The sequence below is a fragment of the Streptomyces marispadix genome, from assembly GCF_022524345.1.
Classification (GTDB): domain Bacteria; phylum Actinomycetota; class Actinomycetes; order Streptomycetales; family Streptomycetaceae; genus Streptomyces; species Streptomyces marispadix.
Genome location: NZ_JAKWJU010000002.1, coordinates 2,928,814 through 2,986,484 on the forward strand (window position 1 = coordinate 2,928,814; position 57,671 = coordinate 2,986,484).

Annotated in this window: 42 protein-coding genes, 3 rRNA genes, 1 pseudogene and 1 riboswitch (2 of these 47 only partly in view); of the genes and pseudogenes, 24 read left to right on the forward strand and 22 right to left on the reverse strand. The window is 69.5% G+C overall.

Features of this window, described 5'->3' with window-relative positions; translation table 11 throughout:
* The 3 genes from pstC to pstB all read left to right on the forward strand — a co-directional run.
* A protein-coding gene (pstC, locus tag MMA15_RS12200) for a phosphate ABC transporter permease subunit PstC (protein ID WP_241059305.1) crosses the window boundary here: on the forward strand, window positions 1-181 show its 3' end. It extends 845 nt beyond the left edge of the window; the window shows 181 of its 1,026 coding nt (coding positions 846-1,026); its start codon lies beyond the left edge, outside the window; it ends in the stop codon at window positions 179-181.
* Window positions 178-1,263 carry a phosphate ABC transporter permease PstA gene (gene pstA / locus MMA15_RS12205; protein ID WP_241059312.1) on the forward strand — a complete coding sequence of 362 codons (1,086 nt, stop codon included), beginning with the start codon at window positions 178-180 and terminating at the stop codon, window positions 1,261-1,263. Before pstC ends, pstA begins: the two co-directional genes overlap by 4 nt.
* Before the next feature lie 105 nt (window positions 1,264-1,368).
* The gene (gene pstB, locus MMA15_RS12210; RefSeq protein WP_241059315.1) at window positions 1,369-2,145 is read left to right on the forward strand and encodes a phosphate ABC transporter ATP-binding protein PstB; all 777 of its coding nucleotides are present in this window, start codon (window positions 1,369-1,371) and stop codon (window positions 2,143-2,145) included.
* Window positions 2,146-2,432: 287 nt separating this feature from the next.
* Here pstB and MMA15_RS12215 read toward each other — a convergent pair whose 3' ends face one another.
* Window positions 2,433-3,428: an inorganic phosphate transporter gene (locus MMA15_RS12215; protein ID WP_241059317.1), complete on the reverse strand. Its 996-nt coding sequence runs from the start codon at window positions 3,426-3,428 to the stop codon at window positions 2,433-2,435.
* A 6-nt stretch (window positions 3,429-3,434) separates the two neighbouring features.
* A complete protein-coding gene (locus tag MMA15_RS12220) occupies window positions 3,435-4,055 on the reverse strand; it encodes a DUF47 domain-containing protein (RefSeq protein WP_241059319.1) in 621 nt (206 codons plus the stop codon).
* Between the two features lie 302 nt (window positions 4,056-4,357).
* Between MMA15_RS12220 and MMA15_RS12225 the strand changes: the two genes are divergently transcribed.
* Entirely contained in the window at window positions 4,358-4,759 is a 402-nt protein-coding gene (locus MMA15_RS12225; RefSeq protein ID WP_241059321.1) for a metal-sensitive transcriptional regulator, read from the forward strand.
* A 121-nt stretch (window positions 4,760-4,880) separates the two neighbouring features.
* On the opposite strand, the gene MMA15_RS12230 is transcribed toward MMA15_RS12225, so the two are convergent.
* The 5 genes from MMA15_RS12230 to MMA15_RS12255 all read right to left on the reverse strand — a co-directional run bounded on the left by MMA15_RS12230 (window position 4,881) and on the right by MMA15_RS12255 (window position 9,256).
* Window positions 4,881-5,159, reverse strand: a complete 279-nt coding sequence (locus MMA15_RS12230) for a hypothetical protein (RefSeq protein ID WP_372498339.1) — start codon at window positions 5,157-5,159, stop codon at window positions 4,881-4,883.
* 145 nt (window positions 5,160-5,304) lie between these two features.
* Window positions 5,305-6,396 carry a hypothetical protein gene (locus MMA15_RS12235; RefSeq protein WP_505016610.1) on the reverse strand — a complete coding sequence of 364 codons (1,092 nt, stop codon included), beginning with the start codon at window positions 6,394-6,396 and terminating at the stop codon, window positions 5,305-5,307.
* On the reverse strand, window positions 6,339-6,716 hold the full coding sequence (locus MMA15_RS12240) for a hypothetical protein (RefSeq protein WP_241063554.1): 378 nt from the start codon (window positions 6,714-6,716) through the stop codon (window positions 6,339-6,341). The genes MMA15_RS12235 and MMA15_RS12240 overlap by 58 nt, the downstream gene beginning before the upstream one ends.
* Before the next feature lie 266 nt (window positions 6,717-6,982).
* On the reverse strand, window positions 6,983-7,777 hold the full coding sequence (locus MMA15_RS12250) for a phosphatase PAP2 family protein (protein WP_241059327.1): 795 nt from the start codon (window positions 7,775-7,777) through the stop codon (window positions 6,983-6,985).
* 489 nt (window positions 7,778-8,266) lie between these two features.
* A complete protein-coding gene (locus MMA15_RS12255) occupies window positions 8,267-9,256 on the reverse strand; it encodes a C40 family peptidase (RefSeq protein WP_241063159.1) in 990 nt (329 codons plus the stop codon).
* A gap of 163 nt (window positions 9,257-9,419) precedes the next feature.
* On the opposite strand from MMA15_RS12255, the gene MMA15_RS12260 reads away from it, so the two are divergent.
* The 4 genes from MMA15_RS12260 to MMA15_RS12275 all read left to right on the forward strand — a co-directional run bounded on the left by MMA15_RS12260 (window position 9,420) and on the right by MMA15_RS12275 (window position 12,705).
* Window positions 9,420-9,728: a DUF8827 family protein gene (locus MMA15_RS12260; protein WP_197351803.1), complete on the forward strand. Its 309-nt coding sequence runs from the start codon at window positions 9,420-9,422 to the stop codon at window positions 9,726-9,728.
* Between the two features lie 475 nt (window positions 9,729-10,203).
* Entirely contained in the window at window positions 10,204-10,848 is a 645-nt protein-coding gene (locus tag MMA15_RS12265) for an O-methyltransferase (RefSeq protein WP_241059328.1), read from the forward strand.
* Window positions 10,849-11,039: 191 nt separating this feature from the next.
* The gene (locus MMA15_RS12270) at window positions 11,040-11,945 is read left to right on the forward strand and encodes a maleylpyruvate isomerase N-terminal domain-containing protein (protein WP_241059330.1); all 906 of its coding nucleotides are present in this window, start codon (window positions 11,040-11,042) and stop codon (window positions 11,943-11,945) included.
* 319 nt (window positions 11,946-12,264) lie between these two features.
* On the forward strand, window positions 12,265-12,705 hold the full coding sequence (locus MMA15_RS12275; protein ID WP_241059332.1) for a VOC family protein: 441 nt from the start codon (window positions 12,265-12,267) through the stop codon (window positions 12,703-12,705).
* A 75-nt stretch (window positions 12,706-12,780) separates the two neighbouring features.
* Here MMA15_RS12275 and MMA15_RS12280 read toward each other — a convergent pair whose 3' ends face one another.
* On the reverse strand, window positions 12,781-13,074 hold the full coding sequence (locus tag MMA15_RS12280; protein ID WP_241059334.1) for a YiaA/YiaB family inner membrane protein: 294 nt from the start codon (window positions 13,072-13,074) through the stop codon (window positions 12,781-12,783).
* Between the two features lie 478 nt (window positions 13,075-13,552).
* Between MMA15_RS12280 and MMA15_RS12285 the strand changes: the two genes are divergently transcribed.
* The 5 genes from MMA15_RS12285 to MMA15_RS12305 all read left to right on the forward strand — a co-directional run bounded on the left by MMA15_RS12285 (window position 13,553) and on the right by MMA15_RS12305 (window position 20,427).
* Window positions 13,553-14,416 carry a DUF8175 domain-containg protein gene (locus MMA15_RS12285; protein WP_241059336.1) on the forward strand — a complete coding sequence of 288 codons (864 nt, stop codon included), beginning with the start codon at window positions 13,553-13,555 and terminating at the stop codon, window positions 14,414-14,416.
* A complete protein-coding gene (locus tag MMA15_RS12290; RefSeq protein WP_241059338.1) occupies window positions 14,406-15,734 on the forward strand; it encodes a hypothetical protein in 1,329 nt (442 codons plus the stop codon). The genes MMA15_RS12285 and MMA15_RS12290 overlap by 11 nt, the downstream gene beginning before the upstream one ends.
* Window positions 15,731-17,293, forward strand: a complete 1,563-nt coding sequence (locus MMA15_RS12295) for an SCO6880 family protein (protein WP_241059340.1) — start codon at window positions 15,731-15,733, stop codon at window positions 17,291-17,293. Before MMA15_RS12290 ends, MMA15_RS12295 begins: the two co-directional genes overlap by 4 nt.
* 201 nt (window positions 17,294-17,494) lie before the next feature.
* Window positions 17,495-18,913, forward strand: coding sequence for an ATP-binding protein (locus MMA15_RS12300; protein WP_241059342.1), 1,419 nt, complete (start codon window positions 17,495-17,497; stop codon window positions 18,911-18,913).
* A 2-nt stretch (window positions 18,914-18,915) separates the two neighbouring features.
* A complete protein-coding gene (locus MMA15_RS12305; protein ID WP_241059344.1) occupies window positions 18,916-20,427 on the forward strand; it encodes a site-specific integrase in 1,512 nt (503 codons plus the stop codon).
* Between the two features lie 25 nt (window positions 20,428-20,452).
* On the opposite strand, the gene MMA15_RS12310 is transcribed toward MMA15_RS12305, so the two are convergent.
* The 5 genes from MMA15_RS12310 to MMA15_RS12330 all read right to left on the reverse strand — a co-directional run bounded on the left by MMA15_RS12310 (window position 20,453) and on the right by MMA15_RS12330 (window position 27,611).
* A complete protein-coding gene (locus MMA15_RS12310; RefSeq protein WP_241059346.1) occupies window positions 20,453-20,968 on the reverse strand; it encodes a GNAT family N-acetyltransferase in 516 nt (171 codons plus the stop codon).
* A 230-nt stretch (window positions 20,969-21,198) separates the two neighbouring features.
* Window positions 21,199-21,315 (reverse strand): 5S ribosomal RNA (gene rrf, locus MMA15_RS12315).
* Window positions 21,316-21,457: 142 nt separating this feature from the next.
* A 23S ribosomal RNA gene (locus MMA15_RS12320) occupies window positions 21,458-24,586 on the reverse strand.
* Between the two features lie 368 nt (window positions 24,587-24,954).
* Window positions 24,955-26,490: ribosomal RNA gene (locus MMA15_RS12325) — 16S ribosomal RNA — on the reverse strand.
* Together the 16S, 23S and 5S rRNA genes form the textbook arrangement of a ribosomal RNA operon.
* A gap of 575 nt (window positions 26,491-27,065) precedes the next feature.
* A complete protein-coding gene (locus MMA15_RS12330; RefSeq protein ID WP_241059348.1) occupies window positions 27,066-27,611 on the reverse strand; it encodes a MarR family winged helix-turn-helix transcriptional regulator in 546 nt (181 codons plus the stop codon).
* A 134-nt stretch (window positions 27,612-27,745) separates the two neighbouring features.
* On the opposite strand from MMA15_RS12330, the gene MMA15_RS12335 reads away from it, so the two are divergent.
* On the forward strand, window positions 27,746-29,092 hold the full coding sequence (locus tag MMA15_RS12335) for an MFS transporter (protein ID WP_241059350.1): 1,347 nt from the start codon (window positions 27,746-27,748) through the stop codon (window positions 29,090-29,092).
* 95 nt (window positions 29,093-29,187) lie between these two features.
* Here MMA15_RS12335 and MMA15_RS12340 read toward each other — a convergent pair whose 3' ends face one another.
* A complete protein-coding gene (locus MMA15_RS12340) occupies window positions 29,188-31,062 on the reverse strand; it encodes an ATP-binding SpoIIE family protein phosphatase (RefSeq protein WP_241059352.1) in 1,875 nt (624 codons plus the stop codon).
* A gap of 214 nt (window positions 31,063-31,276) precedes the next feature.
* Window positions 31,277-32,786: pseudogene (locus MMA15_RS12345) on the reverse strand (NAD(P)/FAD-dependent oxidoreductase).
* Between the two features lie 356 nt (window positions 32,787-33,142).
* On the opposite strand from MMA15_RS12345, the gene MMA15_RS12350 reads away from it, so the two are divergent.
* Window positions 33,143-34,063 carry a TetR/AcrR family transcriptional regulator gene (locus MMA15_RS12350; protein ID WP_241059357.1) on the forward strand — a complete coding sequence of 307 codons (921 nt, stop codon included), beginning with the start codon at window positions 33,143-33,145 and terminating at the stop codon, window positions 34,061-34,063.
* Between the two features lie 158 nt (window positions 34,064-34,221).
* On the opposite strand, the gene MMA15_RS12355 is transcribed toward MMA15_RS12350, so the two are convergent.
* Window positions 34,222-34,656, reverse strand: coding sequence for an Lrp/AsnC family transcriptional regulator (locus MMA15_RS12355; RefSeq protein WP_241063160.1), 435 nt, complete (start codon window positions 34,654-34,656; stop codon window positions 34,222-34,224).
* Window positions 34,657-34,941: 285 nt separating this feature from the next.
* Here MMA15_RS12355 and MMA15_RS12360 point away from each other — a divergent pair, with 285 nt between their 5' ends.
* Entirely contained in the window at window positions 34,942-35,940 is a 999-nt protein-coding gene (locus MMA15_RS12360; protein ID WP_241059359.1) for an EamA family transporter, read from the forward strand.
* 201 nt (window positions 35,941-36,141) lie between these two features.
* Here MMA15_RS12360 and MMA15_RS12365 read toward each other — a convergent pair whose 3' ends face one another.
* Window positions 36,142-39,009, reverse strand: coding sequence for a macrolactam cyclase family protein (locus MMA15_RS12365; protein WP_241059361.1), 2,868 nt, complete (start codon window positions 39,007-39,009; stop codon window positions 36,142-36,144).
* Between the two features lie 1,740 nt (window positions 39,010-40,749).
* Between MMA15_RS12365 and MMA15_RS12370 the strand changes: the two genes are divergently transcribed.
* From MMA15_RS12370 to trmB, 3 genes are all read left to right on the forward strand, one after another.
* The gene (locus MMA15_RS12370) at window positions 40,750-42,246 is read left to right on the forward strand and encodes an NsdA family TPR-like regulatory protein (protein WP_241059363.1); all 1,497 of its coding nucleotides are present in this window, start codon (window positions 40,750-40,752) and stop codon (window positions 42,244-42,246) included.
* A 216-nt stretch (window positions 42,247-42,462) separates the two neighbouring features.
* Window positions 42,463-43,779, forward strand: coding sequence for an L-2-hydroxyglutarate dehydrogenase (gene lhgD, locus MMA15_RS12375; protein ID WP_372498340.1), 1,317 nt, complete (start codon window positions 42,463-42,465; stop codon window positions 43,777-43,779).
* Window positions 43,780-44,061: 282 nt separating this feature from the next.
* Window positions 44,062-44,874, forward strand: a complete 813-nt coding sequence (trmB, locus tag MMA15_RS12380; protein ID WP_241063162.1) for a tRNA (guanosine(46)-N7)-methyltransferase TrmB — start codon at window positions 44,062-44,064, stop codon at window positions 44,872-44,874.
* Window positions 44,875-45,094: 220 nt separating this feature from the next.
* Here trmB and MMA15_RS12385 read toward each other — a convergent pair whose 3' ends face one another.
* Window positions 45,095-46,030, reverse strand: a complete 936-nt coding sequence (locus MMA15_RS12385; RefSeq protein ID WP_241059364.1) for a PRC and DUF2382 domain-containing protein — start codon at window positions 46,028-46,030, stop codon at window positions 45,095-45,097.
* Window positions 46,031-46,247: 217 nt separating this feature from the next.
* Between MMA15_RS12385 and MMA15_RS12390 the strand changes: the two genes are divergently transcribed.
* On the forward strand, window positions 46,248-47,912 hold the full coding sequence (locus MMA15_RS12390) for a PrsW family intramembrane metalloprotease (protein ID WP_241059366.1): 1,665 nt from the start codon (window positions 46,248-46,250) through the stop codon (window positions 47,910-47,912).
* A gap of 219 nt (window positions 47,913-48,131) precedes the next feature.
* Window positions 48,132-48,602, forward strand: a complete 471-nt coding sequence (locus MMA15_RS12395) for a hypothetical protein (protein ID WP_241059368.1) — start codon at window positions 48,132-48,134, stop codon at window positions 48,600-48,602.
* 107 nt (window positions 48,603-48,709) lie between these two features.
* On the opposite strand, the gene MMA15_RS12400 is transcribed toward MMA15_RS12395, so the two are convergent.
* Entirely contained in the window at window positions 48,710-49,519 is an 810-nt protein-coding gene (locus MMA15_RS12400; RefSeq protein WP_241059369.1) for a PIG-L deacetylase family protein, read from the reverse strand.
* A 240-nt stretch (window positions 49,520-49,759) separates the two neighbouring features.
* Here MMA15_RS12400 and MMA15_RS12405 point away from each other — a divergent pair, with 240 nt between their 5' ends.
* Complete coding sequence (locus MMA15_RS12405) at window positions 49,760-50,236, forward strand: PPOX class F420-dependent oxidoreductase (RefSeq protein WP_241059371.1); 477 nt, start codon at window positions 49,760-49,762, stop codon at window positions 50,234-50,236.
* A gap of 51 nt (window positions 50,237-50,287) precedes the next feature.
* On the opposite strand, the gene MMA15_RS12410 is transcribed toward MMA15_RS12405, so the two are convergent.
* The gene (locus MMA15_RS12410) at window positions 50,288-51,343 is read right to left on the reverse strand and encodes an aldo/keto reductase (RefSeq protein WP_241059373.1); all 1,056 of its coding nucleotides are present in this window, start codon (window positions 51,341-51,343) and stop codon (window positions 50,288-50,290) included.
* A 616-nt stretch (window positions 51,344-51,959) separates the two neighbouring features.
* Window positions 51,960-52,919 (reverse strand): M23 family metallopeptidase, encoded by a 960-nt coding sequence (locus tag MMA15_RS12415; RefSeq protein ID WP_241063163.1) that lies wholly within the window; start codon window positions 52,917-52,919, stop codon window positions 51,960-51,962.
* Window positions 52,920-53,326: 407 nt separating this feature from the next.
* A riboswitch (cyclic di-AMP (ydaO/yuaA leader) is annotated at window positions 53,327-53,489 on the reverse strand.
* Between the two features lie 534 nt (window positions 53,490-54,023).
* Here MMA15_RS12415 and MMA15_RS12420 point away from each other — a divergent pair.
* On the forward strand, window positions 54,024-54,950 hold the full coding sequence (locus tag MMA15_RS12420) for a Rieske (2Fe-2S) protein (protein WP_241059375.1): 927 nt from the start codon (window positions 54,024-54,026) through the stop codon (window positions 54,948-54,950).
* A 389-nt stretch (window positions 54,951-55,339) separates the two neighbouring features.
* On the forward strand, window positions 55,340-56,587 hold the full coding sequence (locus MMA15_RS12425; protein WP_241059377.1) for a PP2C family protein-serine/threonine phosphatase: 1,248 nt from the start codon (window positions 55,340-55,342) through the stop codon (window positions 56,585-56,587).
* 202 nt (window positions 56,588-56,789) lie between these two features.
* Here MMA15_RS12425 and MMA15_RS12430 read toward each other — a convergent pair whose 3' ends face one another.
* Window positions 56,790-57,671 carry the 3' portion of a D-alanyl-D-alanine carboxypeptidase family protein gene (locus MMA15_RS12430; RefSeq protein WP_241063164.1) on the reverse strand. Its footprint extends 30 nt past the window's final position, so 882 of the gene's 912 nt are visible here — the last part of the coding sequence; the start codon falls outside the window, past its right edge; its stop codon occupies window positions 56,790-56,792.

Sequence of the window (57,671 nt, forward strand, 5' to 3'; positions counted from 1 at the left end):
CGACCCGGGGAGCGGCACCTTCGCGCAGAACATCGCCGCGAAGTTCAACGAGGCGGACGACTTCGGCCGTGACGCGCTGATCGCCTCCGGCCTCGTCCTCTTCGTCATCACCCTGCTCGTCAACGGCGCGGCCCGCTGGATCATCGCGCGCCGCAAGGAGTACTCGGGGGCCAACGCATGAGCGACAACGTCCTGCTTGAGAAGCCGCAGGTCACCGACCCGCCGCCGCACGCCGCGCCCCTCGCACGACGCCGGCTGCCGAGGTGGTCGCCGGTCGCGATCGCCGTCGTCTCCGCCGTGCTGGGCATCGGCGTCGGCAGCGCCGCCGGCTGGCAGAGCCGCATCCAGTGGGGCCTGCTCGGCGCCCTGTTCTTCGTCGTCGTCACATACGCGGTGACGAGCCTCGTCGAGGACCGCAGGCAGGCCCGCGACCGCGTGGCCACCAGCGTCATCTGGGTCTGCTTCGTCCTCGCCGTCGTCCCCCTCGTCTCCCTGGCGTGGACGACGGTCAGCCGTGGAGCGAAGCTGCTCGACGGTTACTTCCTCTCCCACTCCATGGGCGGCATGACCAACCTGGAGGAGGGCGGCGGCGTCTACCACGCGCTGCTGGGCACCCTCGAACAGGTCGGTCTGGCCACCCTCATCGCCGCACCCGTCGGCCTGCTGACGGCCGTCTACCTCGTCGAGTACGGACAGGGCAGGCTCGCCCGAGCCGTCACCTTCTTCGTGGACGTCATGACGGGCATCCCGTCCATCGTCGCGGGCCTCTTCGTCCTCGCGTTCTGGAACCTGGGCCTCGGATTCGGCCCGTCCGGCTTCGCGGGCTCGATGGCCCTGGCGATCCTGATGATGCCGGTCGTGGTCCGCTCCACCGAGGAGATGCTCAAGCTCGTACCGAACGAACTGCGCGAGGCGTCACTGGCGTTGGGCGTGCCGAAGTGGCGCACGATCCTCAAGGTCGTGATCCCGACGTCAATCGGCGGCATCGCCACCGGCGTGATGCTCGCGATCGCCCGCATCACCGGCGAGACCGCGCCCGTCATGCTGCTGGTCTTCGGCAACACGCTGATCAACCCGAACCCGTTCTCAGGCGCGCAGGAGTCCCTGCCGCTCTACGTCTGGAACCAGTACAAGCTCGGCAACGCGGCGAGCATCGACCGGGCCTGGGCGGGTGCGCTGACGCTCATCGCCTTCGTGATGCTGCTCAACCTCGTCGCCCGCGCCATCGCCCGCTGGAAGGCGCCCAAGGCGGGGGGCCGCTGATGTCCGCGCCCGCGCCTGCGTCCGTGTCCGCGCCCGTACTCGCGTCCGTATGCGCGGACCCCCCGAACTCCTCGTACTCCCCGCACTCAGAAAGCGACTGACACCATGGCCAAGCGCATCGACGTCAGCGGCCTGACAGCCTTCTACGGCTCCCACCGGGCCATCGACGACATATCCATGAGCGTCGAACCCCGCTCCGTCACGGCCTTCATCGGCCCGTCCGGCTGCGGCAAGTCGACCTTCCTGCGCACCCTCAACCGCATGCACGAGGTCACGCCCGGCGGCCGCGTCGAGGGCAAGGTGATGCTGGACGACGAGGACCTGTACGGCACGCAGGTCGACCCCGTCGCCGTGCGCCGCACCATCGGCATGGTCTTCCAGCGCCCCAACCCCTTCCCGACGATGTCCATCTACGACAACGTCGCGGCCGGTCTGCGGCTCAACGGCCAGAAGAAGAAGCGCGACCTGGACGAGACCGTCGAGCGCTCCCTCAAGGGCGCCAATCTGTGGAACGAGGTCAAGGACCGCCTCAACAAGCCCGGTTCGGGCCTCTCCGGCGGCCAGCAGCAGCGGCTGTGCATCGCACGCGCCATCGCCGTACAGCCTCAGGTGCTGCTGATGGACGAGCCCTGCTCGGCCCTCGACCCGATCTCGACGCTGGCGATCGAGGACCTCATCGCGGACCTGAAGTCGCAGTTCACCATCGTCATCGTCACGCACAACATGCAGCAGGCGGCGCGGGTTTCGGACCGTACGGCCTTCTTCAACCTCGCCGCGGTCGGCGAGCCCGGCAGGCTCATCGAGATCGACGAGACCGAGCGGATCTTCTCCAACCCCTCGGTCCAGGCCACGGAGGACTACATCTCCGGCCGCTTCGGCTGAACCGCCGCGAACGGACCGCGCCTTACGGGCCCGGACGTCCACACGGCCTCGCGGTGCTGCATTGGCGGTGCCACCGCAAGGCGGCGGGCTCGTCCCCGACACCACCGGGGACGAGCCCGCACAACGTCCGGCCGCGGAGGTCCCACCGCCGAGCCGGGCGCCCAATTCCCGGACGGGGGACCGGAGATGCGAGCCGGCAGCTCGACGGGCCCGGACGCGACGCACCCGGGGCCCGACGGACCCGGGCCCGGTGCGCCTGGCCTCGACGGACCGGGGAGAGGAAACGGTCAGCCGAAGATCAGCGCCACGATCCCGTAGCTGAGCGCCGCCACGATCGCCGCCGCCGGCATGGTGATGAACCACCCCATGACGATGTTCTTCGCGACTCCCCAACGCACCGCGGACACCCGCTTGGTCGCCCCCACGCCCATGATCGCGGACGTGATGACGTGCGTCGTCGAGATGGGCGCGTCGAAGATGAAGGACGCGGTGTACATGACCGAGGCGGCGGTCGTCTCACCGGCGAAGCCCTGCGGCGGGTCGAGTTCGATGATCCGGCGGCCCAGCGTCCGCATGATGCGCCAGCCGCCCGCGTACGTACCGAGCGAGAGCATCGTGGCACAGGCGATCTTGACCCACAGCGGGATGCCCTTGTCCTCCTGCACATCGGCGATGGTCAGTGCCATCACGACGATGCCCATGGTCTTCTGCGCGTCCTGGAGACCGTGCCCGAGGGCCATTCCCGCCGCGGAGACCGTCTGCGCTATCCGGAATCCACGCTTCGCACGGTGCGGATTGGCACGCCGGAACAGCCAGAGGATCAGGCACATCACCAGATAGCCGAGGACCATCCCGACCACCGGCGAGATGAACATCGGCAGGACGACCTTCTCGACGACTCCCGTCCAGATGACCGCGATACCGCCCGCCAGGGCCGCGCCGACCATTCCGCCGAAGAGCGCGTGCGAGGACGAGGACGGCAGCCCGAAGTACCAGGTGATCAGGTTCCATACGATCGCGCCCGCGAGGGCGGCGAACAGAATGCCCATCCCGCGCTGCCCGTGCGGCGTCTCGATCAGGCCCTTGCTCACGGTCGCGGCGACGCCGCTGCCCAGGAAGGCGCCCGCGAGGTTCATCACGGCGGCCATGGCGAGCGCGGCGCGCGGCGTCAGCGCCCGCGTGGAGACGGACGTGGCGATGGCGTTCGCCGAGTCGTGGAAGCCGTTGGTGTACGTGAAGAAGAGCGCGACCCCGATGGTCACGACCAGAGCGAACGTGTCCACAGGTGGTCAGGACTCCTTGACCGCGATGGTCTCGACCGTGTTGGCCACATGCTCGAAGGCGTCCGCGGCCTCCTCCAGCACGTCCACGACCTGCTTGAGCTTCATGACGTCCATCGCGTCGTACTTGCCGTTGAAGAGGTAGGCGAGCAGCTTGCGATGGATCTGGTCGGCCTGGTTCTCCAGGCGGTTGACCTCGATCCAGTATTCGGTGAGGTTCTCCATCGTCCGCAGGTGCGGCATGGCCTCCGCGGTCAACTCCGCGGCCCGCGCGAGGACCTCGATCTGCTGCTCGATGCCCTTCGGCAGATCTTCGATCTCATAGAGGACGACGAGATCGACGGCCTCCTCCATGTAATCCATGATGTCGTCGAGCGACGAGGCCAGCTTGTAGATGTCCTCCCGGTCGAAGGGCGTGATGAAGGAGGAGTTGAGCTGGTGGAAGATGGCGTGGGTCGCGTCGTCGCCCGCGTGTTCAGCCGCCCGCATACGCTCGGCGATCTCGGCGCGAGCGGAGGACTCCGCCCCGAGCAGTTCCATGAGGAGCTTGGAGCCCGTGACGATGTTGTCCGCGGAGGCCGCGAACATGTCGTAGAAGCTCGTCTCCCTTGGGGTCAGACGAAAGCGCACTGGAGATCCTCGGGGTGCATCGGAAACGGTCTGGCTGATGCTAAGCGCATCATCCGGCCACGGCGAGGCGGCCTCAGACAGTGTCGCCCATAGCTGCTTGTGCCCCGAAGGGCCCTCCCCGAATCCGGTAACATATACCCACGAGGGGTATATTCTTCGCGGTTGTCACGGGCCTGCACAGGCCCTCGCCACCGCATATTTCAGGCCATCGGGGCCCTTTCCCGGACGCCTTTACGGACTCCCCGTTCCGTACGGAGGCGCTCCCGGCGGCGCCCCACCGACCGACGGAGGACCCATGACCAGTGCCGGCGCCTCAGACCGTACGGGCTCGGCTCCGCTACGCGGACGGCGCGGACGACGCCCGGGGCCCGGACGGGTCCCGGAGCGCTGACGACCAGTGCTCCGCGCACGCGGCCACCGGCGAACACGGCTACAGCAAGGACAAGGACGCCCACCTCAAGCGCCTGCGGCGGATCGAGGGCCAGGTGCGCGGACTACAGCGCATGGTGGACGAGGACGTGTACTGCATCGACGTCCTCACCCAGGTCTCCGCCTCCACCAAGGCACTTCAGTCCTTCGCGCTGCGGCTGCTGGAGGAGCATCTGCGGCACTGCGTCGCTCATGCGGCGCGTGAGGGCGGCTCCGAGATGGACGACAAGGTGGCGGAGGCCACAGCGGCCATAGCACGGTTGTTGCGTACGTGAGCAAGTTCCGAACGTAAGCAGGGGAGTGGAACGGGCGGCGGAGGGCTGGGCGGAGGAGAGATTCGTCTCGCAGTGACGGATCACACAACGGCCGCCGCCGGTGCGGGCGACGGCACCTCCGTCAACTCCGTCTCCCCGACGGCTGGGTGGGCCGCCCGGCGGGGGCGGGTCTCGAGGGCGCGGCGCAGCGCTGCACCGGCCGGGACACCGACTGCCAGGCGGTCTCGTCCACTTCGCCGGGAACCGTCCCGAGCACCTCGTCGATGCGTGCGAGGCTCAGCCGCTCCTCACCGGCGGCCTCGGCCGCGGAGGCCGCGATCATCAGCTCGCCGCACAGCTCGATCTCGGCGAGGGCGACGTGATCCTGGACCACAGAACCCCGCGAACCACGTCCGGGCACACCGGGAACGCTGCCAGGCACACGCACCACCTCCTCCTGTATCCCCACAGTAGGTACGGGCGCACCCTCCGCACATGGCAATTCCGAACCATTTCGCACTCGTCACCGCAGCCGGAACGTGCTGTGCGAACCCGGTCCAAGTCGCCTAGAACGGCGCGATCTTTCCCGCGTAGATGTCGTCCGGTCCGGGCATCGCAACCTTCACGGGGACGCCGTAGCCGTAGAACCACGTCGTCGCAGCGACTGCGACTTCGTTGTCACGGACGTCACTTCGGTCGCGGCCTCCGCGGCCGACGCCGTTGCCGGAGCCACCGGCGGCCTGGGACTTCGTCCCGTCCGTGCCGCTCGGCGCACCGCCCGCGAAGGTGAACTGGTGCCGAACCTTCCGGAGGCGCCCCTGCCCATCGATCTGCGCGTCAAACGGGACGGTTCCGTGGGAGAAACCCCGTGCCGCCGCCTCCAGCTCACCGCGGCGGCGGGGCGAGGCCTCGCGTGCGGCGGCGGCCAGGTCGAGCGTGCCGTGGTAGCGCCGTACGACCGTGCCGCCCGAGGTCGTCGCCTTGCCGTCGTACGTGGTCTCCCGTGCGCCGCGCAGCAGTTCGGCCGCGCTCCCGGGGTCCGTGGCGCCCGCGCTGATCAGATTCCCGTCGGGGAGTTCGTCCGTGGCCACCCGCACCCACTTCCCGGCGGGGACGCCCGCGCCGCGGTTCTTCATGTAGAGGGCGCGGGGGACGAGCAGTTCCGTGACCGTGCGCCGCTCACCGGGCCGCGCGCCCGAAGTGCCCTCGGGCAGCCGCACGGTGAGCCTGCCCTTTCCCCGCCGGTAGTCGAAGCCGCCCTCGCCCTCCACGGCGATACGGGTGCCGCCGCTCGCCATCGCCATGGACGTACGGGCGCGTGAGGTGCCGTACTCCACGAGGGCCGCCGCCGCGGAACGTACTGCCTCACGTGGGTCCGAGGGGAACCGGAAACCGGCCGAAGCGGATCTTCCGGATGCGCCGGCGCGGCCCGAAACTCCGGACGGCTGACCGGAAGCAGCGGCTGCGCCGTGCGCCGCCGGCGCTCCGGACGGCAGCGTCGCCCCCGAACCGCCGTATGTGCCAAGCGGTTTCCTGTCGCTCGCCGCGGCCGTGGTGTCGTCCGTACAGCCGGTGACCAGTAGCAGCGGCGCCACGGCGGTCACCGACGCCGCGGCGAGGATCGACACGTGCCTGCGCCCGTGCCGCTGCGCAACCATCGTCTGCCCGCCCCCAACGTGCGTTCTCTGTCCGGGATTCGATCGCTTAACGACGGGCCGGGGCCGCCCGTCACGGGGGCGGATACGGTGGGCGCGTGCGAGAGCGAGCGGGGCGGGACGAGAGCCGGGATCAGGAGCGGGGTCAGAACGACGGCCGGGATCGCGGCCGAAGTCTCGGCGGTCTCGGCCGGAATCGCGCCGGGGATCTCGGCGCGGATCTCGGCGCGGATCGCGCCGGGGATCTCGGCGCGGATCGCGGTGGGGATCGCGGCCAGGAGGAACATCTCGTGTCGGCCGTGGAACGGGGCGCCTTCAGCCACGCACGGTGCTCATGCGGCTGGACCGGGCCCGCCCGCCGGTCGAGAGAGACCTCACGAGCCGATGCGGCGGGGCACAGCGAGTCGCAGAGCGGGAGTACGACCGGGGACGTGGCCGGTAAGGGCAGCGAGGGCCGCGCCCTTCACGACCGCTGAACTCGACTGCTGCCGGGGCCGGTCGGGCGACCGGCCGATTCGGGCGACCGCGACCCCGACCGGCTCGGGCGACCGCGGCCAGGGTCATCCGGTCCGGCCGGGCCGTTCCTCGTTCACGCCGCCAGATCGCGGTCGTTACGGCTGCCGCGCCCACGCGGCGGCGGCTGCACATCGGAGCCCGAATCCGAACCGGTGCCGGTGCCCGAGGCGTTCGGCGCCCCCGGCTCCGCATCAGCCTCGGCCGCCTCCTCCGGCAGCGCCTTGGCACTTGTGCGCTCCCGGCGCCTCGAAGCCCCGGCCCACACCAGCGCCCCCGTACGAGGCGATCCCGCCAGCGAGCGCACCAGCGGAGTGAGCACCCAGGTCGCGGGCGGCGCCAGCAGCAACGCGACCGCCGCACCGAGCGCGAGCCCGCCGACCACGTCCGTCGGATAGTGAACGCCCATGTAGACACGGCTGACTCCGGCCAGTACGGCGAGCAGGATTCCGACGAGGCCGTAACGCCGGTGGACCATGAAGACGCCCACCGCCAGGGCCATGGCCAGCGTCGAGTGGTCGCTGACGAACGAGTAGTCGCCCTTGCCCTCGACGAGCACATCGAGGCCCTTGTGCTCCACGAACGGACGGGGCCGCTCGACGAGGCCCCTGATGGGGATGTTCACCAGCAGCGCGATCCCCGCGGCCAGCGGGGTCCACAGCAGACCGGCGAAGCCGGCGACCGCGTCCTCACGCCTTGCCTTGCGGCGTACGATCCGCCACCACGCGAGGACCATCAGCAGGGCCAGGCCGATGACCACGCCGTACTCACCGGCGGCCGCCATGGTCCGGTCGGCCCAGGCCGGGGCGGACTCGGCGACGCCGTTGATCTCGTAGAGCAGATCGACGTCCGGGTCGTCCCAAACTGCCATCGTGATGCTGACCTCACTCTGCTCCGCTGTGCTCTGCTCATGGTCGTCTGCCGCTCGACCCCCGTGCCCCCGTGCCCCGTTGGTGCCGTGGTGCCTGGATGCGGAAGGGCCTTCCGCCGTAAAGAGAACGCCCGTCGGCGCGCGCCCCGTTCCGGTCTTACCGAACGATCACCCGGACGTTATCGAAGGGTGACCGGTCTTCCCAGCTCAGGGGAGTAGCCCTCACGCACCGTCCCGCAATGATTACACCTTTCTGCACATCCTCTCGGCGCTCTGCCCCGCTTCCACCCACAGCACACCTGTCCGGTGTTGTGACGTCTCGTCACCCGGTTCGGTTCACGTGTTCCGTGTCACCGTCGGAGCCGTCCACGCATCGGTGCGGCGGCTGCCGAACTCCCGGGCCACGAGGGCCAGTCGGCGCCGTTCCCGGTGTGTGGCACCGTTCCCGGTGTGTGGCGCCGAACCGCTCCAGGGCCGCGCCCCGACGGGTCACCCGTCGCCCGTCGGCCTCGTCGCCCCGAAGTAGTTGGGGGTGTCGATCGGATCGAAGCGGATCTTCGCCCCCGTATAGGGCGCGTTGATCATGTGGCCGCCGCCGACGTAGATGCCGACGTGGTCGATCGAGCGCGAGTTGCCCAGATCCGTGCCGAAGAAGACCAGGTCGCCGGGGAGCAGTTCGTTGCGTTTCGGATGAGGCCCGGTGTTCCACTGGTCGTTGGCCACACGCGGCAGCTTCACACCGACGCTCTTGTACGCGGCGAGGGTCAGCCCCGAGCAGTCGAACCTTCCGCCCTGCTCAGGCGTGCCGTTGCCGCCCCACAGATAGGGCGTGCCGAGCTTCTTCTGCGCGTAGTAGATGGCGCCCGCGGCCTGCCTCGACGGATCGACCCGGCCCTTGGTGGACGCGAAGCTCTGCTCCATCTTCCGGATCGTCGAGACGTAGTTCTTCGTCTCCCGGTACGGCGGCACGCCCCCGTACTTGATCACCGCGTAGGCACCCGCGTTGTACGCGGCCAGCATGTTCTCCGTCTGGTCGCCCGGCGCGTCCTTCACGTAAGAGGCCAGCTTGCAGTCGTAGTTGGCGGCCGACGGGATCGCGTCCTTCGGGTCCCACACATCGCGGTCGCCGTCGCCGTCGCCGTCCACGCCGTGTGCCGCCCAAGTCCCGGGAATGAACTGGGCGATGCCCTGTGCCTGCGCCCCGCTCCGCGCGTCGGGCTTCCAGCCGCTCTCCTGGTAGAGCTGCGCCGCCAGCAGCGCCGGATTCAGCGCCGGGCACAGCGCGCCCCACTTCTGCACCAGTCCCTGATACGCCGTCGGCACGGCCCCCTTGGCCAGCCCCACGGCTCTGCCCCCGGCACCCAGGTGCGCCGCCGCCACATACGTACCGACGACGAGGAGCACCATGAAGCCGGCGAACAGCCCTAAGCCTCCGCCGACACCCAGCAACCAGACTTTCCTACGCCCCGCAGCCTGCATCCGCACCACTCAACCATCCCTCATGCGGGCGTGGTTCACTGCCCATCCCGTCCGACTCATGACAGAATCCGAGAGGCGTGCCAAACACGGCCCGCCGTATCCTCACTCAACCTTCATTTCCCTAGTGCACGTTCAATCTCCGACATGGGGCGGTGAGTTCACCATGTTTCTGGCGGCCGACAAGGGCGATATCACCACCATCATCGGCGGAATCGCGCCCGACTGGGGCCCGTTCGGCTCGCTCGGCAACGAGGCCCGCGTGATGGTCGAGGTGGTGATGGCGATAGCCATCCTCCTCTGCCTGGGCATCGCCATCTGGGGCGCGGCCAAGCAGCGGATCGGCGCCACGGCGCTCCGTGACACCTTCAGCGCCGAGCAGGGCAAGGGCCTCATCGTGGCGGGCCTGACCGGCGTCTTCATCATCGGATCGCTGGGCACCCTCTTCACGATCGTCTACGGAATGGCCGTGTAGACGCATCGTCGACCGAGGCGTCTGCGAGCGCCGCTGAAGGGCCTTCCATTCACGGGACCGTCCAGGGCTTCTCGTCCCGCTACGGCCGCGATCCGCGGGCGGGAGCCCAACGACCTTGCGGACAGGGCGAATTCGGCGGTGATTTCGCTCACGTGGCGCCGTGCGCCGCGGGGCTGCCGGGGTCGTCGCCGAACGTCCTCCGCAGAGCCGCCGGAGGGCCGCCGGAGCGTCAGGCGGCCGACCGCCGTCGTTCCAGGGCCACTTGAACCCCCGTGGCTCCGCACCTCGCCTCCCTGCCGCCCGCAACTCCCGTCCCACCGGCTGTAGTTCGCCCTACGGGTGCACACCCGGCCCGCTGCTGCGAGCGCCGCCGCCCCGCCCGGTACGGTCCCGTAAGGCGGTCGTTCCCGTAATCCACGTACCGGCCTCACCTGCGGCACTCCCGTACCGGCACACCCCGACTCCCCGGAGACCCATGGACATCGTCAACCCCGCACTCGACGACTATCTGCTGGCGCACGCCTCCCCCGCCGACGACATCCTGCGCGACCTCGTCGAGGAGACCCACCAGCTCGTGCCGGGTACGTCGATGCAGATCACGCATGACGAGGGCGAGTTGCTCACGATGCTCGTGCGGCTGACCGGGGCGGCCTTCGCGGTCGAGGTAGGCGTCTTCACCGGCTACTCCTCGATCTGCATCGCACGCGGGCTCAACGCCGACGGCCGGCTGCTGGCGTGCGACGTCTCCGAGGAGTGGACGTCGGTGGCCCGCCGTTACTGGGAGCGCGCCGGGCTGGAGGACCGTGTCGACCTGCGAATCGCCCCCGCCGTGGAGACGCTGCGGGCCCTTCCCGTCGAGGAGACCGTCGACTTCGCGTTCATCGACGCCGACAAGAGCGGCTATCCGACGTACTACGAGGAGCTGGTCCCGCGGATGCGGCCGGGCGGGCTGATCGTGCTGGACAACGTGCTGCGCGGGGGCCGCGTCGTCGACCCGTCCGCTCAGGACGCCGACGACCGGGCAATCCGGCAGATCAACGACACGATCACGGCGGACAGTCGCGTGCAGTCGGTCATGCTGCCGCTGCGCGACGGCGTCACGCTGGCGCGCAAGCGGTGAGGGCGGTCGCCGAAGGGGCGGCGACGTCCGATCGGACCGGCTGGGCGGGCGACCGACCGGCCCTGCGGCGGGCTGCCCTAGGAGCCCGGCGACGGTCGGCCCGAGGGGTCCCGACAGGGAGGCACGACGGCCCCTCCGGGCATGGCCCCCGCTGCTCAACTCCTGGCACAACCGGTCAGTAGGCTTCGGGCATGACCAACGCCCTTGCGTTCGACCGATATTGCGCCGAGATCATCGAGCAGACGCGGCTCTTCCGCGACACCCTCAAGGGCGTCAAGCTCGACTCCCGGGTGCCCACCTGCCCGGACTGGACGGTTCGCGACCTGGCCGTACATCTCGGCAACGGTCACCGCAGGGCGGCAGAGGTCGTACGCACAAGGGCGACCTCCTTCCTCGCCGTGGACGACATCCCCGGCCACGGCGGCCCGCCGGGCGTCCCCGAGGCTCACGTCGCCCCGGACGCCTACGCGGAGGCGCTCAGCAACTGGCTCTCCGAGAGCGCACAACTCGTCTCCGACGAACTGCGCGTGGCCGGTGAGGAATCCCCGGCTTGGACGTTCACCGGCGACCGCCACGCGGCGTTCTGGGCGCGCCGCAGGACCCATGAGACGCTCGTGCACCGCGTGGACGCGGCAGCGGCCGCCGGCAGCTCGCCCGGCGAACCGGCCGACGAGGCCGATGCGGCTGACGGGGCCGACGCCGCCGACATCGCCGCCCGAGCCGCGGCCGGCTTCCCGGCCGCCCTCGCGGCCGACTGCATCGACGAGTTCCTCGAACTCACCTCCAGCCGGGAGGCGTTGACGCGGTGGCCCGCACTCCGTTCGCTCCGCGAGCACGCCGGGGAGACCCTCCATCTCCACGCCACCGACGCCTCGTTCCCGGAGCCGCGTCCAGCCGCGACGGAGTGGCTGATCCGCATCGGGGACGAGGGGTTCGTCTGGGAGCACGCCCACGAGAAGGCGACCACCGCGGTGCGCGGCCCGCTCACGGACCTGCTGCTCGTCATGCTCCGCCGGGCCCCCGCGGGTCGGGGCAGGGTCGAAGTGCTGGGCGAGGCGGGGCTGTTGGACTTCTGGCTGGAACGGGTCTGCTTCTGACGGCTGCCCGGGTGCGGGCTCGTACGGGGACCGGCAGCCGTGCCGCTACTGGAAACGTGCGTAAACGGTCGACAATGCTCACGAACGGACCTTTGCGGGCGCGGGGGCGGCGACCCGTTCGACTTTCCACAGCCTGTGGATGAAGCAGCGGCCGCGATCCCGGCGAGGAGACAACGCACCGCAGGCGGCGGCGAGTCGGCCGAAGCAGAGAACGAACTCCGGTCCCGGACACGGACGTTGACCCGGGGCCGCACGCGCCGATGAACCGCGTCGCCCGCCGATACGCCGCCGCCGCGCGGCACCGTGCAAGACTCAACGCATGGAGCAGCGCACACACTTCGTCACCCTCGCGACGCCCGACCTCGACGCCTCCCGAACCTTCTACCGGGACGGGCTGGGCTGGCAGCCGCTCGCGGACGTTCCAGGCGAGATCATCTTCTTCCAGACGGGACCCGGACTCGTACTCGGCTTCTTCGTCGAGGAGAAGTTCCGTGAAGACGTCGCCGGAGCCGTGACGGAGACGAGCACGTCCGGTCTGACGCTGGCACACAACGTGGACAGCCCGGAAGCCGTCGACGAGGTGGTGAACGCCGCCGTCCAGGCGGGCGCCCGCCTGGTCAAGTCCCCGCAGCCGGTGCCCGTCTTCGACGGCTACCACGGCCACTTCGCCGACCCCAACGGCGTTATCTGGGAGGTCTGTTACAACCCCGGATGGTCCGTGGACGACTCCGGCCGGGTGCGTCTGGGCGCGCCCGACTGACCGGCCCGAGGACTGACCGGCCCGAGGACTGACCGGCCCGAGCTCTGCCGGAAGGACCGGGGCCGTCCGTAACGTTCAGATACGGCCCTGCTCGAACGGGTCCTGCTCGGTGAGCAGTTTGTCGACGCGTGCCCTGTCGACCTTGCTCGTCATCTCCTCCACCTCCTGCCTGTCGCGTACGCACTTGGCGAGCGTGAAGGCCGACGAGACGACGAAGACCAGGCCCAGCCCCAGGAAACTGCGCTCCCAGGCACCGACCGGCAGCTTCGCGATGCCGACGAGCAGAGCGGTCAGCGAGATGCCGAAGGCGATCGCCGACTGGACGAAGAAGGCGGCCGTGGTGGGCCGTTGAACGGACGGTGTGGTCATGACGGCAGAGTGCCGTCGCGGAAGACGGGCCGCATGAGTACGACTACTCGGTTCCGGGATGAGCATCCGCGACGGTTCCGTCATGAGCGCCCCACGCCGAGTACGAACGTCGATCACGAACTCCGGTCACGGGCGATCACGGGGAATCACGGGAGATCACGGGGAATCACGAGCGTCGGCCACGAACGACAAGTACGCACAACACCCGCCGACGACGAGCACCCGCGGTCATGTTCACCCCATGCGTACCCCGACGCCTCCGTACGCCCCCGGCGCGCCCCCGTCACAGAGGAGGCGGGAAAGAGGCGTACGGGCCTAGTGAGACGCGTGGGACGAGGGGCGTACCGCATGGCAAGACGCACCGTCACCCGTTATCCACAGGCCCCCCGTACGGCCAGTGGCACAGCTACCTTCGTTTGAGGAGACAATGCATTGACGACAGTTGACTGAGTATGAGGTTCGAGGGGGCACGTCCGGGATGAGCATCGGCGGCGAGGGGTACGGCGAGCGCGACCGTACGGGCGACGAGGGCGCGGCCGGGGGCTACGGCCGCGGCCCGGCTGCCCTCACCACGACCCGCACACGCCTTCCCGACGGCGAGGGCGGCGGCGGCAGACCACCGGTGCGCCCCGGGCGCAGCCTCGTCACCATCGTCGGCGTGGTGGTGCTGCTGATAGCGGCGATAGCGTTCGCCAACCAGGGCGGCGGCGGTGGAGGCGACGACGGCGCGGGCGGCAAGGAAGGCGGCGAGGCCCAGCCGACGGCCCCGACGGGCCAGAAGCCCGTCAAGGGCGGCAAGGGCGGCATCCCGTCCGGCTTCCCCAAGTCCCGGCAGGGCGCGGAGAGCGCGGCGGCGAACTACGCGGTGGCGCTTGGCGGCGACGGGATGTTCAGCAAGGCCACCCGTCACGAAATCGTGAAGGCCGTCAGCGCTCCCTCATCGCTGGGGAAGCTCCAAAAGGGCTTCGATGCGGATTACAGCGAAGAGTTGAACAAGAAGATCGGCATCGACGACGACGGCAAGGCGCCGTCGGGTTCCACCTTCGTGAACCGCACGATGCCTGTGGGGACGACCGTACGAAGCTTCGACAAGGACGCGGCCACTGTTGCCGTGTGGTGCTCGGGGTTGTTCGGCGTCGCGGGCGAGGACTCGACCAAGCCAGTGAAGAACAACTGGTTCACCGTCACCTTCAAGTTGGAGTGGACAGGCGGGGATTGGAAGGTCGGCGACTCCACCCAGAAGAACGGCCCGACTCCAGTGAGCGGCGACAGCCCGATCTCAGGGGCTGAAGAGATCAGCAAGGCGGTAGACGAGTTCGGAGGCTTCACCTATGCGCGCTAGTCGTAGCCGTCGGGCACTTCAACTCACAGGTCTCGTATCGAGCTTGCCGGTCGCTGTCTTGATGTTCTCAGGCTCGGCCTCCGCGGCGCCGACGGACGACCCGTGCGAACTCGTGGCCGGCCCCGCCAAGGAATACTGCGAAAAAGGCGAAGGCGAAGGCGGAGGCGGCGGTTCAGGCGGAGGCTCCGCCCCCGACCCCACCAGCACCCTCGACCCGCTCTCATCCCTCGCCAAGGGCTGCGCCAAAGCCGCCTCCTGGACGGTCGAGAAGCTCTCCGAACTGGTCAACAAGACGACGAACGTCGACTTCACCAACCCCGAGTTTCTCCGCCAGTACGCGGTCGTCTTCGCCGCGTCGACGATCCTCACGCTCACGATCTGGCTGCTCGCCGTCGCCAAACGGGCCGTGCGCGGCGTGCCGTTCGTCGAGGCCGTCACCGAGGCGGTGGGCTTCCTCTGGCTGACGGTCATCGCCTCGGCGTTCACACCGCTGATCCTCTACACCGTGGTGTCGGCGACCGACGCGGTGACCGACGTCATCGCCGCGGGCACCTCCGACCAGACGGACAAGTTCTTCGGGACGTTCGCCGAAGCCCTCAAGAGCGGGGACGACATCGGGGGCGGCCCGATCATGCTGATCGTCGTGTCGCTGATCTCCGTGCTCGCGGCCGGTGTGCTCTATCTCGAACTCGTCGTCAGGGCCGCCCTGTTGTACGTCGGCGCCCTGCTCGGCACCGCCGTCTACGCGGGCCTGGTCGACAAGAACATGTGGGGCCACGTCCGCCGCTGGGCAGGCATCATGATCGCCGTCATCCTCGTGAAGCCGGTGATCGTCATCGTGCTCGGCCTGGCCGGCGCGCTCTCCTCGTCGGACGGACCGGACGCCTTCTCCGCGATCGTCTCCGGCCTCGCCATCATCATCCTGGCGATCTTCGCCAGCGCCATGATCTACCGCTTCGTACCCGGTTTCGGCGACGAGATCGTGGGCCATCGCAACGCCTCCCGCGACCCCGCGTCCCGTTCGGCCGCGGCCGTGGTCTCCTCTCCCGCCGCGCTCGTACGCCAGGGCATCAACACCCACAGCGCCCGCGGCGGAGGCGGCCAGTCCGGCGCGGGCGGCGACAGCGGCGCCGGCGCCAAGCCGCAGCCCGCGGGCCAGGTCTCCGGCGGCGTGGCCGCCCACAGCACCCGCGGCGGGGGAGGCGGAGACGCCCCACGCCCCCAGGCACCGCCCGCGCCCCGTACGTACGACCGTTCCGCACCACCCCGCCCGGCCGGCAACGGCGGCGGCAACCGCACCGGAGGTGACCGCAGGTGACGACGGCGTCCCACACCGCCGCCGCTCCGCGCCGCACGTACATGATCGGGCGGGCACGGCCCAACGCCGTGATCGGCAAGAACCGGGAGACCGGTGAGATCGGCCTGATCATCGTGGGCGCGTTCCTCGGCATGATGAGCGGCCTGCTCATTCCCGTGCTGGCGTTCCGCATCCCGGCGCTGGTCGGCTTCCCGATGCTGGCGCTCGCGGCGATCTACGTGCCGTACAAGGGCCGTACGTTCTACAAGTGGTTCGAGATCGACCGCTCGTACCGCAGGCTGCTGCGCAGCGGCGCCACATACCGTTCCGGGGTCGCCGAGGCAGGCACCCGGCTGGACGGCCGCGAGGTGGAGGTCGGCCCGCCGCCCGGCGTGGGCCGCATCAACTGGCTTACGGCGCCCTTCGGTCCGGACGAGCTGGCGGTGCTGCTGCACGCCGACCGGCGCACCGTCACCGCGTGCATAGAGATCGAAGGACCGGGCGTGGGCCTGCGCGACAGCGAGGACCAGGAGGCCCTCGTCGACCGCTTCGGCACGCTGCTGAAGCATGTCGCGAACGGCGACGGCTTCGTGACGCGCCTTCAGATGCTCGCCCGTACGCTGCCCGCCGACCCCGACGCCCACGCCAAGGACGTCGAGCAGCGCGGCGACGAGCGCGCCGCACCCTGGCTGCGCGACTCCTACGACCAGCTTCAGTCGATGGTCTCCACCTCCAGCGAGCAGCACCGGGCCTATCTCGTCGCATGCATGCACTACGGACGTGAACTGGCCGCCGAGGGCGCGACGATCGCAAAGGCGGCGCAGCGCTCGGCGGGCCGCACCGGCCGGAAGCTGACGAAGGACGAGGGCCTGGCGATCATCATGGCCCGTGAACTGACCGATATCTGCGCGAGGTTGACCGAGGCCGACATCCGGGTGCGTCAGCCGCTCGGCCAGGCGCGCCTGGCGTCGCTGATCCACTCCATGTACGACCCCGACCACCCCATCGACCATCTCCAGGCGATGTCGAAGCGCAACGCATGGCCCGCGGAGCTGGACGCCACCGAGCCGACGTACCTACAGGCCAAGACCCGCGAGTCGACGACGCGGGCACCGTGGTGCCATTCGACGGCATGGGTGAAGGAATGGCCGATGACTCCCGTCGGCGTCAACTTCCTCGCCCCGCTGCTCGTTCACACCCCGGACGTGATCCGTACGGTCTCGGTCACGATGGACCTGGAGCCGACGGAGCTGGCCATCGAGCGGATGCTGACGGAGAAGACCAACGACGACGCCGAAGCCAGCAGGCAGGCGAAGATGAACCGCACCATCGACCCCCGCGACGTCGCCGCGCACGGCCGTGTCGACCAGCGAGGCGAGGACCTGGCGTCGGGCGCCGCGGGCGTCAACCTCGTCGGGTACATCACGGTCTCCTCGCGTTCGGCCGACTCCCTCGCCCGCGACAAGCGCACGATCCGCGCATCGGCCGGAAAGAGCTACTTGAAGCTGGAGTGGTGCGACAGGGAACATCACCGGGCGTTCGTCAACACGCTGCCGTTCGCGACCGGCATCCGCCGCTGAGGAGGGCGCGCAACATGATCAACGGCCGCTGCCGGCACGGCAGTCGTCCGACCGTCGGACCCCCGGGCGAGGCCCGGGGCCGGTGCTCCCGCTGCCACCGGTCACACGCCGGCGCGCTGCCGTCGCCGTCGTCCGTACCGCCCGCGGTGTCCGCGACGTCTGTGGCCGGCATGCGCCGCGGAAAGGGCTGAAGGGTTCCCCATGGCGCTCGATCCACTGACAGCCATCACCGACGCGTTCACCAGCTTCCTCTTCGGCAAGACGGAGACGACGCGCCTGCCCGTACGCACCTCCACGGGCCAGGCCCAGGCGGTCTATCTGCCGACGGCTGCCCCCGGCCTGGGCGACTCCGGCGTCATCATCGGCCGCGAGGTCTACAGCGGCAAGGGCTATATCTACGACCCCTTCCAGCTCTACGGCCAGCAGCTTCCCGCCCCGCACTGGCTGGTGCTCGGCGAGTCCGGCAACGGCAAGTCGGCGCTGGAGAAGACTTATGTGCTGCGCCAGCTCCGCTTCCGCGACCGCCAGGTCGTGGTGCTCGACGCACAGGGCGAGGACGGCGTCGGCGAATGGAACCTCATCGCCGAGGAGATGGGCATCACCCCCATCCGCCTGGACCCGACGGCCGCCTTGGACCAGGGCATCCGGCTCAACCCCCTCGACCCGTCGATCACCACCACCGGGCAGCTCGCCCTGCTCCGTACGATCATCGAAGTTGCCCTGGGCCACGGCCTGGACGAGCGCTCCGGCTTCGCTCTGAAGGTGGCCCACAGCTACGTCAACGCCACCACGGCCGACCGCCAGCCCGTCCTCACCGACATCGTCGAACGCCTCCGCCACCCCAAGCCGGAGTCCGCGGAGGCGATGAACGTCCCCCTCGACGATGTACGTGCCTGGGGCCTGGACGTCGCACTCGTCCTCGACCGCCTCGTCGACGGCGACCTGCGCGGCATGTTCGACGGCCCGACGACCGTCGGCATCGACCTCGACGCCCCGCTGATCGTCTTCGACCTCTCCCATATCGACCGCAACTCGATCGCCATGCCCATCCTCATGGCCATCGTCGGCGTCTGGCTCGAACACACCTGGATCAGGCCGGACCGCAAGAAGCGCATCTTCCTGGTGGAAGAGGCATGGCACATCATCAACAGCCCGTTCGTGGCCCAGCTCTTCCAGCGGCTCCTCAAGTTCGGCCGCCGGCTCGGTCTTTCGTTCGTCGCGGTGGTGCACCATCTATCCGACGTTGTCGACGGCGCGGCCGCCCGCGAGGCCGCCGCGATCCTCAAAATGGCCTCCACACGCACGATTTACGCGCAGAAGGCCGACGAGGCGCGCGCCACGGGCAAGGTCCTGGGTCTTCCGCGCTGGGCCGTGGAGATCATCCCCACCCTCTCGCCAGGCATCGCCGTGTGGGACGTCAACGGCAATGTGCAGGTCGTCAAGCACCTGGTCACCGAGGCGGAGAGGCCGCTGGTCTTCACCGACCGCGCCATGACCGAAACCTCCTCCAGTCCCGAGGACTTCGACGCTTCGCTGGAGGCCGACCTGGAGGCGGAGGCGGAGGCCCGAGCCCTCGCGATGGAACAGCCCCCGTCGTCCTCGAACTCCACCGTCGCCTAGCCATGCCGTACGAATACGACCGCTACGACCACGACCGCGGTTACGGCTACGACACGGGCTACGGCTATGCCGGAGGACGCGGAGACGGCCACGACGGCCGTTTCGACGGCAGACTGCACCACTGGCAGGGTCCGCCTGGACGGCAGCCGCTGCGCCGCGGCCCGTACCGTCGAGGACCAGGGGGAGGCGGACAAGGCGGCGGTCAGGGAGGCATCCCGGACGGCCTGCTGATGGGCGTACTCGCCCTGCTCCTCGGCACGACAGTCCTCACCTGGACGGCCACCGGTCTCGCCGCCCTCCTCGCACACGGCTCCTGGCCGGAAGGCGTCTCCTTCACCCGCACCCCCATGGCCATGCGAGACCTCGCGGCCGACCCCCGCGACCTCTCCGGCGCCTGGCCGGATGTGGCCCCGTCTCAGCTCTCCGGATACGGGCTCTTCTGGGGCTTGTTCATCGGGCAGTTGCTGATACTGATCGTGCTCACGATCTTCGCGGTCGGCACCATCACCCGCGCCCACGCGGTGCGTGCCGCCCGCCGGGCACACCCCACGGCGGAGACGGCGACCGGCGATGTACGGGCCCAGCCCGCCCAGGACGAGGCCGCCCAGCCCCAGACTCAGGCCCAACCTCCGCTGACGAAACGGGAATCGGAGCCCGCGCCCGCTTCCGCCGAACCGATCGCCGAGCGTCCGCGTACCACCGTCGCGTCGCCGACGCCCATCGAGGCCCCCGCCGACCACACGGCCACCGAAGCCGCCGTACCTGCTGCCACCGCCGCGGATGCGCACACGCGCGTGCAGGAGGCCCCCGGCGCCGTTCTCGTCGCCACGTCCGACCCCGCGCTCTGGGCGGAGACCAAGGACTCCCGGGCAAAGCTCGGCCCCGTCCACCTCTTCGACCCCGGCCAACTCTGCGACACGCCGAACCGGTTGCGCTGGTCCCCGCACCACGGCTGCGCCGACCGCGACACAGCCGCCGCCCGCGCCACGGCACTCCTCGCGCCGCTGCGCTCATCGCGTCCCATCGACGCCGAGATGCACACCGCCGCCGAGACACTGCTGCGCTGCTGGCTGCACGCCGCCGCCCTCGACGACCGGCCCTTCCGCGAGGTCCACCGCTGGGCACTCGCCAAGTCGGCCCCGTCCGACCCCGTTCAGACCCTACGCACCCACCAAAAGGCCGCCCCCGGGGCCGCAGGCGAGCTGGAGGCCACCCTCACCAGCCACCCGGAACGGCGCAAGCACGCCACGGAACTCGTCCGCCGCGCCCTCGCCCCCCTCTCCCAACTCCACATCCGCAACGCGTGTACGGCAGCCCGCGCGGATCGCATAGCGCTGGAATCCTTCATCGCCGAAACGGGCACGCTCTACATCGTGGGCGCAGACCCCGAGTTGATGCCGATCCTCAACGCGCTCACCGAAAGCGTGGTCGAGCACGGCCGGCGCGTGGCCGCAAGGTCATCCCCCGGCCGGCTCGACCCACCACTCACGACAGTGCTCGAACTCCCCCTCTAGACAGCGCCGTTCAGTCCCCGCGCCCTCAGCGCCCCCGCAGCTCCCGCTCCATCTCGTACTCCTTCAGCACAGGCGCCTTGGGATCGCTCACATACCTGCCCGTACGCACATACCCGATCCTGCGGTAGAAGGCTTCCGCCCGCGCATTGTGCTCATGGACGTGCAGCAACATCCGCCTCACATAATGCCGTTCGCACGCCCAATCCTCCACCGCCCGGAACAGCCCATCGGCCAGCCCAGTCCCCCGATGCCCGGGCCGCACATACACCCCCACCACATAGGCGTGCTCGCCCTCATCAAGCACGGTCGCGCTACCCGCCCAATGCCCGCCGTCCTCGTCCTCCCCGATGAACGTCTCCGCCAACGCCCCCTCGGTGCCCTGCGCGGCACGTCGACGCCAGAACTCATCGCTCTGCGCCGCCGCGTTCTCGTACGTCTCGTTGAACGCCACTGACGCCACAGGATCCGCAAGACTCGCGAGCCTCAACTCCCGCAGCAGCACCCAGTCCTCCGCCAGCACCGCCCGGATCTTGTACGCCATAGCACCGATACTGCCGCAGATCCCCCGGACAGAAGCAGCGAATTGCACCCCAGTCCGGACACAAAACGGCGGGGCCGGCGCCCCACGCCGACCCCGCCTCGTGCACTCCCAGACCCATCGCGTTCCCCGGCCCAGCGCCCGTATGCACCGCGCTGGCAAAGTCCCACAAACGCGAAGAGGCCCCGTTGGTCTGGGTTGTTTCCAGTCCAACGGGGCCTGTTTCACGTGGAGTTCGGCGGTGTCCTACTCTCCCACACGCTCCCGCATGCAGTACCATCGGCGCAGTAAGGCTTAGCTTCCGGGTTCGGAATGTCACCGGGCGTTTCCCTCACGCTATGACCACCGAAACACAACCCCCACATTGCTCAACGCAACAAGGGGAAACCTTGTGTCGTGTGTGTTCAGCGCACTCTTCACATATCAACCAACCAGCCAGCATGGTTGCCGGGGTTGTTGTTTCAGATACCGGACAGTGGACGCGTAGCAGCTATGGTCAAGCCCTCGGCTTATTAGTACCAGTCAACTCCAACCCTCACGGGTCTTCCATATCTGGCCTATCAACCCGGTCATCTCCCGGGAGCCTTAACCCCACAACGGGGGTGGGAGTCCTCATCTCGAAGCAGGCTTCCCGCTTAGATGCTTTCAGCGGTTATCCCTCCCGAACGTAGCCAACCAGCCATGCCCTTGGCAGGACAACTGGCACACCAGAGGTCCGTCCGTCCCGGTCCTCTCGTACTAGGGACAGCCCTTCTCAAGACTCCTACGCGCGCAGCGGATAGGGACCGAACTGTCTCACGACGTTCTAAACCCAGCTCGCGTACCGCTTTAATGGGCGAACAGCCCAACCCTTGGGACCGACTCCAGCCCCAGGATGCGACGAGCCGACATCGAGGTGCCAAACCATCCCGTCGATATGGACTCTTGGGGAAGATCAGCCTGTTATCCCCGGGGTACCTTTTATCCGTTGAGCGACGGCGCTTCCACAAGCCACCGCCGGATCACTAGTCCCGACTTTCGTCCCTGCTCGACCCGTCAGTCTCACAGTCAAGCTCCCTTGTGCACTTACACTCACCACCTGATGACCAACCAGGCTGAGGGAACCTTTGGGCGCCTCCGTTACCCTTTAGGAGGCAACCGCCCCAGTTAAACTACCCACCAGACACTGTCCCCGATCCGGATCACGGACCCGGGTTAGACATCCAGCACGATCAGAGTGGTATTTCAACAACGACTCCACACCCGCTGGCGCGAATGCTTCACAGTCTCCCACCTATCCTACACAAACCGAACCGAACACCAATATCAAGCTATAGTAAAGGTCCCGGGGTCTTTCCGTCCTGCTGCGCGAAACGAGCATCTTTACTCGTACTGCAATTTCACCGGGCCTATGGTTGAGACAGTCAAGAAGTCGTTACGCCATTCGTGCAGGTCGGAACTTACCCGACAAGGAATTTCGCTACCTTAGGATGGTTATAGTTACCACCGCCGTTTACTGGCGCTTAAGTTCTCTCAGCTTCGCCCGACCGAAATCGGACTAACCGGTCCCCTTAACGTTCCAGCACCGGGCAGGCGTCAGTCCGTATACATCGCCTTACGGCTTCGCACGGACCTGTGTTTTTAGTAAACAGTCGCTTCTCGCTGGTCTCTGCGGCCACCACCAGCTCCGAGTGCAAGACTCATCACCAGCCGTGGCCCCCCTTCTCCCGAAGTTACGGGGGCATTTTGCCGAGTTCCTTAACCATAGTTCACCCGAACGCCTCGGTATTCTCTACCAGACCACCTGAGTCGGTTTAGGGTACGGGCCGCAACAGCACTCGCTAGAGGCTTTTCTCGACAGCATAGGATCATCCACTTCACCACAATCGGCTCGGCATCAGGTCTCACCCTCAACGAAGAGCGGATTTGCCTACTCTCCGGGCTACACCCTTACCCCGGGACAACCACCGCCCGGGCTGGACTACCTTCCTGCGTCACCCCATCACTCACCTACTACAAGCTCGGTTCACCGGCTCCACCACACCGGCCGCTGTCCGAAGACAACCACCGGGGGCTTCACGGGCTTAGCATCACCTGATTCAGCGCTGGCGCACTGCCACGGGTACCGGAATATCAACCGGTTATCCATCGACTACGCCTGTCGGCCTCGCCTTAGGACCCGACTTACCCTGGGCAGATCAGCTTGACCCAGGAACCCTTAGTCAATCGGCGCACACGTTTCTCACGTATGTATCGCTACTCATGCCTGCATTCTCACTCGCATACCGTCCACAACTCGCTTCCACGGCTGCTTCACCCGGCACACGACGCTCCCCTACCCACCCCAACAGGCGTTAGCCCTTCACGTTGGAGTGACACGACGTCGGCGGTGTGCTTGAGCCCCGCTACATTGTCGGCGCGGAATCACTTGACCAGTGAGCTATTACGCACTCTTTCAAGGATGGCTGCTTCTAAGCCAACCTCCTGGTTGTCTCTGCGACTCCACATCCTTTCCCACTTAGCACACGCTTAGGGGCCTTAGTCGATGCTCTGGGCTGTTTCCCTCTCGACCATGGAGCTTATCCCCCACAGTCTCACTGCCGCGCTCTCACTTACCGGCATTCGGAGTTTGGCTAAGGTCAGTAACCCGGTAGGGCCCATCGCCTATCCAGTGCTCTACCTCCGGCAAGAAACACACGACGCTGCACCTAAATGCATTTCGGGGAGAACCAGCTATCACGGAGTTTGATTGGCCTTTCACCCCTAACCACAGGTCATCCCCCAGGTTTTCAACCCTGGTGGGTTCGGGCCTCCACGAAGTCTTACCTCCGCTTCACCCTGCCCATGGCTAGATCACCCCGCTTCGGGTCTTGAACACGCTACTACGATCGCCCTCTTCGGACTCGCTTTCGCTACGGCTCCCCCACACGGGTTAACCTCGCAACATGCCGCAAACTCGCAGGCTCATTCTTCAAAAGGCACGCAGTCACGACCGTATGTGCAAGCACACACGGCGACGCTCCCACGGCTTGTAGGCACACGGTTTCAGGTACTCTTTCACTCCGCTCCCGCGGTACTTTTCACCATTCCCTCACGGTACTATCCGCTATCGGTCACCAGGGAATATTTAGGCTTGACGGGTGGTCCCGCCAGATTCACACAGGATTTCACGGGCCCCATGCTACTCGGGAAAAGAACAAGCAAGTTGATGACGTTTCAGCTACGGGGGTCTTACCCTCTACGCCGGGCCTTTCGCATACCCTTCGCCTACACCACCAATTTCTGACTCACCCAGCCGCCGGCAGACAACTGAAGTCCCATCCCACAACCCCGTACATGCAACCCCTGCCGGGTCTCACACACATACGGTTTAGCCTCATCCAGTTTCGCTCGCCACTACTCCCGGAATCACAATTGTTTTCTCTTCCTGCGGGTACTGAGATGTTTCACTTCCCCGCGTTCCCCCTACACCCTATACATTCAGATGCAGGTGACAGCCCATGACGACTGCCGGGTTTCCCCATTCGGACACCCCCGGATCACAGCTCGGTTGACAACTCCCCGGGGCCTATCGCGGCCTCCCACGTCCTTCATCGGTTCCTGATGCCAAGGCATCCACCGTGCGCCCTTAAAAACTTGGCCACAGATGCTCGCGTCCACTGTCCAGTTCTCAAACAACAACCAGCCACCCACCACCCCAGACCAACAAGCCTGAGTACACCAGGACCGGCAACCAAGAGACACCAACCGCACACACGGCCGCACTCTCAGACACCCAACAGCGTGCCCAACACCACCAGCCCACCGCGCTCCCGTTCCACGCCCCGAAACCACCCGGGCAGAAACCCGAGACCGAGACAGTACTGAAGAACACGACCCGACCGGCCATGCTGAATAGTCAACGTTCCACCCATGAGCATCCCGGCATCGGACGTGCGCCGATGAACCAGGCTCCTGGACACCACCACCGGGACATCCCGGCCGATAGATGGTGTCTGGCTGCTCCTTAGAAAGGAGGTGATCCAGCCGCACCTTCCGGTACGGCTACCTTGTTACGACTTCGTCCCAATCGCCAGTCCCACCTTCGACGGCTCCCTCCCACAAGGGGTTGGGCCACCGGCTTCGGGTGTTACCGACTTTCGTGACGTGACGGGCGGTGTGTACAAGGCCCGGGAACGTATTCACCGCAGCAATGCTGATCTGCGATTACTAGCGACTCCGACTTCATGGGGTCGAGTTGCAGACCCCAATCCGAACTGAGACCGGCTTTTTGAGATTCGCTCCACCTCACGGCATCGCCACTCATTGTACCGGCCATTGTAGCACGTGTGCAGCCCAAGACATAAGGGGCATGATGACTTGACGTCGTCCCCACCTTCCTCCGAGTTGACCCCGGCAGTCTCCCGTGAGTCCCCAGCACCACAAGGGCCTGCTGGCAACACGAGACAAGGGTTGCGCTCGTTGCGGGACTTAACCCAACATCTCACGACACGAGCTGACGACAGCCATGCACCACCTGTACACCGACCGACCACAAGGGGGGCTCTGTCTCCAGAGCTTTCCGGTGTATGTCAAGCCTTGGTAAGGTTCTTCGCGTTGCGTCGAATTAAGCCACATGCTCCGCCGCTTGTGCGGGCCCCCGTCAATTCCTTTGAGTTTTAGCCTTGCGGCCGTACTCCCCAGGCGGGGCACTTAATGCGTTAGCTGCGGCACGGACAACGTGGAATGTCGCCCACACCTAGTGCCCAACGTTTACGGCATGGACTACCAGGGTATCTAATCCTGTTCGCTCCCCATGCTTTCGCTCCTCAGCGTCAGTATCGGCCCAGAGATCCGCCTTCGCCACCGGTGTTCCTCCTGATATCTGCGCATTTCACCGCTACACCAGGAATTCCGATCTCCCCTACCGAACTCCAGCCTGCCCGTATCGAATGCAGACCCAGGGTTAAGCCCCGGGCTTTCACATCCGACGCGACAAGCCGCCTACGAGCTCTTTACGCCCAATAATTCCGGACAACGCTCGCACCCTACGTATTACCGCGGCTGCTGGCACGTAGTTAGCCGGTGCTTCTTCTGCAGGTACCGTCACTTTTAAAGGCTTCTTCCCTGCTGAAAGAGGTTTACAACCCGAAGGCCGTCATCCCTCACGCGGCGTCGCTGCATCAGGCTTCCGCCCATTGTGCAATATTCCCCACTGCTGCCTCCCGTAGGAGTCTGGGCCGTGTCTCAGTCCCAGTGTGGCCGGTCGCCCTCTCAGGCCGGCTACCCGTCGCAGCCTTGGTAGGCCATCACCCCACCAACAAGCTGATAGGCCGCGGGCTCATCCTGCACCGCCGAAGCTTTCCACCACCAGACCATGCGGTAAGCAGTCCCATCCGGTATTAGACCCCGTTTCCAGGGCTTGTCCCGAAGTGCAGGGCAGATTGCCCACGTGTTACTCACCCGTTCGCCACTAATCCACCCCCGAAGAGGCTTCATCGTTCGACTTGCATGTGTTAAGCACGCCGCCAGCGTTCGTCCTGAGCCAGGATCAAACTCTCCGTGAATGCCTTAAAAGAAGACACCCGAAGAGCAGCACAACCCAGGGGAATAACCCAGGCCATGCCAGCGTCCTCGCTGTGTTCAAAGAAATCCCCACCCCTACCAGCCAATACAGCCATAGGGGCACGGGGTATCAACATATCTGGCGTTGACTTTTAGCACGCTGTTGAGTTCTCAAAGAACGGACGCTTCCATCACAACCCTCACAGGCTGCTCCGGGCGCTTCCCTCTCGGTGATCCCGACACTATCAGACGTTTATCCCTGGCCGTTTCGTGAGCCAGAAACCCGCATCTGAATCCCCAGCCGGGCAGGGACGCCTTCCGACGCGACCGCCACATTAGATGAACTCCCCCGACACCTCAAAACCGAGACGCCACACACCCACACCGAACTGATTTCCGCACCCACATCCAGGCACACGAAAAGCAGCCCCGCGAAAGCAGGGACAACACATCATCAATGACTGCCGACAGACGGCAAGAGCGTCGCCTCGGTAGCTCAAGGGCTCCGTGGCAACCCGGAGGACAATACGGTTCGGTGTCCGCGGTGTCAACTTGCTGCCATAGGGGCGGCAGCAGCTCAGTCCAGGTCGGTCAGACGGCCGCTGGCGTCCGGCTGTGTGTCCTCGACGCGACGCAGTAGACGGGTAAGCAGCTCGCCCAGGAGCGAGCGCTCGACCTTGGTGAGGTCCTGGAGCAGCTCCTCCTCGAAGACCGAGGCCTTGCGCATTACTTGGAGCCACTTCTCACGGCCCTCATCGGTGATGCCGATGATGACCCGCACTCGGTTCTCCGGGTCCCGCTCCCTCGTCACCAGACCCTGGGCGAGCATCCGGTCGATGCGGTGGGTCATGGCCGCGGGGGTGAGGCCGAGGCGCTTGGCGATGGTGCCGGGCCACAACTGGTAGGGCGAGCCGACCATCACCAGCTCCTTGAGGACCTCCCACTCTGCGTGGCCCAGGCCGAGGGTGCCGAGTTGGCGCCCGTAGGCGACGTTCATCCGGCGGTCGAGGCGGCTGAGCGCGTTGACGACCTTCTCCACCTGCGGGTCCAAGTCCCGGTACTCGCGCTGGTAGATGGCGATCTGCTCGTCGAGCGTGGGCTGTCGGTCCGGCACGGGAGGCATGGGTCCGGAGTATCCCACGTGAAGTCGTTGGACATGAACCCTTGCCCTATGTAGTCTTTAGCTCTGAACTTTAGCTTTGAAGTCTCCTCGCTGGGAGGGGACTTGATCAGAGGTAGGTGAGTGTGACCACGGTGATGGGCGCCGCGCTGCGCCGGATCCAGTTCGGGAACGCCCTGGCGGCGTTCGGCAACGGCTTCACTGCGCCGTTCCTGTTCGTCTACGTGTCGCGAGTGCGAGGGCTCGGCGATGGCACCGCAGGTGCGGTGCTGGCGGTGTTCGCTCTCGTCGCGCTCGCGGTTCTGCCGTTCACGGGGCGCGTGATCGACCGTCGGGGCCCGATGCCTGTGGCATTGGTCGGCTCTGCGCTCGGCATGGTCGGGGCGCTCGGGTTCGGCATATCTGAGGACGCATCGTCGGCGCTGGCTTCGTCAGCGTTGATGGGGGCGGGCGTCGCCGTGATCCAGCCGGCGCTGGCGACCATGATCGTGTCGTGCTCCACGACGTCGAGTCGCTCGCGCGCCTTCGCCACGCAGTTCTTCCTGAACAACCTCGGGCTCGGGGTAGGCGGTCTGCTCGGCGGGCTGATGGTCGACGAGCACCGTCCGGCGACGTTCACGCTGTTGTTCGTCATCGAGTCGGCGATGTTCGTGGTGCTGGCGTTGGTGCTCGTGTCGGTCCGGCTCCCCGAGTTCCGAGCTGGGGACGCAGTTCGTGGGGCGGCGGCTCCGATGAGGGAGTCGCTGACCGATAGCTGGGCGGTGCTCCTGCGGGACCGGCGGATGGTGCTGCTCTGCGTGCTGGGGTTCGTGCTGTTCTTCGCCTGCTACGGGCAGTTCGAGTCGGGACTGTCGGCGTACGCGGTGGAAGTCACGCGAATATCGACGTCGACGCTGGGCGTCGCGCTCGCGGCCAACACGGCGATGATCGTGCTCGCGCAGTACGTCGTGCTTCGACTCGTGGAGCGGCGTCGGCGCAGCCGGGTCGTGGCGCTCGTAGGCCTCATATGGGCGGTCGCCTGGGTGGCCGCGGGGGCGTCCGGCCTTGTGCACGGGGCTCAGGCTGCGGCCACGGCGCTGCTGATCACCACGTACGCGCTCTTCGGCTTGGGCGAGACGATGCTTTCGCCGACCGTGGCGCCACTGGTGGCCGACCTGGCGCCGAAGCGGTTGCTGGGGCAGTACAACTCGGCGTTCGCGCTGGTGAAGCAGTTGGCGCTGGCCGTGGGGCCGGCCGTCGGAGGGCTGCTGGCAGCTACGGGGGCGTACGGGCTGTACATCGTGATGCTGGTGGGCTGCTCGATAGGCGTGAGCCTGCTGGCGCTGGCGTTGGGGCGGCGGCTCACGGCTGCGCAGGACAGGCCGTACCGGTCCGTGGTCGTGGCGAGCAACAGCGGTACGGGGCAGCAGACTTCCGACACTCGAGCAGAGGCGACCGCGCTGTCTGCTTCCGAGGAGCGTGAGGCGGCGATGGCCGCAGTCTGAACCGGCCCGGTGAGCGGGTCGGGCCGCTTTCGAAGGGACGGAGGAACGAGATGTAGGCGGGTCCTTGGTGAAGGCGGGCCGTTGGAGGAGTCGGATCACGTCGGCAAGACGAACTCGCACCACACCGACTTGCCCCCGCCGGGTGTCCTTCTGGAGCCCCAGGCCGAGGCGATGGCGGCGACGATGGAGATGCCGCGTCCCGCCTCGTCGACGGCCTCGGCACAGCGCTGTTGCGGCAAGTGCTCGTCGCCGTCGGTGACTTCGACGATGAGACGCCGGTCGGTGCGTCGGAGGCGGAGCCTCATCGGAGGGGTGCCGTGTTGAAGGGAGTTGGCGACGAGTTCGCTGGCCGCCAGTACGCCGACATCGTGCAGGTCCGCGGGGAAGCGCCAGGAGGAGAGCACCCCGGAGGCGAACGCGCGGGCGCGCGGCGCTGCTTCGGTGCCGCCGAGCAGGTCGAGGGCGGCGTTGTGGAACAGCTCGGCGTCGGGGCCCGTGCGGGCGGGGTGCTGGAGCACGAGGACGGCGACATCGTCGTCGTGCTCCGCGGTGATGCCGAGGGAGCGCAGCAGGCGGTCGCAGACGATGTCTGGGGAGCCGGTGGCGCCCGCGAAGGCCCGTTCCAGCGTGGTGACTCCGGTGTCGATGTCGGCGTCGCGCCGTTCGACGAGGCCGTCGGTGTACAGGACGGCGGAACCTCCGGGCGGGAGGGGCAGGGAGCAGGAGGTGTGCACCCAGCCTTCGGTGCCCAGCGGGGGCCCCGTCGGCTCGGGCGCACGCTGAACGGTGCCGTCGGGGTCGCGAACGATGATCGGCGGGTGGCCGGCCGAGGCGTAGTGCAGGAGTCCCTCGTTGGGGTCGTGCACGGCGTAGACGCAGGTCGCGATCTGGCTGGGGTCGATCTCGGCGGCGAGTCCGTCGAGTAGTTGCAGGACCTCGTGAGGGGGGAGATCAAGGCGGGCGTAGGCGCGTACTGCGGTGCGGAGTTGGCCCATCACGGCGGCGGCGCGCACGCCTCTGCCCATGACGTCGCCGATGACGAGGGCGGTGCGGCCGGCGCCGAGGGTGATGACGTCGTACCAGTCGCCGCCGACAGCGGCTTCCGTACCGCCTGGCTGGTATGTGGCGGCGACCCGCAGATCGTCGGGCTGTTCCAACTCCTGGGGGAGCAGGCTGCGTTGAAGGGTGACGGCGGCCTCGCGCTGGCGGCGTTCGCTGGCGCGCAGGCGCTCGGCGGCCTCGACCTGGTCGGTGACCTCGGCGGCGAAGATCAGTACGCCGTTCTCGCCGTCGGCGGTGATGGGGGTGCAGGTGAACGTGTAGAAGGCGTCGCGGCTGTCCCGGGAGTCGGCGCTGCGTGGGACGCGGCGTGACTTGACCGTGCGGGGCTTGCCGCTGCGCAGCACCTGGTCCATGAGGGGGAGGAGACCGAGTTCGACGAGTTCCGGCAACGCGTCGCGGGCCGCGTCGCCTTGGGTGCGGGGGCCGAAGACCGCGGTGTAGGCGTCGTTGACGTAGGCGATGCGGTGGTCGGCACCGTGTACGACGGCGGCGAGGGCCGGGACCTGGCCCAGCAGGTCGTGGACGGAGAGAGCGTCGATGCTCCGGGTGACGTGGGCGCTGGCCGCTGCTGCCGCTACGGCTGCTTCGGAGTTCGTGCGCCCCGTGGTCGACGGTGACGACGAGGCCGACGGGGTCCGGTGGGCCGTGCGGGATGACGAGCCGCTGGGTTCCGCTTCTGCCGGGGAGCTGCCCCCGCGGCGCCTGGCGCGTGCGGACGGGACGGTGCCGGCACTGCCCGAATCCGGTCCGTCGTCGGAGCCGGCGGATTCGTCGCTGTCGTCGCCGACGCTCTCGGCTGCGTTGCCGGACGTCTGTTGCGCCTTGGCCGCCGCGGCCCTTGCGGCCTGGGCGGCTGAGTTGCGCCGCTGTGTGCCGGGCAGTCGGGCGCTCCAGCGGGTGAAATTCACGGTCGTCCGATTCCTCGTGTAGTCCGGGAGACGGCCCCCCGCTGAGCCGTCGTGCTGGTCACTGTGTGCGGATGCGAGCCCACTCATGGTCACACGTTCCGCATGGTGCGCGGCGCAGACATTGGATCACGCAGGGGCCGTGCGCCGGTTCATCCGGCGCTCCGGGAGTCGGCCGTCCGGTCGCTACGGACGGAGCGAGTGCCCGTTGTGGTCCTCAGCGGTCTTCGCTGTCGCTGCCGTTCTTGCTGCTGCCGTTACTGCCGTTGCGTTTACGGTCCTTGCCGTTCTCGGGACGGGAAACACCGCTTGCGGCGAGTTCGAACTCCGCACGGGGGTGTTCGAGCGACCCGAGCGAGACGATCTCGCGCTTGAAGAGCCCCGCCAAGGTCCATTCGGCGAGCACTCGTGCCTTCCTGTTGATCGTCGGTACCCGGCTGAGGTGGTAGGCCCTGTGCATGAACCAGGCCGGGTAGCCCTTGAGCTTGCGCCCGTAGACGTGGGCGACGCCCTTGTGAAGCCCCAGTGAGGCGACGGAGCCCGCGTAGACGTGACGGTAGTCGGTGGCGGGTTCGCCTCGCAGGGTGGCGGCGATGTTGTCCGCGAGGCGTCTCGCCTGACGTACCGCGTGCTGGGCGTTGGGGGCGCACAGGGCTCCCTCTTCGCCCTTCTCCCGGGCAGGAAGGTCGGGGACGGCGGCGGCGTCGCCGGCGGACCAGGCGTTCTCGACGCCGTCGACGCGCAGTTGGGCCGTGCACTTGAGTCTGCCTCGTCCGTTGAGCGGCAGTCCCGCGGAGGCGAGTACGGGATGCGGCTTGACGCCGGCGGTCCATACGAGGGTGCGCGTGGGATGGCGGGAGCCGTCGCTGAGCACGGCGACGCGGTCCTCGCAGGAGTCGAGGCGCGTCTCCAGCCGCACGTCGATGTTGCGGGCACGCAGTTCGCGCAGGGCGTACGTGCCCATGTCCTCGCCCACCTCCGGGAGGATCTTTCCGGAGGCCTCGACGAGCAGGAACTTCATCTCGTCGGCGCGCACGTTGTGGTAGTAGCGGCAGGCGTAGCGGGCCATGTCCTCGAGCTCGGCCAGGGCCTCGACGCCCGCGTAGCCGCCTCCGACGAAGACGAACGTGAGGGCGGCGTCGCGTACTTCTGGGTTGCGGGTGGAGGAGGCGATGTCGAGCTGTTCGAGTACGTGGTTGCGGAGGCCGATGGCCTCTTCGACGGTCTTGAAGCCGATTCCGTGCTCGGCGAGGCCGGGGACTGGGAGGGTGCGCGAGACCGAGCCGGGCGCCAGTACGAGTTCGGTGTAGGGGATCTCGATGGAGCCGATGCCCTCCTCCTCGGTGGCGAGGGTCTTGACGTGGGCGATGCGCCGTTCGTGGTCGATGGAGAGGGCCTCGCCTACGACGAGCCGGCAGTCGCGCAGGACGCGGCGCAGGGGTACGACGACGTGGCGCGGAGAGATGGGAGCCGGCGGCGGCCTCGGGGAGAAAGGGCTGGTAGGTCATGTAGGGCTCGGGGTCGACGACGACGACCTCGACTCCGCCCGGGGTGCCGGGGCCCTCGGAGCCCGTGCGGCCGTTGGCGCCTGGGCTTCCCGAGCCGGAGTGGCCGGAACCGTTCGCCGTTCGGCGGAGCTGGTGCTTCAGCTTCTGCTGAAGACGCAGGGCCGTGTACATGCCCACATATCCGCCGCCGATCACGAGAATGCGCGCGGTTCCGTTCATCGCCTTCGTCACGAGTCCATGACGCACCCACCACCGGGTGTTTGTCCACAGGCTCAAAGAATTGTGTGTCCGGTGGAAACCGCTCGTCCGCTTCTCACGCCCGAATCGTTGCAACGGTGTCTGCGCAGGTCAGAGGCGAGATCACGAGTCGCGGGAGAGGGTGCGGAGAGGCGGGAGAGGCTGCCGTGCCGAGGGCCGCCGGACGTCCGCGAGACTGCCCTCTTCTCTCTTGACCAGTGCTCAACTATGTTCGTGGTCGTCGGGGGTGCGGTGCTTGAGGACCAACGGTGCCGACGCCACCGGCCGCGACAGCGTGAGGGTCTCCGGGGGGAGACTTGATGACCGGGGGAAATTTGATGCGCATTCAGGGTATTCACGGCTCTTCTTCCGTTGCTGCCGCCATGTCGGCGGCTCCGGACAGCGGGAGTCAGGGGGCGGGAGACGGCGACAGCGGAATCGGCGCCGTCGGAGAGACCACAGACGCGGGCAAGGCGGGCAACGCCGGTCTGCGAGGCAGGACCGCCGGGGCGGTTGCTGCCACGCGTCCGACTCCACTGCGGGTGGACGCACAGCGGAATCTGGAGCACGTACTGAGGGCTGCCCGCGAGGTCTTCGGCGAGCTGGGTTACGGCGCGCCCATGGAGGACGTCGCCCGGCGGGCCCGGGTCGGTGTGGGCACCGTGTACCGGCGCTTCCCGAGCAAGGACGTACTGGTCCGGCGGATAGCCGCCGAGGAGACGGCCCGCCTCACCGAGCAGGCGCGCACGGCGCTGGGGCAGGAGCAGGAGCCGTGGTCGGCCCTCTCGCGCTTCCTGCGGACGTCCGTCGCCTCAGGTGCGGGCCGCCTGCTGCCGCCGCGGATACTCCGCGCGGACGGCTGGGGCGGCGACGCGGCCGTCACGGAGACCGGTGCGGCGCGGTTGCCGCAGCAGCGACAGGCTACGTACGGGCAGCAGGAGCGCTCCGGGCTGCGGCTGGTCGAGGACGGCTCGGCGGCCGCGTCGGCGCCCGCTCAGGGGCGGGACGGACGTGGCGCGGACGGCTTCGAGGGCCACGAAGACGACTCCGGATGCGCGGAGTTGCTGAGCGTCGTGGGACAGATGGTGCAACGGACCCGTGAGGCGGGGGAGTTGCGCGACGATGTGACCGTCGGCGACGTCCTGCTGGTGATAGCCACGGCGGCGCCCTCGCTGCCGGACGCGGCACAACAGGCGGCGGCGTCACGGCGGTTGCTCGACATACTCCTGGAAGGGCTGCGCCCGCGACCGCAGGCGTGATCTGTCCACGGCTGTAGAGGCCGCGGACAGGACCGTACCGAGGGGCGGCGCCGGGAGGACCATGGCGCCGCTCTGTTCCCTTGCGTCGAGTGGTGGCCGTACCGGTGCGTCGTAGGGCCTTGCTTCCCGTGCTGCCCGTGCTGCCCGTGCCGTCCGGCTCAGCCCAGCCCGGGTGTGCGTGGCGGTACGGGTGTGGACTGGATGATCGAGGTCGTCGTCTGCCCGTGCAGCAGAAAGCGGTCGAGGGTCTCCTCGAACGAACCGACGTCTGCCGCATGGACTTTGATCAGGAAACAGTCCTCGCCGGTGATGCGGTGGCACTCGCTGACCTGAGGGAGGCTCCGCGCAAGTTCGGCGATCTTCGGTAGCTGCCCTGGGCCGGGCCTTACGCGTACGAAGGCGGCCACCGGATAGCCGAGCGCCGCGGGGTCCACGTCGAGGTGGTAGCCGCGGATCACGCCGCTCTCCTGCAACCGCCGCAGCCGGTCGCGGGCGGTGGGCACCGACACCTCGACGCGGCGGGCCAGTTCGGCCGTCGGGAGGCGGGGGTCGGCGGCCAGCTCGGTCAGTACTGCCCTGTCCACAGCATCCATGTTCATCATCGCCAAGCTGAGGGGTGATCTATCGAAACAACATGAAAGGATCGCGTCGCCAGGCTTCCATACTCGTCATGGTTTCCGGCGTTCGCGCTTGCGATCGTGTCATGCATGGTGAATGTTCCGCGATTCCGTGCCGACAGGGTCCGTACGGACAGAACGGGTCAGGCTGCGAGCGTCGGGGACGGTGCCGGGGACGGGGCCAGGGCCAGGGCCAGGGCCGGGGCCGGGGCCGGGGCAGTTGCTTCGAGCGGAGGGCCGGGCGCGGGTCGCCACCCGGGGGTGAGCCGCCAGGCCGAGGATGTGCGGGCGGATGCCACGGGGCGGGCTGCCGGGGTCGCCGACAGGTTGCCGCCGTCCGCGTACTTCGTGACCAGCGCGGTCTTCCACTACCTCGGACCGGCGTTCGCGGTGCTGCTGTTCGCACATGTCGATGTGCTGGGTGTCGCATGGCTCCGTTGCGCCTCGGCGGCAGTGGTCTTCAGCGTGTGGCGTCGGCCGTGGAGGGTCTGGGCGGCTTCGTCCTGGCGGCAGAGGCGGCTGCTGCTGGCCCTGGGGGCGGTGCTGGGGGTGATGAACAGTTCGTTCTATCTCGCCCTCGACAGGCTGCCGTTGGGGACGGTGGGTGCTATCGAGTTCCTCGGCCCGGTGCTGCTCGCGGCGTTCGGACTGCGGTCGAAGCGCAACGTGAGTGCGTTGCTCATGGCCGTGGGCGGAGTGTGGCTGCTCTCGGACGTGCATATGTCCGCCGAACCGCTGGGGCTGGCCTTCGCGTTCGGCAACTGTGCCCTGTTCGTGCTCTACGTGGTGCTCGGTCACCGGCTGGCTGCCGACGGCGGTGCGAGCGGCATCGACCGTCTCGGTGCGGCGATGCTCGTGGCGATGGCAGTCGTCGCGCCGGTGGGCGTCACTGATGCCGCGGTGGCGTTCACGTCGCCACTGCTGTTGGTGAGCGCGTTCGGCGTGGGGGTGTGCTCGTCGGTCATCCCGTACGTCTGCGATCAGCTCGCCATGTCGCGGCTGCCACGTGCGACGTTCGCGCTGATGCTGTCGCTGCTGCCGGCGACGGCGGTCACGATCGGCTTCGTCGTGCTCGCCCAGACACCCACGTGGCTCGAACTGGCCGGTATAGCCCTGGTCATAACGGGAGTGGCGGTGCATCAGGAACGCGACGCCCGTAGCGCGTCCCCGCAGACGTCAGGCCCGCCCGAACAACGCGACGAGCGAGCGCCACGACACGAGCGCCATGACAGAGGAGTAAACACGGAACAGACCTCATGACGGTCCCGCCACGGACCGCCCCGCCCCTGCCCTGCCCCCGGAGCGCCCCGGCCCGAACCGGTCAGGCACGCCTCTGGCAGGCACTCCTCTGGCAGGGCCGACCCGACCGGACCCGACCAACGCCGGACCCGACCAAGGCCAGGCCCGGCCCGGCTCGGTTCGCTCTCGGTCGCGCTCAGCCCGGCCCGTACTCAACATGCGTCAGAGCGCGGGCCGTTGCTGGGCGGCGGGGAGGACGCCCGAGGCGACGGCGCGTTGCCTCGGGGCGGCGGAGCCGGTCCAGCAGGTGCCGCGGCGTGAGATGAGGCGGCGTAGCCACAGCTCCGTCGAGACCAGGTCGGCGATGCCGTCGAGGGGCAGCGGCTCACCCTGGGAGGCGGCGCGGATCGCCTTGCGTACGACTCGTGCCTCGATGAGTCCCGCGTCTGCGAGGAGGGGGGCGTCGAAGAGGTCGATGAGTTCCCCGGTGGCGGCGCGCAGGCCCGCGCGTACGGATGCGGCCTGGTACGCGTGGGAGGGGGCGCCCCAGCCTGCGGGCAGGTCGTGCACGCCGGCACCGGCGAGTACGGCACGCAGCACGGACGCACGGGCGCCGGGTTTGACGCGTAGTGCCTCGGGGAGGTCGCGGCAGGCGCGCACGACTTGGTTGTCGTAGAAGGGCGCGTGGAGGCGCTGGTTGCGGATCTCGGCGGCCTGTTCGAGCACTCGGTGGTCGGAAGCCTGGCGGGCGAGGGCGGCGCGGGCGCGGCGTTCGCCGGGGCGTTCGACGGTGGGGCGGAGTCTTGCGGCGGCCTCCAGGCGTGCGGATACCTCGGCCAGGGCCTCACCTGTGAGCCAGCGTGCGGCGGGGCCCGGACGGCACCAGGTGAGCGCGGCCACGGAGGAGCCGACGGCCCCTTCGCTGCCGTAACCGCCGAGGCCGCCGAAGGCACCGAGATCGGCAAAACCTTTCCCCGTGCCCGCGTCCGCCGAGGCACCGGTGCCGCCCGCCGCGTCGTCGTCGAAGTCGCGCCCCGGCCCGGCTCCGCTGCGTCCGGACGCGTTGCGGCCCGACCCGTTGCGTCCGGCTCCATTGCGTCCGGTTCCGTTGCGGCCCGAAGTGCCGCTGCCGGAGGCGCCGTTGCGCAGTCGTTCGGCGGTGCTGTTGACGCCGTCGCGGTACTGGGTGCGGGCGAGCTTGCGTGCCGCCCGGTAGACCGTCCACGGCACCAGCACCGACCGGCCCGGCGAGACGTCGTCCGCACGTGCCAACGCGGCGACGGGGCGCAGCAGATGACGTCGGCGCCGGTCCATCAGCAGGTCGGCGAGGCGGGCGGGGTGGGCGTCGAGCACCTGGCGTGCGCCGTAGCCGACGAAGTGGTCGGAGCTGCCGACGGCCAGCCGCTGGCGGTGTCTGTCCGCGACGACCAGGGACGGGCCGGGTTCATCCGTGAGCGGCCCCTCCAACTCCGCGAAGGGCAGGGCCTCTTCGCCTCCGGCGACGACCACGTGGTGCAGGCGCGGGTTCTCCGCGATGCTGCGTGCCCGTTCGAGTTCGGCCAGCGCGGAGGAGTCCGAACCTCCGCTGGTGGCAAGGTCGTTGAAGGTGACGGCGAGCAGGCGCTCGCCCCCTTCCGTGCCGTCCAGCGTGCCGTGCACTGTGCCCGGCATCCCCGGAAGTCCCGCCGCCAGCAGCGCGAGCGTCCCGGAGGCGGGCCCGCCGGAGAGGTCGGCGCCGACGCCGGGGGCGGGGCCGCCGCGTGCGGCACGTCTGTCCGCGGGGCCCATCCCGGGGACCGGTCCGGGGTCGCGGCCGTCCATGCCGGGGCCGGCGCGGCCGTTGCGTCGGCGTGAGGTGCCGCCGGCGCCTGCGCCGGGACCGCCGTTGCCGTACGCGGAGCGGTATCCGCGATCCTCCCGGCGCGCGCCTCCTTCGCCGTACGCGGACCCCCCGCCGTAGGCGGACCCGGCGCCGTAGGCAGATCCGTCGCCGTAGGCAGGTCCATCGCCGCGCGCCCCGGGCCCGCCGTACGCCGAGCCGTCGCCATACGACCGGCGCTCGTACGCGCCGCCGTCCCCGTACGCACCGTCGGCTCCGTACGCGCCGCCGTCCCCGTACGCACCGTCGGCTCCGTACGCCCCGCCGTCCCCGTACGCTCCGCGCTCCTCGTGCGTCTCGCGTCCGTACGTGTCGTGCACATACGCCTCATGGCCGTAGGCGCCGCTCGGGTAGGCGTCGTCGCTGAACGCCCTTTCCCCATAGGCCCGTTGGCCGTAAGGCTCGCTACGGAAGGACTCATCACCGAGCGGTCCGCTCCGGAAGGAGTCGTCCCGGAAGGGCTCCCCCGGGAACGGTTCCGGCCCGTACCCCGACCCGTACCCCAGGTCCGCCTCGGATGCGTGGCGTGGCGCCGCGAGCCGGGCCCGTACCGCCTCGACCAGCGCGTCCCGCACCCGTGCGACGGCCGTCTCGGGGTCGACCGGCGGCGGTGCGGAGACGACGAGCGACGAGGCGGGCTCGTAGCTGGTGATCTCACGGCTCCCCTCGCGGAGGATCAGCGCATGGCCGGGCGGGACGCGCCGCACCCCCGCGTAGGGGGTGCCGTCCCCGAGGGCCTCGGGAGCGTCGGGGCAGGCGAGCAGCGCGCCGAGGTGACCGATGTCGAGCTGTGCCTCGGTGAGGTCGGCGAGGGGCAGTGCGGCTGTGGCGTAGGCGGTGCCGCCGTCCCACGGCGTGTGGAAGACGGGCCGCGCTCCCGCGAGGTCGGCGGCGATGGTGAGGCGGCGGCCGACGCACGCCACCGCGGTGTAACTCCCGGGCCAGGCGGTCAGATGACGGTACGCGCCGCCGCGCGCCGCGGAGAGGCCCAGCCGCAGCTCTTCGTCGCTGGCGCCGCAACACCCGAAGACCGCAAGGCGGTTGGCGGCGTCGGCCTCCACGACGCGGACCTCGTCGGGGCGCCAGTCCCCCACGGCCCAGAGCGGGTCGGGGTCACTCCACAGAAGCTGTGCGCCGACCGGTTCGAGCGAGCCCGGGGCATACCGGCCGCGTCCCGGAGCGGCGCTGCTCCATCCCACCAACCATCGCATCGCCGCCCGCCTCCGCTGCCTGAGTGACGCCGTCGAGAGCCTGCCTTCCCCTGCCGGGGAGGTCGTTCGCTGCCTCGGGGAGACTCTCCTTCCCTTCGGGGAGGGGCCGTTGCCCCGCCTGCGACGGGGAGGCCCCGACTGCTGTGTGCCGCTGCTGTGCTGCTTCCGTGAGTCGCTGCTGTGCTGCTGTGCTGCTGCTCTGTCGCCATGTTGCCACGAGACGGGTGCACGAGAGGCGTGAAAGGGGCGCATATCTGGCCTCAACGCGCCGCCTGTGAAAGCGGGTTGCACGTGGCATGCGCCCGTGGCCCTTCGCGGCACCCGCGCAAGTCCGCTCCCGTCATTGCCCTGCGGGGCGCGGCCTGCGGCTTTACGGGATGGTCAAGGCAGCGGCGGCGAGGGCCGCACGGGGCCGTGGGCCACGGCGGGCGGGGGCCGGACCGTGGTCGGACGTGAGGGTACATACTGCGGCATATACCGCTGGCTTCGGCGAGCGGCACCGCACTGCTGACCGATGTTATTCGGCCAAGTATGTGCGCGCGACCGGGCGTTGGGGAGCCGCCGGAACGTCATTCGGAGGTCCCCGATTCCTACGCCCTGTGTTCATCGGGGCTCGTACGTCAGCACGGCGACGATGTCTGAACGGCCGCGCGGTGGGCCCGTCACGGCCGTACGGAACGGCGTCCGATGCCGGGCACGCAGAACCGGAAGCCGAAGGGCGAGGCGCGGTAAGGGAGTTGGGGCGAGGCCGTCGCCAGACCCCGCCGCGATACCCCTGGAGCCCGCGACCTGCGAGCGGCCGACTCGTCGGCGTACGACGGCAACCGAGCAGAAGCGGGCGAGGACGGAACGTCTGTGAAGCGAATCCGGCGGGCCCGCCGGCCCGGGAAGGCTTCTCCAACTTCCCGGGCCGGGACCGTCGCCCGCGGGGAATGGGGCGGCGGTTTCCCCCAGCCCGCTGGTCCAGTTCAGCGGGCCGACCCACGCACCTCTCATGGAACCTCCCGCCCGGCACCCGGCAAAGGCGCATGAGCAGGCGCACGACCACACACCCGGAGCACGGGCGACGCCCTCGGAGGCACCGATATCCGACGATTTCTTCACACGCATTTCGGCCGACTCCCCTGCGCCGTAAGCACGTTGGCACGTGACGGACGCACGTACGCGCTGCGGCTCCCGCCCTCCCGGGCGCAGACGGCACGAACCCGGACGCAGACGCACCCACAACCGGACAAGAACCGACACATCCAGGCGTGCCCGGCCAACTCCCGTGAGGCACCCGGCAGATGGAGCACAGACGCCGCTCCGCACATGCGACGGGCCGCCCCGGCGGCCGCCGCACGCCGAGGGGCGGCCGCCGGGCGAAGGCCGTCCGTGGAGGGTCCACGACGGGGCCCGGGGCGGCCGACTGCCGCCCCGGGAAAGGGAGTTCGCGGCGGTTCGCGGAGTTCCGCGGAGGGGGCGGTCCGGCGACAGGCTGTACACGGCCGCGCCCCGTTCCAGCACATCCCGAGCAGCCCTGCGCACGTACACGATTCCCGCCATCCCATCCGGCGCCCCTTAACGGTAGGGATGCGGCGAACTACGCTAAGTCCTCAGTGCGTCCCGCGCCGTGTCTGCCGCGCAGGCCCGGAGGTCCAGGGAGGCATCCCGCGAATCTCACGCGGGTAGCAGGTGCCTCGCCGCCGGTTCGCGACGGCCGGCGGGGCGGCCGTCGGTGTGTGTCAGGGGTGTGCGCGCATGTCCAGGGAGCCACGCGGGCCGAACGAGAAACTCGGCACCGTCCTCGCCCTCGCAGGAATCAGCAACGCCGGACTCGCCCGCAGGGTCAACGACTTGGGAGCGCAGCGGGGTCTGACGCTCCGCTACGACAAGACGTCGGTCGCCCGCTGGGTCTCCAAGGGCATGGTCCCCCAAGGCGCCGCGCCCCACCTCATCGCTGCGGCGATCGGCAGCAAGCTGGGCCGTCCCGTGCCGCTGCACGAGATCGGACTCGCCGACGCCGACCCCGCGCCCGAAGTCGGCCTCGCCTTCCCGCGCGACGTACGCGCGGCGGTGAAGGCGGCGACCGACCTCTACCGGCTGGACCTGCACGGCGGGCGGCGCGGCGGCGGAGGCATCTGGCAGTCGCTCGCCGGGTCGTTCGCGGTCAGCGCGTATGCGACGCCGGCGTCCCGCTGGCTGATAACCCCGGCCGACAGCTCCGTCGCCCGCGATCCGGAGACCGCCGCCGCATCGGGAGCGGGCACGGGCCCGGGCGTAGGGGCCGCCGATGCCGCGGGCGGCCCCGACGGCGCCTCCGACGCGGAGCATTCGCCGCTGCGCGTGGGGCACACGGACGTGGCGAAGCTGCGCGAGGCAGCCGACGAGGCGCGCCGCTGGGACTCCAAGTACGGCGGCGGGGACTGGCGTTCGTCGATGGTCCCCGAGTGCCTGCGAGTCGACGCGGCGCCCTTACTCCTCGGCGCGTACACCGACGAGGTCGGCCGCTCCCTCTTCGGCGCCACCTCCGAACTCACCCGTCTCGCGGGCTGGATGGCTTTCGACACCGGTCAGCAGGAGGCGGCACAGCGCTACTACATCCAGGCGCTGCGGCTGGCCCGCGCAGCCGCCGACGTCCCGCTCGGGGGCTACGTACTGGCCTCGATGTCCCTCCAGGCCACCTACCGGGGCTTCGCCGACGAGGGCGTCGACCTCGCACAGGCCGCCGTGGAACGCAACCGCGGCCTCGCCACGGCACGCACCATGAGCTTCTTCCGCCTCGTAGAGGCCCGCGCGCACGCCAAGGCCAACGACGCGCACGCGTGCGGCGCCGCCCTCTCCGGCGCGGAGAGCTGGCTGGAGCGGGCACGCGAAGGAGACGCCGACCCCTCCTGGCTGGACTTCTACTCCTACGACCGGCTCGCCGCCGACGCCGCCGAGTGCTACCGCGACCTCAAGGCGCCCCGCCAGGTGCGCCGCTTCACCGAGAAGGCGCTGTCGAAGCCGACGGAGGAGTTCGTGCGTTCGCACGGGCTGCGCCTGGTCGTATCGGCGGTCGCCGAGCTGGAGTCGGGCAACCTCGACGCGGCCTGCGCGGCGGGAGCCCGCGCGGTCGAGGTGGCGGGGCGCATCTCCTCGGCACGCACCACCGAGTACGTGAGGGATCTGCTGAACCGGCTGGAGCCTTACGGGGACGAGCCGCGCGTCGCGGAGCTACGGGAGCAGGCACGTCCGCTGCTTGCGGCGCCCGCGTGACGACGGGTCCGCCCTGGTCGTGAGCTTGCCCCGTGAACCGCGGTCCGCGCTGCGTCGTGAGCCTTACGTGAATCCCGTCCTGATCCGGGTCGTGGCCTGCGGCGTGACCGGTGACGTTGCGGGTGAAGGGGCCGGTGACAAGGCCGGTGACGTCGCCGGTGAAGGGGCCTGCGGCGTGACCTGCGTCGCTGCCGGTTGTCAGCGGTGCGGTTCATGATGGAGTACGTGCCCGCCGACACGACTTCGATGAGCAGACCGCGCCCGCGCCCCGGTTACGACTGCGACATCGTGATCGTCGGCGGCGGCATCGTCGGGCTGTCCACGGCGTATGCGATCATCCGTGCCGCGCCGGGCACCCACGTCGTCGTGCTGGAGAAGGAGCCCGGCCCCGCCCGCCACCAGACCGGGCGGAACAGCGGAGTGATCCACAGCGGGATCTACTACCGCCCGGGCTCGCTCAAGGCGCGCTTCGCCGTCGAGGGCGCCGCGGAGCTGGTCGGCTTCTGCGCGGAGCACGGCATCCCGCACGAAGTCACCGGCAAGCTGATCGTCGCGACCGAGCGCGAGGAGCTGCCCCGGCTGCACGCCCTGATCCAGCGCGGGAGACAACACGGCATTCCCGTACGGGAGTTGGGGCCCGCGCAGATCACCGAGCGCGAGCCGCACGTGCGCGGTCTGGCCGCGATCCACGTCGGCACGACGGGGGTGTGCGACTTCACCGCCGTCGCGGAGCGCCTGGCGCGGCTCGCCGTCGAAGGCGGCGCGGAGATCCGCTACGGCTCACGGGTCGACGCCGTCCAGCGCCGCCCCGGCACGGGAGTCGCCGTCCAAGTGGGCACGGAGACCGTGGCAGACACCGGCGACCGTCCGGCGCGGTCCCGCTCTTCCGTTCTGCGGGCCCGCGCGATGGTCAACTGCGCCGGTCTGCACTGCGCGAGCATCGCCTCACTGACCGGTGACGAACCGGCGGCACGCATCGTCCCGTTCCGCGGCGAATACTACGAACTGACGCCCGCTCGTGAGGAGTTGGTGCGCGGCCTCGTCTATCCCGTGCCCGACCCGGCCTTCCCCTTCCTCGGCGTGCATCTCACTCGCGGCATCGACGGCGGCGTCCACATCGGCCCGAACGCCGTTCCCGCCCTGGCACTCGAGGGTTACGACTGGCGTACGTTCCGGCCCGGCGAGCTGGCGGCGGTCCTCGCACACCCCGGTGCGTGGCGCATGGCCCGCCGGCACTGGCGGTACGGCGTGGGCGAGTTGCGCCGCTCGCTCTCCAAGCGTGCCTTCACCACGGCCGTAAAGCGGCTGCTCCCCGAGGTCTCCGCGAGCGATCTCGTACCGGCGCCCGCGGGCGTAAGGGCGCAGGCCGTTCTGCACGACGGCACCCTCGTCGACGACTTCCTGATCACCGAGGGCCCGCACACGGTCCACGTACTCAACGCCCCCTCGCCCGCCGCCACGGCCTCGCTCCCCATCGGCCGCGAGGTGGCGACCCGGGCGCTGCGGGCGCTCGACGCGGTGAACGTGCCCTAGGCGGCGGACGGTTGGACACGACGGCCGCGGGCGGCGAAGCGGCGGGGAGCGCACGGAACGAGGCTCGCCCCGCAAGGCTCCCACCACCCGGGCCACCGCCGGACCACCACCGGGGCCACCGCCGGGCCGCCATCGGGGCCACCGCCGAGCCGCCATCGGGCCCGGCCCACCGGGCATGCGCCGCAGCGCACGAAGCTTTGAAGCCCGGCTCACACCCGTACCCTGCGCCCGTACAGTGGAAGCACTGTGCCTGAGAAGCCTGAGACCCCTGAGAAACCCGTCATGTTCCCGGACGGCAGCGGCCCGTCGGCGGACCCGGCCGGTTCGCATCACGAGCGGCGGATTCGCAGCTTCCAGCCCCGCCGCAGCCGCGTCACGGCCGGGCAACGCGCCGCGCTGCGCCGCCTCTGGCCCCGCTGGGGCTTCGACATCGACGGCCGCCACCGCATCGACCTCGCCGAGCTGTTCGCCGACGAGCCGAGGGGGCCCGCCGAGTCCGCGGATCACGGAGGGCCCGCCGAGCGCGGAGCGGACGCCGAACGGGAGGGAAGCGCGCAGCGCGAAGACCGCCCCGTCGTCCTGGAGATCGGCTTCGGAATGGGTGAGGCGACCGCCGAAATGGCCGCAGCCGACCCGGACACCGACCTCCTCGCCGTCGACGTGCACACCCCCGGCCAGGGCAATCTGCTCCGTCTCGCCGAGGAGCGCGGGCTGACCAACATCCGCGTGGGCAACGGCGACGCGATCATCCTGCTCCGCGAGATGCTCGCACCCGAGTCCCTCTCCGGCCTCCGCATCTATTTCCCCGACCCCTGGCCCAAGAAGCGGCACCACAAGCGCCGCCTCATCCAGCCCGAGTTCCTGGATCTCGCGGCGGGCCCGCTCCGTTCGGGAGCGCTCGTGCACTGCGCCACCGACTGGGAGCCGTACGCCGAGCAGATGCTCGACGTCTTCTCCGGCCACCCCGCCTACGAGAACACCCAGCTCGACGGCGGCTTCGCCCCACGCCCGGCCATCCGGCCGCGCACCCGCTTCGAGGCCCAGGGCCTGGGCAAGGGCCACAAGGTGCGGGACCTGCTCTTCCGCCGCCGCTGAAGCCCCGGAGCCACGGGGCTGCGGACTACCGCTACCAGCTACGGGCTACGAGTTTCGGCGATGCTGCGCTACGGCGCTGCTGCGCCCCGGCGCCGGAGGTACGGACGGGACGCACGGCAAGGCGGCGAGGGCCAAGCCGCAGCCTGGCCCTCGCCGCCCGTTCTCCCGTTCCCCGGCCTCCGGTTGCCCGGTCGCCGGCGTTCGTTCCTGTCGTGTCGCGTCAGGCCGCGGTCCCGGTGCCGGTGGAGCCGTAGCCGTACGACGACGTGTCGTCGATTCCCTCGACCTCGATGCGCTCCTTGCGGACCGTCCCGCGGACGGTCTCCTGGTCGACGTGTTCCTCGGTGACCAGGCGGATCCGCTCGACGGGCACGGCCTCGGTCTCCACGACCGGCCGCTCGTCGTGCAGGACCACCTCGTAGGAGTCCTCCGAGATCGCGGGTCCGCTCAGGGCGTCATCCCGGTTGGCCTCGGTGATCGGCTCACGCTCGATGCGCACCTCTTCGTGGCGCACGGGAACGGTCTGCTCGACCTCCTCCGTGACTACGTACTTCAGCAGCCGCGCCCGTCCGGTCTCGAAGCGCTCCGTACCCACACGGAGATGCTCCTCGGAACGGGTCATGGCATCCTGCCCGGTCGCGAACCCGGCGGTGCCCGCTCCGGCGCCCGCGCCCGTGTCGGCGCCCGTGCGCTCGTAGGCCCGCGTACCGGTGGAGGCCGTTCCTGCCGCACCGGCGGCGCCCGCCGCACCCGTGCCCGCGCCCGCGGACGTGTCCGCGCCAGGGGCCTGCTGGGTACCGGCCGCTCCCGCGGTCTCGTCACCGGGCGCGGCGGTGCCGTCCCAGGCGAGTCCGTAGAAGCTGTAGAGCTCGCGTTCCTGCTGCTCGGTGAGGCGGCCCTTCGAGACGTCCATGTGAGGCGCGTCCTTCACCTGCGTCCTGCGGAAAGGCACCTCGATGTTGTCACCGACGACGCGGCCCTCATGGATCGGTACGAACGTCTCCTGAGTGCCGAAGAGTCCCGTCCGGACCGTGGCCCACTCCGGCTCACCCGTGCGTTCGTCGAGGAAGACGTGACGGGCTTCGCCGATCTTCTTGCCGTCGGGGTCGTAGATCATGTGGTCGACCACTGCGGGGATCTGCTCCTGGGAGATCATGAAGTGCCTCCTACTCCCAATGGCGTATCGCTCCAATTCCAGGCAAACCCCGTAAGACGTCGAGTGCACCTCCGTACCAGAACATTCATTGGCAAATCACTCCAAACGGGTGAATAAGGCCCGGCAAGATCGCTGCTCATGGCCCTGTCCGCGGCGGCCCTCCGTCAATCCGAAGCACTCCGCTCCGGGCCGCCGCCTGCCTCGTTACTGTCGAGTGGTGGACGACGAACCTTCCGGCGCACACGATGCGCCGCCGCACGCCGACCGGCCCTCCGCGGAGGGGTGTGACGCAGCGGGTACGGATACGCCCACGACGGCACGGGACGGTACGAGCCTGGAGCAGGGCGGGCCGGGCGCGACGGGCCCGAATCCCGACGGTCCGTCCGCAGCGGGCGCCCGCCTCCCGCACCAGCAGGCCCCGGCTCCGGGCCCGCCCACGGTGAACGGTCCTACGCACGCGCCGCCGACCCAGCCGCACACTCCGCCCCGCACCCAGCCGCACGAGACGCACGCCCCGTTCGCCCCACCCCGATCGCCGCATCCGCATTCCCACACCCACCCCGTACCGGCCTGGGCGCAGCAGCCCCAGTTCCCCGCGATGCCCGCGTCCCCCGAGGAGTGGCGCTACCGCCCGCCCTCCGCACCCTCCTGGTGGCACCGGCACCGCCGCACGCTCCGCGCCCTGACGGTCGTCACCCTGCTCGCGCTCTGCGGCCTGATCATCCTCGGGCTCGTACGGGAGCAGACCGGGACCGTCGGACTGCTCGTCGGGGTCGGCCTGGCCGTGCTGCCCGTGCCGCTGCTGATATCGGCGTTCCGCTGGATCGACGGCGTCGAGCCGACGCCGTGGCGCAACCATCTCTTCGCCTTCGCGTGGGGCGCGTTCGCGGCGACGCTCGTGGCCCTCCTCACCAACAGCCTTGCCACGACATGGCTTGTGACCTCCTTCGCCGGCGCCGAGGCTCCCCGTGCGGACGTGCTGGGTTCCACCGTCATCGCGCCCGTCGTGGAGGAGACCGCCAAGGGCGCCGCGATACTTCTGCTGTTCCTCTTCCGCAGGCGCCACTTCAACGGCGTCGTCTCCGGCATCGCCCTCGCCGGGATCACCGCCACCGGCTTCGCCTTCACCGAGAACGTGCTCTACCTCGGCACCGCCTTCGGCGAGGACCAACTCCTCGGCCCCGAGGCCCTGCACGAGTCGGTCACGGCCATGACGTTCTTCATCCGCATCATCGTGGCGCCGTTCGCGCACCCGCTGTTCACGGCGCTCACGGGCATAGCCTTCGGCATCGTCGCCGCGGTGCCCCGGCTGGGACGGACGCTGCGCGTCCTCATCCCCGTCCTGGGCCTGCTGACCGCCTCGCTGCTGCACTCGATCTGGAACGGCTCCGCGTCCCTGCCGGACTTCACCTTCCTCTTCGTCTACGCCCTCTTCATGATCCCGGTCTTCGCGACGCTGACCTGGCTGGCGATCTGGTCACGGCGGCTGGAGCTGCGTACCGTCCGCGACACCCTTCCCGCGTACGCTGCCGCCGGCTGGTTCGAGGCTCCCGAGCCGTGGGGGCTGGCCTCCATGAGGGCGCGTGCGATGGCGCGTTCGCTCGCACGCCGTACGCACGGGGCGAGCGGTGCCCGTACCGTCGCCGAATACCAGCACTTCGCCACATCGCTGGCGCTGCTGCGGGCCCGCGCACACCACGGTTCGCCGGCGCCCGACTTCCACGCCCGCGAACAGGAACTGCTGCACCACCTCTGGCAGCGCCACGGCGTCGCCGGACCGGCCACGGCGTCGGCGGCGGTCAGCCTCAACCGCTATCGCTCGCCCGTGAGTTGGGGTGGCCCCGCTGCCCCGTACGGGCCTGGGCCGTACCCCGCAGGGTGACGTTCGAGCGGGCTCCGCTGAGCGCTCGTGCAGCGCCTCACGGATCGGGACGAGGGCCGGATCGCGGCTCGGCGCGGGGACGCAAAGCGGCCCAAGCCCCTCACTCCGTGTGACCGGGCATCGACTAGCACATACTTGCGGGGGTCCCGTATCGCTGCCAGCATGCCCCCAGTTGGGGCGAGTGTGACGGCAGACGGCGGCAGAGGGTTGGGGGCAGCAGTGCAACTGACCGACTTGGTGGCTGCCGAGGAGCAGGTACGCAAGGAAGTGGCCGCCGCCGCACCGGAGTTCACGGCCTTCCTCGACGGCTTCCGCCATCGCGCCGTACTCGTGCCCTTCGACGACCAGGGCGCCATCTGCTCCGCCGAACTCGGCGGAATCCGCTGGATCTTGGCCTTCTCCGACGAGAAGTCCCTGGCCCGCTTCGCGAAGGGCGGCAGCGACCCGGCCATCGGCGTGCGGCAGCCCGCCACCGTCGAGGAGGAGGGCGAGAAGGGCTGGGACTACCGCAAGGTGCTCGGCTGGCGGCTCCTCGACAACGTGATCCCCGCCGCGGGCCGCCCCTGCGGCGTGGCCCTGGACGCGGGCAGCGACAAGGGCAAGGTACTTCCGCCGGTATCGGGCATAGTCCCGGAGCGGGCGACCGCCGATGCGTATGCCGCCAACGGAGGCCGCATCGCGCGCCGTTGAGGAGCGCTCTCGCGGTCTTCGCCCAGGGCGTATTCGCTCCCGTAGGTCTTCGCCCTACGCGTCTGCTCGCTTACGCGTCCCCGCCCACGCGCTGCTCGCGTACGCGTCTACGGGGCCGGAGGCGAAGGCGTGGACGAGCGCACCCGCCCGGGCCGCGAACGGCCCGGCCCCGCCTCGACGAACCACTCCCGGCCGAGTACGAGCCCGAACAACGGCACCGGCAGCCGCACCAGCAACCTCATCGCGGGCGCGAGCCTTCCCGCCCCCTTCGCCACCTCGCTGTGGTGCTCGGCGAGAGCGGCCTGCTTCTGCCGTGCGTAACGCCGTACGCCGACCGCGTGGGTGATCGCCGCGCGGGGGCTGTAGACGCGGCCGAGCGCTTCGGAGTCATATCGCACGGGAATCCGCAGCGCACTCACGAGCCTCATCAGCCGCCCGAACGCCTCTCTTGGCATCGTGGCCTCCAACACCCGTGGCGTGCCTGCCAGTTCGGCGGCCCGCTTCCCCACGTGGTGCACCTTCACATGGTCCCGGTGACCGTAACCGCCGTGGGCGTCGTAGCTGAGCAGCAGATCGGCGCCCTCTTCACGCAGCACGTTCGCGAGCCTGCGTGCCGCTTCGTCGGTCTCCGCCCTCACGAAACGCGTCCTGTCCGGCGGATCGGGATAGAGCACGGCCCCATGCCCACTGTCCGCATACCCGAGATGCACCACCCGCGCCGCCCCGAGCACCCGCGCGGCAGCCCTCAACTCCCTCATGCGCGGCGGCTCTTGGTCTCCCGGCGCCTCCCCCATGAGCCCGTCGGTTGCGACGACGATCACGACCCGATGCCCTTCGGCGGCGGCCCGCGCCAATGTGCCGCCGGTGAGCAGCACTTCGTCATCGGGGTGGGCGTGGAAGGCGACGAGGGTCGGCATGAGGGTCATTGTGGGCCGGGCGCTTCGGGGATGTCGGCGCCCGACGACGATACGGGGCCCGACGAAGATACGGGGCCGTCATGCGCGTCGCTCGCCATCCGGCGTGGGCGAGAGCGTGTTCGCCCGGTGCGACGCCGCCCCTCCCCGCACGGTCGGCCTGTGGTGGGCGCCCGGCGCAAACGCCGCAACTGTCCCGGGCGGGCGCGTGTTCGCCGACCGTAGGCACTGCGGTCTGGGACAATGCGGGGCGTCCGGGACAGTACGAGAGGTACGAGAGGACGGTCCGCGATCGTGGACGAAGAGCTGCTCGCACTGCTCAGCGAGCACAAACTGGGCGTGCTGGTGACGCTGAAGAGGGACGGGCGGCCGCAGTTGTCGAACGTCAACTACACCTATGACTCGGCCCGTCGCCTCATCCGCGTATCCGTAACGGCCGACCGTGCCAAGACCCGTAATCTGCTGCGCGATCCGCGTGCCAGCTTCCATGTGCGCAGCGACGACGGATGGGCCTGGACGGTGGCCGAGGGCGACGCGGAGCTGACGCCCGTCGCCGCCGATCCGCAGGACGACACGGTCGAGGAGCTGATCGACGTCTTCCGGGCGATCCAGGGCGAGCATCCCGACTGGGACGAGTACCGGTCGGCGATGGTCGCCGACCGGCGTCTCGTCGTACGGCTGCGGGTGGCACACGCGTACGGGCAGCCGCAGCGGTCCTGATCCGGTCGCGTACGGCCCCTTCGGCCGCCGCGGCCGAGCGGTGCCCGCACCCTACGCCGACGCGTCCGTCAGCAGCTTCGCCTCCTCCGGGCTCAACTCGAAGTCCGCGAGGGCCAGTAGCGGTGTGAGCTGTTCCAGGGAGCGGGCGCTGGCGATGGGGGATGTGACCGTGGGGCGGGTGAGGAGCCAGGCCAGGGCGATTGTGGCGTGGTGGACGCCGCGGGAGGCGGAGAGCTGGTCGAGGGCGGTGAGCACGCGTCGGCCGCGTTCCGTCTCCAGGTACTTCGACGCCCGTTCGGCACGGGGGCTTTGGGCCGCCGCGCCCGCCGGACCCCCGGCCGTGCCCCCCGGACCGGCCCCGTCCGGGCGGTACTTGCCCGCCAGGAACCCCATCGCCAGCGCGAAGTACGGCATCACCGCCAGCCCGTGCCGGTCGGCGACCTCCGCCAGCGGGCCCTCGTAGGTGTCGCGGGAGACCAGGTTGTAGTGCGGCTGGAGCGCGGCGTAGCGGGCCGTGCCGGTGCCGGTGCCGCCGTCGGTGCTGTAGGCGAGGGAGGCTTCGAGGCGTTCCGGGGAGATGTTGGACGCGCCGATCTCGCGGACCTTTCCGGCCTTTACGAGGTCGTCGAGGGCGCCGATGATCTCCGAGACGTCGACGGACTCGTCGTCGAAGTGCGTGTAGTAGAGGTCGATCCGGTCGGTTCGCAGGCGGCGCAGCGAATCGTCGGCCGCCGCCTTGATGTTGGCGGCTGTGAGGCCCTTGCGCTCGGGGTGCGCGCCGACCTTGGTGGCGATGACGAGGTCGTCCCGATTGCCGCGTGCCGCGGTCCAGTTGCCGATGACGGTCTCGGAGTCCATGCCGCCGGGAACGCCGAACCGGGCGCCGGAGTAGACGTCGGCGGTGTCGATGAAGTTGCCGCCGGCCGCGGTGTAGGCGTTCAGCACGTCGAAGGAGGAGGTCTCGTCGGCGGTCCAGCCGAAGACGTTGCCGCCGAGGCACAGCGGGGATACGGACAGCCGGCCGAGAGGGCGGCGGGAGGCGAGGCCGCCGCCGCTCGCCACGTCGGGCGATTCGCCGGTCGCGTCAGGGGAGTCGTACTCAGACATGTGCCGACCGTAGCGCCCGTGTGCGCGTCCCGGCAGGCACGGAGGCCGACGGCCCTGGTGTCGGGGGGTGGTCCACCAGGGCCGCCGGGGCATCGGGTGCCGGGCGACGCGGCCGTACGCGGGTCCGTGAGTGGAGTACGTACGTGGAAGCCCGGACGGGGCGGGCCCGCACGGGGCACAGCCCGCAAGGGGCGGCCCGCATGGAGAGGGCCCCCGTCCGCCGCCGCCTCGTCCCCTCCTTTGTGTGCGCCGAGGGGCATGGGTGAGTTGCGCGTGTTCCAGGCACCCCGACGGTGCGAGGCGGCGGCGGCGCGACAGGTCATCGCGTCGGCAGTACGAATGTGCAGATGTGAGATGCGGCGACGCCCGGGGAGGGGCGGATGCGCCGCTGCGGGTACGCGAACCGGCTTGCGTACGGGTGCGGTTGCGGATCGTCGCGGGGCCTGTGCTCGGGTGTGAGCCGCCGAGCACCGGACCGCGGACGCGGGACTCCGCGGATACGGAACTCCTGCCGCCGGAATCCGTGATGCCGTCGTCGCAGGCGGTGCCGCTTGTGCGAAGCCTTACGGCGGCCGGGCTCAACTGTGCGGGCCCGGCCTCCGGTTCGCCGCCGGCGTCAGAGCGAGAGGCCCTTGCCCCGCAGCCACGCCGCCGGGTCGATCGCGTCGCCGCCGCCGGGGTGGACCTCCAGGTGCAGATGGGCGCCTGTGACGTTCCCGGTGGAGCCGACGCGGCCGATGAGTTCGCCCGTACGGACCTTCTGGCCCGCGGAGACGTTCATCGACGACTGGTGGCAGAACCAGAGTTCGGTTCCGTCGTCCAGTTTCAGGATCGTCCGGTAGCCGTACGATCCCGCCCAGCCTGCCTCCTTGACCGTGCCGGAGTGGATGGCCCTGATCGGCGTGCCGGAGGAGGCCGCGAAGTCCGTGCCGGTGTGGCCGTTGACCCACAGACCGCCGGACTCGCCGAACTGGGAAGTGAGTTGGTAACCGGAGACGGGAAGCTTGAAGCTCTTTGCGAGCTTGGCGAGGCGGGCTTCCTCGGCCTTCGCCCGCTCGGCGGCGTCCTGCTTCCTCTCCGCCTTGGCCGCCTTCGCCCGTGCCGCGTCGGCCGCCTTGTCGACGGCTGCTTCGCGTGCCGAGGCTTCGGCGGCGTTCTGCTGCTGCTGGGCCTGCTGGAGGATGCGGGAGCGCAGTGCCTCGCCCGCGTCCGTACGGCCGGCCTGGGTGTCGCTCTCGGTCAGCGCCGCCTGTGTGAGGGGCTGACCTGCGACTGTCTCCTCGGAGCCGCCCGACAGCAGCTTGACGCCGGGAAGGTCCTTGGCCTTGTCGGCGGCCGCTGCGACATCCGGCATGGAGATGGCCGTCGACGGCTTCTCCTGCGCGGTGGCCATGCCGCCGGCGCCGACTGCCGCGATCATGCCGACGCCGAGCACCGCGCCGCTGCGGGCCATGCTGCCGCCGCGCTGCTTGGCGAGCTTGTGGCGTCCGCGTACGGGGCGTACGGAGTCCTCGGTCGGGTTCCACTCCTCGTAGGAGGGGGAGTCCGGGCCGAAGGCGTCGGGTACGGGCGGCACGGAGTCGGGTCCGAACTCGTACTTGCCGTACTCGGACGTCCCGAAGTCGTGCTCCTGGACGCCGAATTCGTGGGTGCCGAACTCGTGAGCAGCGAACTCCTGCGTGCCGAACCCGCCGGTGGCGAACTCCTGCGTGCCGAACTCATGCGTGGCGTAAGGCGCTTCGTGTCCGGGGACGGTGTCGTACCCGTGGGGCCCGCCCTCGTGACCTTGCGTCTCGTACACCTCGGTCAGCTTCGAGGCGTAGTCGTCGTAACGGTCGTACGAGGAGCCGAACTGCCGGTGGTACGCGCCGTCGTCGCCGGATGAGGAGCCGTAGTCGCCGGATCTGCCGGACTCTTCGTCGTCGAGATACGGGTCGTACGTGCCCTCGGGGGCATGCCTGTTGGACGCCACGGGGGCGTTCTCCTTTCCTTCCTTCTCGCCTACCGGGTTAGCTGACGGGTTCGGAGCAGGAAGGTCTCCTACGAACTGCCCGCCCGTGGGCGGAACTTGTCGATTCACCCCATCCCCGCCTTGTGAGTGGCAGGGGGTGGTTCCCCGGTTCCTTTGGTGCAGCGATATCGAGTTGTGGCTCGGGATGGTGCACTTTCAGGATTCGGCGACGGCGCACGGAGCCGTCTCTCGTGACGGCGGTGACGACCGCGCTGCGTTATGGAACGTTAATAGAGCGGCGACTGTGATTCCAAGCGGTTCCGGCGAGATTTGTAGCCGCGTGACATGCAGTTTCCCGGACAGTAGGGGCCAATTGGGACACGCGGTCACCCAGGCCGGTACGTGCGGTCGCCGTGCGTGACCGGTGAACCGCCGGTGAAGAGGCGTCAGTTCGGCGCACATGTCGTTCCATGGCACTCCGGATCGCCGCTACGGGCCGCAAGCGGAACGAGACGGGGGAAACGGGACGAGGAGGCGGGGTCGCCGGACGACCCCCAGGGGCACCCGGTACCCAGACCCGGCCCGCGCACCCGGCCCGCGCACCCGGCCCGGAACGCCGACAGAGGAGCCCGGGTTCGGAACACCGACAGACGAGCCCGGCGGGCAGAGGCGCCACGACCCGGCGACGCTCCGGCTGTTTGCTCCCGCTCCTGACGGGAACCGGGCGGTATGTCCTATTCACAGAAGCTGCTTGCATGTGCCGGCGCCCTCCGCGCCGTGCTGCCCCATCCCGAGCGGCAGGGACGGGTGCTGACCGCCATCGAGAAGACCGAGCGCGACACGCGGCTCGATCCCCCGCTCCAGGGAATCCAGCGGGCCGTGCACGCACTCCCCCTCAGCGAAGAGGACCGCGACGCGCTGCACGGCCACTGGCTCGGCCATCCCGTGCATCCGGCGCTCGTCCAGATCCCCATCGGCACCTGGCTCTCGGCGGCCGTACTGGATCTGATTCCGGGCAAGCGGCGGCACTACGCGCCCGCGCTGCTGATCGCCACGGGCCTCGGCGCCGCCGTACCCGCCGCCATCACCGGATGGATCGACTGGGCCGAGCTGCGCAAACCGCAGATGCGCGTAGGGCTCGTGCACGCGCTCGCCAACACCGTCGCCATCTCCTGCTACATGTCCTCGCTGGGCGCACGGCTTCGCGGCCGTTCCCTGCGCGGCCGGATGCTGGGGTTCGCCGGGCTCACCGCCGTCGGCATCGGCGGCACGCTCGGCGGTCATCTCGCCTACCGGCAGGCGTCCGCCATCAACCACGCCGAGGACATCTCCGTGCGTACGGAGCCGGGTTGGCACTCCCTGGGCGCCGCCTCGGATCTGCCCGTCGGAGAGGCGGTGCGGCGGACCGTCGGCGGGACGCCGGTCGTCGTCGTAAGGGAGAGCGGAGGCGCCGTCCATGTGCTGGCGGACCGGTGCAGCCACATGGCCGGGCCGCTGTCGCAGGGCGAGATCAGCGACGGATGTGTGCGCTGCCCGTGGCACGGAAGCGTCTTCCGGCTGTCGGACGGCTGGAACGTGTCCGGTCCGGCGACCTCCCCGCAGCCCGTGTTCGAGACGCGGCAGAGCCAGGGCCAGGTGGAGGCGAGGCTCGCCTGACGCTCCCCTGAAGTGACGGGCGGGCGCGGAGCGTGGATGCGGAAGCCGCCCGCTCGCACCGGTGTGTGAGCTGCCCTCGCCGCGCCTCGCCCGCGTACCAGCGCCTACGGCGCATACTTCCGCGGTCGGCCGCCCCTGCCCGTGCACGGCGAGCCGGATCCGCACCGCCGGCGGAGACTGGGAAGAGGCCGGAGCAGGAGCGGCGGCCCGGCCCGCCCCGTGGAAGGGAACGGACGAACGTGAACACGGGAGGCAGGGGCAGCGGGGGAGACCCGGCGGCCGAAGGCCGGAGTCCCTCGGGTCCGACGGGCGTCCCCGGCGTCGTGCGGGGGCGTCCACCCGGCGCGGAGGAGATGCGAGACTCCGGGCTGCTGCGGAGCCTGGGCAGCATGCGGAGCAGAACGCCCCGCAGCAGCTCGCTCACCGCACGTCTGTACCGCACCCGCCGCGTCGACTGGCTCCCCCGCTGGGTGAAGGCGCTGCCGCCGACGCTCGTGGTGATGGCGCTGGTGCTGGAGCTGGTCACGCCGACGCGCTATTCGTTCGCGTCGTTCCTCACCGCAGCCGTGGTGCTCGCGGCGCTGCTGACCCGCCCGTCCGCGACCGTGGCCATCGGCGCCCTGTCCGTCGCCCTCCTCACCGGCATGCATCTCGCCCTGGAGGACGTCTATCCGGACAACATCACCGGGCCCATCATCACGCTCGTACTGGTCACCGCGTTCTCGACGCTGCTCGCGATGATCCTGGAACGTACGACCCTGCGGCTCGTGCAGGTCAACGCCGTCGCCGAGGCCACTCAGCGCGCACTGCTGCGTCCCCTGCCGGAGCGGCTGGGTCCGGTGCGTCTGGCGGGGGTCTACCGCGCGGCCGACGAGGCGGCCCTCATCGGCGGCGACCTCTACTGCGTGAGATCCACTCCGTACGGGGTGCGCGCCGTGATCGGGGATGTGCGGGGCAAGGGAATCGGCGCGACCGAGGGCGTCGCCACGATCACCTCGGCCTTCCGTGAGGCGGCCATGACGGCGGCGACGCTGGCGGAGACCGCGGACCGCATCGAGGCGGCCATGGCCATGGACCGTGAGGACATGGAAGCGGGCGGCAGCCAGGCGGTGCCCGTCGCGGGGACGCCGAGCGGCTGGTCGCAGGAGTCGTTCGCGACGGCGGTGCTGCTGGAGTTCCCACCGGAGGGCGGGGTCGTACGGGTGCTGAACCGGGGGCATCCGCCGATGTTCCGGCTGGGCGGCCCCGACGGGGTACGCAGGCTGAACCCGGAGCCAGCCCTGCCGCTCGGCTTCGGCGATCTGTCGCCCGGGGCGCAGCCGGAGGAGGCGTCCTACTCGCTGGCCGACGGCGAGACGCTGGTCGCCTACTCGGACGGGGTCGTCGAGGCCCGCAGGCGCGACGGGACCTTCTATCCGCTGGGCCCGCGGCTGGCCGAGCGCTACGGCGACGGGCACGGCTCCCGCATGTTCCACGAGGACGGGAACGCGGCCGGAGTCGAACCGGCGGAGATCGTCTCCTACATCCACCGCGACGTCACGAGGTGGGCCCGGGCGATCAACGACGACCTGGTGATCGTCGTCTTCCAGCACATGCCCGGCGATGCGGGGGCGCGGCAGGCGCCTCCCGGGGGATGAGGCGGCCGGGGCGCGCACCGCCGGGTCAGGGCGCGCATCGCTGCTGCGGGTGCGGACACGAGCGCGCCCGGGGGAGCCGTGCGACGGCTGCCCCCGGGCGGCCCGGGTGCTCAGCGTGCGGATCGCGCACCTTTCGCAGGGTGCGCAGAACGCTCACCCCGCGCAGGTGCGCGGAGCGGCGCCCGCCAGGGGCGGGTGCGCGTCAGTCGCGCTCCGCGCCCTCCGGAAGCGAGCGGAGGTTGAGCTTCGGCGTCTCCTGCTCCAGCGACCAGTCGAGCATCTTCTTCGCGTCCGGGTAGCGGTCGGCGCTGTTGAGGATCACGCCCACGACCGAATGCCCGTTGCGCTCGGCCGCGAAGACGAGGCACGGGCCCGCCTTGGAGCCGGTGCCGGTCTTGATGCCGATGACGCCCTTGTACGAGCCGAGGAGCCGGTTGGTGTTGTACCAGGTGTAGGTGCGGCCGTTGGTCGCCTTCTGCTTCGTCGACGTGGACTTGGCGACCTTGCGGATGTTGGTGCTGCCCAGCGCGTACTTGCCGAGCTTCGCCATGTCGCGGGCCGTCGAGTGGTTGTGGCCCGTCTTCGAGATGCCGTCGAAGGAGTCGAACTCGGTGTTCTTCATGCCGAGTCGGTCCGCCTTGGCGTTCATCTTCGCGATGAAGTCGTCGGCGCGCGCCGTGGTGGAGCCGCCCTTGCCGACCGCGTCGGCCAGTGCGTACGCGGCGTCGCAGCCGGAGGGCAGCAGCATGCCGTAGAGGAGCTGGCGCAGGCTGAGCTTGTCGCCCGTCTGCAAGTCGGCGGTGCTGCCGCCCCACTTGGAGACGTAGTCGCGGTACGCCTTCTTCACGGTGACCCTGCGGTCGAGGTCGACACCGGAGCTGACCACGACCGCGGCCGCCATGACCTTGGTGGTGCTGGCCATCTCGCGCTTGGTGTCGGAGCCCTTGCCCCACATCTCCTCACCGGACGAGGCGTCCAGCAGGAACGCCCCCTTGGCCTTGACCCCGGAGGGCCCGGCCGCCTGCGCCGAATAGACGAAGGGCCCCGCGGCCAGTACGGCTCCCGCCGCCACCGCCACGGCACC

Coding starts and splice junctions, on each gene's coding strand:
- MMA15_RS12425 (WP_241059377.1), top strand. CDS start 55,340: ATGCGGAGCAGAACGCCCCGCAGCAGCTCGCTCACCGCACGTCTGTAC.
- MMA15_RS12255 (WP_241063159.1), bottom strand. CDS start 9,256: ATGCAGGCTGCGGGGCGTAGGAAAGTCTGGTTGCTGGGTGTCGGCGGA.
- MMA15_RS12410 (WP_241059373.1), bottom strand. CDS start 51,343: ATGTCTGAGTACGACTCCCCTGACGCGACCGGCGAATCGCCCGACGTG.
- MMA15_RS12370 (WP_241059363.1), top strand. CDS start 40,750: ATGTCCAGGGAGCCACGCGGGCCGAACGAGAAACTCGGCACCGTCCTC.
- pstA (WP_241059312.1), top strand. CDS start 178: ATGAGCGACAACGTCCTGCTTGAGAAGCCGCAGGTCACCGACCCGCCG.
- MMA15_RS12260 (WP_197351803.1), top strand. CDS start 9,420: ATGTTTCTGGCGGCCGACAAGGGCGATATCACCACCATCATCGGCGGA.
- MMA15_RS12275 (WP_241059332.1), top strand. CDS start 12,265: ATGGAGCAGCGCACACACTTCGTCACCCTCGCGACGCCCGACCTCGAC.
- MMA15_RS12420 (WP_241059375.1), top strand. CDS start 54,024: ATGTCCTATTCACAGAAGCTGCTTGCATGTGCCGGCGCCCTCCGCGCC.
- MMA15_RS12270 (WP_241059330.1), top strand. CDS start 11,040: ATGACCAACGCCCTTGCGTTCGACCGATATTGCGCCGAGATCATCGAG.
- MMA15_RS12250 (WP_241059327.1), bottom strand. CDS start 7,777: ATGGCAGTTTGGGACGACCCGGACGTCGATCTGCTCTACGAGATCAAC.
- MMA15_RS12265 (WP_241059328.1), top strand. CDS start 10,204: ATGGACATCGTCAACCCCGCACTCGACGACTATCTGCTGGCGCACGCC.
- MMA15_RS12400 (WP_241059369.1), bottom strand. CDS start 49,519: ATGCCGACCCTCGTCGCCTTCCACGCCCACCCCGATGACGAAGTGCTG.
- MMA15_RS12385 (WP_241059364.1), bottom strand. CDS start 46,030: ATGATCTCCCAGGAGCAGATCCCCGCAGTGGTCGACCACATGATCTAC.
- pstB (WP_241059315.1), top strand. CDS start 1,369: ATGGCCAAGCGCATCGACGTCAGCGGCCTGACAGCCTTCTACGGCTCC.
- MMA15_RS12290 (WP_241059338.1), top strand. CDS start 14,406: ATGCGCGCTAGTCGTAGCCGTCGGGCACTTCAACTCACAGGTCTCGTA.
- MMA15_RS12330 (WP_241059348.1), bottom strand. CDS start 27,611: ATGCCTCCCGTGCCGGACCGACAGCCCACGCTCGACGAGCAGATCGCC.
- MMA15_RS12405 (WP_241059371.1), top strand. CDS start 49,760: ATGCGGGGCGTCCGGGACAGTACGAGAGGTACGAGAGGACGGTCCGCG.
- MMA15_RS12355 (WP_241063160.1), bottom strand. CDS start 34,656: ATGGATGCTGTGGACAGGGCAGTACTGACCGAGCTGGCCGCCGACCCC.
- lhgD (WP_372498340.1), top strand. CDS start 42,463: ATGGAGTACGTGCCCGCCGACACGACTTCGATGAGCAGACCGCGCCCG.
- MMA15_RS12285 (WP_241059336.1), top strand. CDS start 13,553: ATGAGCATCGGCGGCGAGGGGTACGGCGAGCGCGACCGTACGGGCGAC.
- MMA15_RS12350 (WP_241059357.1), top strand. CDS start 33,143: ATGCGCATTCAGGGTATTCACGGCTCTTCTTCCGTTGCTGCCGCCATG.
- trmB (WP_241063162.1), top strand. CDS start 44,062: ATGTTCCCGGACGGCAGCGGCCCGTCGGCGGACCCGGCCGGTTCGCAT.
- MMA15_RS12310 (WP_241059346.1), bottom strand. CDS start 20,968: ATGGCGTACAAGATCCGGGCGGTGCTGGCGGAGGACTGGGTGCTGCTG.
- MMA15_RS12280 (WP_241059334.1), bottom strand. CDS start 13,074: ATGACCACACCGTCCGTTCAACGGCCCACCACGGCCGCCTTCTTCGTC.
- MMA15_RS12235 (WP_505016610.1), bottom strand. CDS start 6,396: ATGGTTGCGCAGCGGCACGGGCGCAGGCACGTGTCGATCCTCGCCGCG.
- MMA15_RS12300 (WP_241059342.1), top strand. CDS start 17,495: ATGGCGCTCGATCCACTGACAGCCATCACCGACGCGTTCACCAGCTTC.
- MMA15_RS12305 (WP_241059344.1), top strand. CDS start 18,916: ATGCCGTACGAATACGACCGCTACGACCACGACCGCGGTTACGGCTAC.
- MMA15_RS12335 (WP_241059350.1), top strand. CDS start 27,746: ATGGGCGCCGCGCTGCGCCGGATCCAGTTCGGGAACGCCCTGGCGGCG.
- MMA15_RS12365 (WP_241059361.1), bottom strand. CDS start 39,009: ATGCGATGGTTGGTGGGATGGAGCAGCGCCGCTCCGGGACGCGGCCGG.